The sequence below is a fragment of the Ruegeria sp. AD11(2025) genome, assembly GCF_056542405.1.
Window position 1 is genome coordinate 172277 of sequence record NZ_JBQFZU010000005.1, and the last position, 57671, is coordinate 229947.

The window sequence follows — 57671 nt, forward strand, 5'->3', positions numbered from 1 at the left end:
GCCGGACATTTCTCAAGGCCTCAGCGGCCGCTGCCACTGCGTCAGCCGCAGGCATCCCTCTGGCCACCGGTCAGGCCAATGCGCAAACCGGGGCCCCCGATATCCGCTGGGACAAGGCGGCCTGCCGCTTCTGCGGCACAGGTTGCTCGGTTCTGGTCGGCACAAAGGACGGCCGCGTTGTCGCCACCCAGGGCGACCCGGACGCGCCAGTCAACCGCGGCCTGAACTGCATCAAGGGCTATTTCCTGTCTAAGATCATGTACGGTAAGGATCGCCTGACCACGCCGCTGCTGCGTAAATCGAACGGCGTCTATGACAAGAACGGTGAATTCGAGCCAGTCAGCTGGGACGAAGCCTTCGATGTCATGGCCGCAAAATGGAAAGAGGCTCTGGCCAAGAAAGGCCCGACCAGCGTCGGCATGTTCGGCTCTGGCCAATGGACGGTCTGGGAAGGTTATGCCGCCGCCAAGATGATGAAGGCCGGGTTCCGGTCGAACAACATTGACCCCAACGCACGCCACTGCATGGCTTCGGCCGTTGTCGGCTTTATCCGAACCTTCGGCATCGACGAGCCGATGGGCTGCTATGACGATCTCGAGCACGCGGACACCTTCGTGCTCTGGGGTTCTAACATGGCCGAGATGCACCCGATCCTGTGGTCGCGCCTGACTGACACCCGCCTGACCAAACCGGGATGTGAGGTGCATGTACTGTCGACCTTTGAACACCGCTCGTTCGAGTTGGCCGACAACGGCATGGTCTTCAACCCGCAGACCGACTTGGCGATCCTGAACTATATCGCCAACTACATCATCCAGACCGGCGCGGTGAACGAAGAGTTCGTCAAAAACCACGTCAACATCACCAAAACCGCTACCGATATCGGTTATGGCCTGCGCGACAACCACCCGCTGCAGCAAGAGGCCGCCAACCCCAATGTCGGCAAGATGGAACCGATCAGCTTTGAAGAATATGCCGAAGCGGTCGCGCCATACACACTGGAATACACCGCAGAGCTTTCGGGCGTGCCCGCCGACCGGCTGGAAAAACTGGCCAAGCAATATGCCGACCCGAACCGCAAGGTCATGAGCCTGTGGACCATGGGCTTCAACCAGCACACCCGCGGGTCGTGGGTGAACTCGCTGATGTACAACGTGCACCTGCTTGTCGGTAAGATTTCGGAACCGGGCAACTCACCCTTCTCGCTGACCGGTCAGCCCTCGGCCTGCGGCACCGCGCGTGAGGTTGGCACCTTTGCCCACCGTCTGCCCGCCGACATGGTCGTGATGAACGACAAACACCGTGAAATCTGCGAAACCGCCTGGAACGTACCCGCTGGCACCATCCCGGCCAAGCCCGGCTTCCACGCCGTGCTGCAGCACCGCAAACTGAAAGATGGCGACCTGAATGCCTATTGGGTGCAGTGCACCAACAACATGCAGGCCGCGCCCAACATCAACGAAGAAGGCTATCCCGGCTATCGCAACCCGGAAAACTTCATCGCCGTATCCGACCCCTATCCGACAGTCACAGCCGTTTCCGCCGACCTGATCCTGCCCACCGCAATGTGGGTCGAAAAGGAAGGCGCCTATGGCAACGCCGAACGCCGCACCCAGTTCTGGCGGCAGCAGGTCAAAGCACCGGGCGAGGCCAAGTCGGACCTGTGGCAGGTCATGGAATTCTCGAAACGCTTTACCGTAGAAGAAGTCTGGGGCGAGGAACTGCTGGCCACCATGCCGGAGCATCGCGGCAAGACCATGTATGAGGTGCTGTTCGCCAATGGTGCGATCGACAAATACCCCCTGTCCGAGACCGCCGAAGGCTTTGACAATGATGAATCCGAGCATTTCGGCTATTACGTCCAGAAGGGCTTGTTCGAGGAATACGCCGAATTCGGGCGCGGCCATGCGCATGATCTGGCCCCGTTCGAAACCTATCACGAGGCCCGCGGCCTGCGCTGGCCCGTCGTGGACGGGAAAGAGACGCTCTATCGCTTCCGCGAGGGCTATGACCCCTATGTGCCCGAAGGCGCAGGCGTGAAGTTCTACGGCAAGAAGGACGGCAAGGCCAATATCATCTTTGCCCCCTACGAGCCCGCCGCCGAAGAACCGGATGAGGAATTCGATCTGTGGCTGTGTACCGGTCGCGTGCTGGAACACTGGCATTCAGGCTCGATGACGCGCCGGGTACCGGAACTGCACCGCGCCTACCCGAACGCAGTCGTCTATATGCACCCGCAGGACGCCAAGGATCGGGGTCTGCGGCGCGGTCAGGAAATTGTTCTGTCGACGCGTCGCGGCGAGGTCACCAGCCGGGTCGAGACCCGCGGGCGCAACAAGGCACCGCGCGGTCTGGTCTTCATGCCGTGGTTCGACGAGCATCAGCTGACCAACAAGCTGACGCTGGACGCAACCTGCCCGCTGTCGAAAGAAACCGACTTCAAGAAATGCGCGTGTAAGGTAGAACGCGCGTAACCGGGAAGGATCGCAAAGGTAGTCCCCATGTCCCTGACCGGTACTCCTCTCTCGCCGCAACGGCGCCGATTCCTGCAGGATTCGGCACGCGCGGCAGGCGGCTGCGTGGTCGCCGGGTCGTTGCTGGCCTGGTTGGCCCGCGATGCCCGCGCGCTGCCGGCCGAGGCATTGCGCCCGCCCGGCGCGTTACCGGAACAGGAGTTCCTGTCGGCCTGCATCCGCTGTGGGCTATGCGTGCGGGACTGCCCTTACGACACCTTGAAACTGGCCGAACTTGGGGCCGATGCCGTTGCAACTGGCACGCCCTATTTCACGGCGCGCGACGTGCCGTGTGAAATGTGCGACGACATACCTTGCGTCGCCGCCTGCCCCACCGGTGCGCTGGACCCGGGGCTGGACAATATCGATGACGCAGAAATGGGCGTGGCGGTTCTGGTCGACCAGGAGAACTGCCTGAACTTCCTCGGGCTGCGCTGCGACGTCTGTTATCGTGTTTGCCCTGTCATTGATGAGGCGATTACGTTGGAAACCGCACACAATGACCGCTCTGGTCACCATGCGATGTTCATTCCGACTGTCCATGCGGATCGTTGCACTGGTTGCGGCATGTGCGAAAAAAGCTGCGTTCTGCCCGAAGCCGCGATCAAGGTTCTGCCCACAAGACTGGCGCGCGGCAGCAGTGCGGACCACTACCGCAAAGGCTGGGAAGAAAAAGAGACCCATGGCGGCCCCCTTGTGGACGGCCTCATCGACCTGCCCGACCGCCTGCCGGGGCCGGGCACGGACAATCTGGCCACACCGGGCGGTTTTGCTCCCACCTATGATCTTCCGGGGGTAGGACAATGAGCGCCCGCACCCACCTGCCGGTCGGACAGGAGGCCAAGGCCACCAAAGGTTGGATCGGCGCGCACCGTTATTTGCTGCTACGCCGAGCAAGTCAGCTGTTCTTTCTGGCCCTGTTCCTGCTGGGCCCCTGGTTCGGCATCTGGGTCGTACAGGGCACCCTTGCCGGATCGCTGACCCTTGGTGTGCTGCCTCTGACCGATCCTCTGGTTCTGTTGCAGAGCATCGTGGCCGGGCATTGGCCCGAACTGACCGCCCTGCTTGGTGGAGTGATCGTACTGGTCGCCTATGCGCTGATCGGCGGCCGCGTCTATTGTTCCTGGGTCTGCCCGATCAACCCGGTGACCGACGCGGCAAACTGGCTGCACCGCCGGCTGGATTTGCCGAAAGGCTGGCAACCAAAACGCAACACCCGTCTTTGGATTTTGGCGACAGTTCTGATCGTCTCGGGCCTGACCGGCGTGATCGCGTGGGAGTTGGTTAACCCGATCACCATGCTGCACCGCGGGCTGATCTTCGGCGCCGGATTTGTCTGGGCGCTGATTGCTGCGATCTTCGTATTTGACCTGGTCGTCGCGCGCCACGGCTGGTGCGGCCATATCTGCCCGGTCGGCGCCTTCTATGGCCTGATCGGCAGCAAAAGCCTGCTGCGTGTCAGCGCCGCCAATCGGACGGCCTGCGATGACTGCATGGATTGCTATGCGGTTTGCCCCGAAAACCAGATCATTTCGCCCGCATTGAAGGGCAAGCCCAGCACGACACCGCTGATCCTGTCGCCGGACTGCACCAATTGCGGTCGCTGTATCGATGTATGCGCCGTCGATGTCTTCAAATTTACTCACCGGTTCGACGACCACGTCGTCGCACCTTCCGATCCAGTTCCCGCGCCTGAGCCGCGCGAAGCCAGACCTATCTAAGGGAGTGCCAAGATGAAAAAATCAATCGTGACAGGCGGAATTACCCTGATCCCCGTTTTGCTCCTGAGCGGGTTCGCCCTTGCCCAGTCAGCCCAGGTAGAAACCCTGCGCGGGGCGGAGGTGGATGAACCCATCCCCCTGCACCAGATCCACAAGGATGTCGAAGGGCGGATGCAGCGCAACTATCGTCAACAACCGCCACTGATCCCGCATTCGGTCGAGCAGTACCAGATCGACGTGCGCACCAATCAATGCCTTTCCTGCCATGACTGGACCAAAGCCGGCGACCGCAACGCGCCGACTCTGTCGATGACCCATTATCTGGATCGCGACGGCAACGAGTTGGACCAAGTCGCAGGCACCCGGTATTTCTGCAACCAGTGCCACGTGCCTCAGGCGGATGCTCCTGCGTTGGTCGACAACGTTTTTGAACCCTCGTCCGGCAACTAATCCAACGCAAGTCTGAAAGGAGCACCAACATGGCAGACTCCCCCGAAAAACGCGGATGGATAGGCCGCATCTGGAACGCAATCTGGACACCGGCTGTCATGTTCAGCTCGGGCTTTTTGATCTTGGCAGGTTTTCTGGCCGGTATCCTGTTCTGGGGCGGGTTCCACTGGACGCTGGAACTGACCAATACTGAGGAATTCTGTACCTCGTGCCACACGATGGAAACCAACCTGGGCGAGTATCGCGAGACGATCCATTACAATAACCACTCGGGCGTGCGCGCGATCTGTTCCGACTGCCACGTGCCGCATGAGTGGAACCACAAGATCAAGGCCAAGATCATGGCCGTCAAGGACGTCTACCACGAGCTGGCAGGCACTATCAGCACGCCTGAAAAATACGAAGAGCATCGGCTGAGCATGGCCTCGGCCGTCTGGAAAAAGATGAAGGCGTCAGACAGCCGCGAATGCCGAAACTGTCACAATTTCGACTACATGGACTTTACCATCCAGGAAACCCGTGCCGCGTCTGAACACCAGCGCGCAATCGACAACAACATGACCTGCATCGACTGCCACCAGGGCATCGCACACACACTGCCGCCGAACTACCTTGAGACCTATCAGCAGATCACCGAGGAGCTGGCCGGCGCGCCATCGGGCAAGCTTCAGCACCAGGTGGCGGATGGCAGCGCTGAAATCCGGTCATTCTTGACCAATCAGGCGGAATAAGAGGGGCAAGATATGCTGGAACTTCTGGGAACAATCGGGGCCAACATTATCAGCCTGCCAGGTATTCTGGGTCTTGCGCTGGGAATGATGACACGGCGTGTGTGGCTGGGCGGCCTGATGGGTGGCGCAGTTGGCGTGATGGAAACGCTTGTCTTTGCCCATTGGAACTTTGCCAATGTCGAGACGATTGAGCTTTTGATTGCGGTTGTCGTCGGTCTGTGCGCGGGTTCGCTGGGCTCAGCCATCCGCATCAAGGGCACAACAGCGTAAAAGTTCGGACCTGTTCAATGTTCACCCGACGCTTGGCGTCGGGTGAACATATTTCTGGGGGTGGACGTCACGCCCCTACATTGACCACCATTTTACCGAAATTCCCGCCGCTGAGCAGTTGGTTCAGCGCATCCGGCGCATTTTCTAGGCCATCGACCATGTGTTCTTTGTACTGGATAGATCCATCGGCGATCCAACCGGTCATATCACGGCGGAATTCCTCATAAACTGCGCGTGTGAAGCTGTCGAAAATAATGAAGCCTTGCATTTTTACCTTCATGCGTAGCAGCGTGCCCATGATTGCCGGGCCCATGTCCGGCCCATCGGGCAATCCCGGCAGGTTGTACCAGGCGACGACTCCACAGACCGGCACCCGAGCAAAGGGGTTCAGCAGCGGCAGCACCGCATACAAGACCTTACCGCCGACATTTTCAAAATAGACGTCAATTCCGTCCGGGCAGGCCTGTTGCAACTGCTCGGCGAAATCCGGCGTCTTGTGATCGACACAGGCGTCAAACCCCAAATTCTTAACGACATGCGCGCATTTTTCCGCACCACCGGCGACACCTACAACCCGGCATCCTTTAAGCTTTGCGATTTGCCCGACAGTCGCCCCGACCGGACCCGCAGCAGCTGCAACCACCACAGTTTCTCCCGGCTTCGGCTCACCGATTTTCAACAGTCCAGCATAGGCGGTGTAGCCGGGCATCCCGAGGATACCCAAAGCCCAGGACGGGTTTTTCGGAGATTTGCCAAGGTTCATCGCTTCGGTCCCGTCAGAAATCGCATAGTCCTGCCATCCGCTACCGGACAGGACATAATCCCCGGCCTCAAACCCATCCAAATTCGAAATCACGACCTGCCCCACAACCTGCGCAGTCATGACGCCACCAATGGCCACAGGTTCTGCATATGATTTCGCATCGTTCATACGCCCACGCATGTAGGGGTCCAGAGACAGGTACACAGTGCGCACCAGCATTTCATTCGGTCCGGGGCTCGGAACCTCGGTCGTGGCCATGCGCAGCGTGTTTTCGTCCGGCCGGCCGCTGGGGCGTTCGTTCAAAACGATCTGACGGTTGACATCTGGGGATTGCGCCATTTCATGTCTCCTTTGTTTGGTCTCGCCCTGCGACCAGGGTTTGCTTAGACACTGTGCAGAAAGCTCTCGGGCTCGCAATGCAATACACCCTGTCCCTGACTCAACCTCCGCTACGGAAAGCTGTTGGCGTCTGACCGAATTCCGCCTTGAACGCCCGGGTCATGGCGCTGGCGTTCTCATACCCGCAGCGACCGGCGATTTCCGCGATGGACTGTTCCGTTTCTTCCGCCAGTTTACGTGCAAGATTCAGGCGCAGACGCCGGTACAGCGCTTGTGGCGTGGTCTTCAGTTCGGCCTGAATCCGCCCTTCAAGTCGCTTTTGCGAGCAGCCGCTTTTGCGGGCAACGTCCTTGATCGTCAAAGGTGTTTCCAAGTTTGCCTGCATCAAGGTCAGCGCCCGGTTGACCAGAGTGTCCTCGGATTTGAGCGGCAGCGTGTAATGATCCGCACCACCCCGGCTCATCAGCAGATGCGCGACCTCCATCGACAACAGCGGCCCGTGATCTCGACGAATTAGGGCCGAGGCGAGATCAAACGCCGCCATCGCCCCGGAACATGTCAGCCGGTTGCCGTCGATGACAAACCGCTCCTGGACCGCGTTGACCGAGGGAAAGGTCTCTTCGAACCGGGCCAGTTCATCCCAGTGAATCGTCGCCCTGTGATCGTTCAGCAACCCCGCCCGGGCCAACAGCCAGCTGCCGGTGTCCAGACCCGCCAGCTGCTTGTGTTTTCCCGCAGCCGACAGCACTGCGCGAATAGTGTCACGCGTTTCCAACTTGAGAAAACCATAAGATGGCATGACTACCAAGACGTCTCCGCGCTGATCACTCAATGCCCCATTCGGTGTGACGGCAAGACCGCTGGAGCTTTCAACCGGCCTTCTATCAATCGAGCAGAAGTGCCACGCATACAGCCTCTGCCGCGCCAATGTATTTGCGGCGCGCAACGGCTCGACCATGTTGGCCAAGCAGTGGTTCGAGAACCCATCGAACAGCAGAATGTTATATTGGCGGGTCAAATTTTTTCCAACTCTGCACAACTAGGGGCTAAGTCTGCATGCCGCATAAAAGCGCAATGCCGTTTCCTGCGTCAATCACCTATCTAAGGAAACGCGCCATGCAGTTTGGTCTGTCAGAAGAACAGGAAATGATCGTTTCGACTGTTCGCAGCTTCGTCGAAAACGAAATCTACCCGCACGAAGCCGAGGTTGAACGCACCGGTCACGTCCCGCATGAGTTGGGCAAAAAGATCAAGCAGAAGTGTATCGACCTTGGCTTCTACGCCTGCAACTTCCCCGAAGAGGTTGGCGGCGCCGGTCTGTCGCATCTCGACTTCACGCTGGTCGAGCGTGAACTGGGCCGAGGATCGATGGCGTTAACGCACTTCTTTGGCCGTCCGCAGAACATCCTGATGGCCTGTAACGACGAGCAGCGTGAACGCTATCTGCTGCCCGCCGTACGTGGCGAGAAAATGGACGCGCTGGCGATGACCGAGCCGGATGCGGGCTCGGATGTGCGCGGCATGAAATGTCAGGCCGTGCGCGATGGCGGGGACTGGGTCGTCAATGGCTCCAAACACTTCATCTCGGGCGCGGAGCACGCGGATTTCTTCATCGTCTTCATCGCCACCGGCGTTGATGAGACCCCGAAAGGGCCAAAGAAACGGATCACCACCTTTCTGGTGGATCGTGGAACACCGGGGTTTGAAGTGCGCGAGGGCTATAACTCGGTCAGCCACAAGGGCTACAAGAACTATATCCTGTATTTCGACAATTGCCGCCTGCCCGACGCACAGGTTTTGGGTGAAGTTGATGGCGGCTTTGCCGTGATGAACGAATGGCTTTATGCCACCCGTCTGACGGTTGCGGCCTTCTCGGTCGGTCGCGCGCGCCGCTGCTTTGACTACGCTCTGAACTATGCCGCCGAGCGCAAACAATTCGGTCAGCCCATCGGCAAATTCCAGGGTATCGGCTTCCAGATCGCCAACATGATCACCGAGATTGACGCCGCCGATTGGCTGACCCTGGCCGCCGCGTGGCGTCTGGACCAAAACCTGCCCTCGAACCGCGAGATTGCCTCGGCCAAGCTATACGCCTCGGAAACGCTGGCGCGGGTCACCGATACCACGCTGCAGATCTATGGTGGCATGGGCCTGATGGATGACTTCCCGATCGAGCGTTTCTGGCGCGATGCCCGTGTCGAACGCATCTGGGACGGCACCAGCGAGATTCAGCGTCACATCATCAGCCGCGATCTTCTGCGTCCCCTCGGCGCATGAGACCACGTCCCGGCGGTGAGTGGGTTCCGGCAGGTTACGCTCTCATCCTGTTCAGACCCGCTCGCCGCCGGGGGCATTTCCAATGACTCGATCAGGACTGTCGATGAACAAAGATCTTACCCGGCTGCTGCGCCCGAAAACCATTGCCGTCATTGGGGGCGGCGCCTGGTGCCAACAGGTTATTCTGCAATCCGAACGCATGGGTTATGCGGGTCAAATCTGGCCGGTGCACCCCAAGGCCACGGAAATCGCGGGTCATTCGGTCTATGGGCACCTCGAAGACCTGCCCGAAGCCCCCGACGCCGTGTTCATCGGCATCAACCGCCATGCCACAATCGAGGCGGTTCACATCCTGTCCAGCATGGGCGCGGGCGGCGCGGTGTGTTTCGCCTCGGGTTTTTCCGAGGCGGTGGCCGAAGATGACACGGGCGGAGACCTGCAAGACCAACTGATCGCGGCGGCCGGTGACATGCCCATTCTGGGACCAAACTGCTATGGTTTCATCAACGCGCTGGACGGCGCGCTGCTGTGGCCGGACCAGCATGGGGCGACCCCGGTGGACAAGGGCGTTGCGATCCTGACGCAAAGCTCGAACATCTCGATCAACCTGACCATGCAGAAACGTGGCCTGCCGATTGCCTATATGGTGACCTGCGGGAACATGGCGCAGACCAGCCAGGCCGAGATCGCCTCGGCCCTGATCGACGATCCGCGTGTAACCGCCGTGGGCTTGCATATCGAAGGCTTCAAGGACATTCGCGAATGGGAAGCGCTGGCCGCCAAGGCGCATGGTAAAGGCATCCCGCTGGTGGCGCTCAAAGTCGGCGCATCCGAACAGGCGCAGGCCGCCACCGTATCGCATACTGCCTCTCTGGCCGGCAGCGATGCCGGGGCGCAGGCCTTGTTGGAACGTCTGGGTATCCCGCGCCTGTCGGCCCTGCCCGATTTCTTGGAAACGCTGAAACTGCTGCATTGCTATGGGCCGCTGCCGGGCGGCAACATCGCCTCGATCAGCTGTTCGGGGGGCGAGGCCAGCCTGATCGCGGATATGGCCGTGGGCACCGGCCTGACCTTCCCGCGTCTGACCGACGACAAGAAAGCCCGCCTGCGCGATGCGCTCGGGCCGATGGTCGCGCTGAATAACCCGCTGGATTACCACACCTATATCTGGCGCGATGAAGAAGCGATGGCCAAAGCGTGGTCCGGTATGACCGGCGACGATATCGACCTGACCTTCTCAATCGTCGACTATCCGACAACTGACGCGACCGACTGGACCTGCGCCTCGCGTGCGGCCTTAAAAGTCCGCGCCGACACCGGCGCGCGGTTCGCGATTGCCGCGACATTGCCGGAACTGCTGCCCGAAGACGTCGCGGAGGAGCTGACGGCCGGTGGCGTTGTGCCCTTCATGGGCCTGCGCGAAGCACTGGCCGCCACCCGCGCGGCGGCTCAGGTCACGGCACCGTCCACGCATCCGGTCTGGCTGCCCGGTACCGCCGAGGCCAGCCGGACCCTGACCGAAGGTGAATCCAAACAGGCGTTGGCCGATTGTGGCTTGCGCATCCCGCAGAACCGCACCGTGCGAGGCCCGGAAGAAGCCCAGGCCGCAGCGCTGGAAATGGAGGCACCCTTCGCCGTTAAAGGCGTTGGTCTTGCGCATAAATCCGAGCATTCTGCTGTTCGTCTGGGCGTTCAGGCCGACGACGTGGCAATTGTTGCCGCCGATATAGGAACCAACGAGATTCTGGTCGAAGAGATGATCACCGGAACCGTTGCCGAGCTGCTGGTTGGCGTGGTCCGCGACCCGGCCCACGGTTTTGTGCTCACCCTGGGTGCAGGCGGTGTGCTGACTGAGGTTCTGCGCGATACCGCGTCGTTGTTGGTGCCCAGCACACCCGATGACATCCGCACCGCCCTTGGCAAGCTGAAAATTGCACCGCTGCTGGCAGGCTATCGTGGCCAACCGGCGGCTGATATGGATGCGATCATCACTGCCGTAGAGGCCGTTCAGGCCTATGTTATGCAAAACGCCGACACGCTTGGCGAGGTCGAGATTAACCCGCTCCTCTGCACGCCCGACAAGGCCGTTGCGGTGGATGCCCTCATCAGAAAGGCCTGAGATATGGACCCGATCAAAACCCGCCGCGAAGGGGCGATCCTTGAGGTGACGCTGGACCGGCCCAAGGCCAACGCCATTGACCTGGTCACCAGCCGCAGAATGGGCGAAGTCTTTGCCGAATTTCGCGACGATCCTGACCTGCGCGTGGCCATCCTTACCGGCGCGGGCGAGAAATTCTTCTGCCCCGGCTGGGACCTGAAAGCCGCGGCAGACGGTGACGCGGTTGATGGTGACTATGGCGTCGGCGGTTTCGGCGGCTTGCAGGAATTGCGCGATCTGAACAAGCCGGTGATTGCGGCGGTCAACGGCATCGCCTGCGGAGGCGGGCTGGAACTGGCGATCTCGGCGGACATGATCCTGGCCGCAGAACATGCCACTTTCGCCCTGCCGGAAACCCGCTCGGGCACCGTGGCAGATGCGGCCAGCGTCAAGCTGCCTAAGCGCATCCCTTATCACATCGCGATGGAGCTGCTGCTGACCGGCCGCTGGTTCGATGCCGAGGAAGCAAACCACTGGGGTCTGGTGAACGAGATCGTCGCCGCCGATCAGCTGATGGACCGCGCGTGGGAGCTGGCCCGCCTGCTGGCCTCGGGGCCGCCGCTGGTCTACGCCGCGATCAAAGAGGTTGTGCGCGATGCCGAAGACAGCAAGTTCCAGGACGCGATGAACCGCATCACCAAGCGCCAGCTGCGCACGGTGGACGTGCTTTACGCCAGCGACGACCAGCTGGAAGGCGCCCGCGCCTTTGCGGAAAAACGCGACCCGGTCTGGAAGGGCAAGTAAGAGATCAACGCTTCGGCGGTGTCAGCCACTGTGCTGACATGCCGAAGTTCGACTCTTTCAGCTCTTGCTTTGCGATGGCCTGCAAATGCACCTCATCCGGACCATCGGCATAGCGCAGCGCCCGCGCCCAGGTATAACTGTCGGCCAGCGGCGTATCCGGCGTCATGCCCATGGCGCCAAAAACCTGCATCGCACGATCGGTTACGGTGGCGTGCACATTGGGCGCCACCACCTTGATCAGCGAAATCTCGCGCCGGGCCGCCTTTGCCCCAACCTGATCAATCTTCCACGCCGCTTGCAGAGTCAGCAACCGCGCCTGATCGATCTCAAGCCGCGATTTAGCGATCCATTCCCGGATCACGCCTTGTTCCGAGAGCTGTTTGCCAAAGGTCTTCCGCTCCTGCGCGCGTTCGACCATCAGCGACAGAGCCATTTCGGCCGCGCCGACCGAGCGCATACAGTGGTGGATACGTCCCGGCCCCAGCCGCGCCTGCGCCAGAGCAAAACCACTGCCCTCTTCCCCCAGCAGATTGCTGGCGGGTACTCGAACGTCCTTGAAGACCAGTTCCGCATGGCCCTCGGGATCGTGCATGTTCAGGATCGTGGGGTTGCGCACGATCTCAAGACCGGGCGTGTCCTTGGGCACGATCACCATACTCTGCTGCTTGTGCCGGTCCGCGTTCGGATCGGTCTTGCCCATGACGATGAACATTCTGGTATTCGGATGACAGGCATTGGTGATGAACCACTTACGGCCATTGATGACGTAGTCATCACCCTCACGCCGGATCGAGGTGGTGATATTGGTCGCGTCAGAGCTGGCTACATCCGGCTCGGTCATCGCAAAGGACGACCGAATTTCACCATTGAGCAACGGCACCAGCCATTCCTCGCGCTGTTCGGGCGTGGCAAACATGTGCAGCAATTCCATGTTGCCGGTGTCCGGCGCGCTACAGTTGAACACTTCGGACGACCACGTCACCTGCCCCATCAACTCGGCCAGAGGGGCGTATTCCAGATTGGTCAGCCGTGCGCCAGGTTCGTCGTCGCGCAAGGAGGGCAGGAACAGGTTCCACAACCCTTCGGCCTGGGCAAGCGCCTTAAGATCCTCCATGAATGAGACTGGGAAATCGCCTGCCTCGATCTCTTCCTTGTGGTCGCGGATGCGCGGATAAATATGCGCCTCCATAAAGCGTTTCAGCTGGTCGCGGAATTCCACAGCACGAGGCGATGGGGCAAAATCCATGGTGTTCCCTTTTCAGACTGTTGCGGCAGACCGTTCCTCGTACCCTAGCCGTGCGATTGGCGTTTGTGAAACCTGCTTGCAGGACCTCAGCCGCAAGTGCCGCGAGGTCACGTCGGTTTCCGCGAAAACGCACCCGTTCACAGCTCTGTTGCTCAACCCTCTGCATGACGGTAAGCGTCTGTGAGGGTACGAAAACGAACCGGAGGTCAGGTGTCGGATCAGCAGATCAAGAAATCGGACGACATCGCCGACAAGCTGTCGACGCGGATTGTCCAGGGGGCACTGAAGCCCGGTGAAAAGCTGCGGCAGGACCTGATTGCCCGAGAGTTCGGGGTCAGCCAGGTAACCGTGCGCGAAGCTCTTTTGAACCTTGCCTCAAAGGGGTTGACGGTTGCCGTACCGCGCCGGGGGATGTGTGTGGCGCCAATGGATCAGAACGCCATACAAGAGCTTCGGGTGATGCGGCGCGCTCTGGAACCGGTCGCGTTGCTGCATTCCGTCCCCAACCTGACAACCAACCAGATCGCGCAGATCGAACAGGTTCACGAAGACTGCGACAGTGCCACCACCGCCGATGACTGGGAGGACGCCAATCAGCGCTTTCACATGGCCGTCATCGCCGCCTGCAACATGCCGCGCATGATCGCCGAGATCAGAAATCTGCAAGTGCTGTATACGTGGCATTTCAACAATCTGCACACCGCCAAATGGCGTCAGCGCTCAGACCCGGATCATGCGGCCATTCTGGCCGCCATCAAGGATCGCGACGCGGCCAAGGCCCGTTCGGTAATGCAGCGCCACCTGACAAGATTGGCCTAGGCTGGCTCAGCCGGGCTTGCGCGCAATGATCCAGGTTGGGTGGTAGGTCAGCGAAACGCCGAACTCACCCCCGAACTGCCGGACATAGTCATTGGTGAACGCCATCAGGCTGGACTTGGTCCAGGTTTTCTGCGCCCGCCCGTTTACACCGGTTCGGCGCAGGTGTTCCAACACTTTTCGCGGCGAAGAAAACTGCATCTGCCGTTCCACTTCCCCTGCAGAGACAACATCCAGAATGCCCTCAACAGCAGCGATCAGAGTGCCCGGTGTGCACAGACCCGGCGCTTTCGCCGCCGACCCGACCTGTACCAACTCGCGGTATTGCTGCGGGCCAAACCCCGAAATGGCCAGCCAACCACCGGGGGCCAGCGCCGTCGCTGCGCGGCGCAGGAACAGGGCGGGATTTGGAAGCCACTGGATCATAGAGGCCGACGCGATCAGATGCGGCTGTGCGGGCCATGCGACGGTTTCGGCATCCCCACACAAAAACTCGGCCGCAAAGGTGGCTGCCGTCTCATTGGCCTCGGGCGAGAGGTCGTTGACCGTGAGCGTATCGAACGCGAAATGCTCGCAAAGCCGCTGTGTCAGGTGACCGGTGCCGCAACCAAACTCCAACGCCGAGGGGAAGTACTGCGGTGCGCCACCGTCGCGCAAATCCTGCGCCAGTCGATCCGCGATCTTAGCCTGCTGACCCGCCGAGTCATGGTAGGTCAGGAAACTGCGGCTGAAACAACGCTGGACACGCTCGGTCAACTGGGCGTTCATGCGATCCACTCCTTCCAGCTTTGGCCAGCGGCAAAAGGGACGTGCGGCGCGGAAACGGTTCGAACCACATCCTGCTGCCCGGCCCATGCAGCGTGTTGCGCACCGGTGGAGATGATCCGATCCCGCTGTGGTATCCAGATCCGGTCAAATCTGTGGTCCGGAGCATTGCCGCGTTTGATTACCGCATAAAGCTCGGCTTGCGCTGTGACGATATCGATCTCGGGCGCCGGAGACTTGAGCCCTGCGCGGCGGCAGAACTTGGCGAAACTGGCGGTGTTCAACTGATCCGCCGTGGCACGGATCATATCCGGCGCGATGCCGTGCTCGGTATCGGCTGGGGACAGAGTGCCACTGACCGCAACCGATCGATCGGGTTGAAGTCCTGCCTGCGTCAGCCAATGCACCGCCGACGCCACACCAAAAGAAAAGGCGATCAGGGTAACCCGATCATATTGCGCAAGCTCGTTTAGCGGGCTGTCCAACTGGGCATAGTCGTCTACGAACAGGACATCCGCATCGGTTGAAAGGTTCTGAAAGAGCCCGGACCCGAGGGCCCAGCCCCCGAAGATCAACAGCACCTCTTGGGTACCTGAGCGGGACAACCATTGCTGTTTCATGACGCGCCCTTCGCCAGAGACACCATGGCCGATGTCACACGGCTCAACTCGTCCGGAGAGATGATAAAGGGCGGCATACAATAGATGTTACGCGCGAAGGGGCGCAGCCAGACGCCGGTTCCTGGTGCCAGCCCGTGTGCGACGGACGGATCAACCCAGCCCTCCATTTCGATGACGCCAATGGCACCCAAGACACGCACATCCGAGACCCCGGGCAACCCGCGCGCAGGGGCCAGTTCGTGTTCCATCTGGTCGGCGATACCGGCAACTTCAGACCGCCAATCCCGGATGGATAGTTGCTCCAGACTTGCGACAGCCGCCGCGCAAGCCAGCGGGTTGGCCATGTAGGTTGGGCCATGCATCATGACACCGGCCTCACTTTCCCCGATCCGGCGCGCGACAGTCTCAGTCGTGGCGGTCGCGGCCAGCGTGATATGCCCGCCGGTCAGCGCCTTGCCCAGACACAGGATATCCGGCACGACACCGGCGTGGTGCAGTGCAAACAGCTCTCCGGTGCGGCCAAAGCCAGTGGCGATCTCATCGAAGATGACCAGCACGTCATACGCCTTGCATAGCTCATGCGCCCGCTGCAGCCATGTCGGGTGATAGAAATACATCCCGCCCGCGCCCTGAACGACAGGCTCAAGGATCAGCCCGGCGATTTGGTCGGCCTTGGTTTCCAGCAAGTCTTCCAGTGCGTTCAACCCGTTCAGGTCGCCATCCTCGGACCAGTCCTGACCAAAGGCGATCTGCGGGCGGGGCAGGAAATGCTGGACGGACAAAGCCCCCGCGAACAACCCGTGCATCCCGTTGACCGGGTCGCAGACACTCATCGCTTTCCAGGTGTCGCCGTGATAGCCGCCGCGAATGGTCGCGAATTGCGTGCGGCCCTTGCGGTCCTGCGCCATCTGGTATTGCACCGCCATTTTCAGCGCCACTTCGATGGCCACCGAGCCGCTATCACTGTAGAAGATACGGTCTAGCCCGTCGGGCAAAAGTTCGATCAGCCTGCGCCCCAACTCAATCGCAGGGGAATGAGTCAACCCACCGAACATCACATGCGGCATCTGATCCAGTTGTGCCTGCATCGCCCCGATGATGGCCGGGTGACGGTGCCCGTGCACCGCGCACCACCACGAGGACATCGCGTCAATCATCTGCGTCCCGTCCTCAGCGGTCAGCCAAACACCCTCGGCCCCGGTGATCAAGTGCATCGGGCCGGGCTTCAGCACGTTTGTGTAGGGGTGCCACAGGTGGCGGGCGTCAAACTCAAGCGGGGTCACAGGGCGCTCCGGATTGTGTCGACGTCGATGGCGGTGAAAGCGTCAGTCAGCGTGTCGCGGGACAAGGTGTTGATAAAAGGCAATCGGCCCAGATGGCGGGTATTGCCCATCTGGGCGATAGTTTGTTCGACATCCGGCTCGGCGTTGCCGACAAATGCCACGCCGATCACATCGCAACCAGCGTTGCGCAGCGCCATCAGAGACAGAATCGTATGGTTGATCGTGCCCAGAGCAGTGCGCGCCACCAGTATGACCGGGGCCTGCCATTGCGCGATCACGTCGAGAAAAAAGACCTGACGGTTCAGCGGAACCATCAGCCCACCCGCGCCTTCAACCACCAGAGGGCCGGACACCTGCGGCAAGGCCAGACGGTCCGGGTCGATCTCGATCCCCATGTCCTCAGCCGACAAATGCGGCGAAGCGGGCATGTTCAGGCGATAGGCCTCGGACAACACCTCGGCCCCAGTCACAGCCTTGACGGTTTCCGAATCCGTTGCATCCTCCAGTCCCGATTGCACCGGCTTCCAATACCGTGCACCAAGGGTGGCGGTCAGACCTGCCGCAAAGACGGTTTTGCCAATTCCGGTATCTGTGCCGACAACAATTACGGTGCTCATGCGGCCTCGCTTTGGTGCTGGGCAAGCGCTTCGAACAGGGCGCTGATATCGGCATTGGTCACATTGCCGGTGACCGAGACTCGAAGCCGCGAGGTGCCGCGCGGCACTGTCGGCGGGCGAATACCCCGGACGTCAAAGCCCTGCGCCTGCAGGGTTGCGGCCATCTGCATTGTCCGAGCCTCATCGCCCAGAATGACGGGAATGATCTGGCTGTTAAGCACGTCCTGCGGCACGCCCGTCCGGCGCGCTTCGGCATGAGCGTGGTGCATCCGGGCGGTTGCCGCGTTGGTCAGGCGGGTATCGGCTTGCAGATGACCCAGCACCGCCCGCACGAGGGCCGCGTTGAAAGGCGACGGTGCGGTTGCAAAGATGAACGGCCGCGCACGGTTGATCAGCGCGTCGATCATCACCCGCGGCCCACAGATCAGACCGCCCGCAACACCCAGACCTTTGCCACATGTGTGCAAGGTCAAAACATCGGCCGTCAGACCATGTGCCAGACCTTTTCCGTTCGGACCAAAAACGCCAGTGGCATGGGCCTCATCCACGACCAGAATGGCCCCGTGTTCGGCGGCCAGGTCGGACAGTGCGGTCAAGGGCGCGATGTCGCCCTCCATCGAGTAGACGCTTTCCACAGCGATCCAGACCTGCCCCGATCCGCCGCTGACCTGCCAATCCGCCAGCACGCGGCGGGCATCCACCACGTTGTTATGGGCAAAGGACCGGGTTTCGGCCCGACCCGTCCGAAGCCCTTCATGGGCGCTGGCATGGACCAGATCGTCATACAGGATCAGATCCCCCGCCGCGGGCAAGGTCGAGAATATCGCCTGATTGGCCTGAAACCCACCGCCCATGAACAAGGCGGCCTCAGCACCAAAAAAAGCTGCGGCCTCTTCCTCCAGCGCCTCATGTTCAGGATGATTGCCGCGCAACAACCGCGATCCGCCTGATCCAAGCGGAACACCTCCCTCAAGCGCCTTTTGCGCAGCGCGGTGCAGCAGCGGCGAGTCCGCCAGACCCAGATAGTCGTTCGAGGCGAAGTCCAGCCCACGCCTCGGGGCCAGCGACCGGCGTCGATGCCGGGCGTCCAGCGTTTCAAGCATCGAGTTCAGGCGACTCAATGCTTTCATTCAGCCGCTTCCGCACAGCTTTGCCCGGCAACGGTTTCGGCCTGCAGCCCCAACTTGGCAAAGAGGATTGCGTCGGTGTCTTCTTCGGGGTTCTCGGCGGTCAGCAGCGTTTCCCCAACAAAAATCGAGTTCGCACCGGCGAAGAAGCACATCGCCTGCAACTCTTCGGTCATGTCGCTGCGGCCAGCGGACAGGCGCACATAGGATTTCGGCATCATGATTCGGGCGGTTGCGATCACACGCACAAAATCGATCGGGTCGATCGGCATGGCATCGGCCAGCGGCGTGTCTTCCTGTGGCATCAGCATGTTGATCGGCACGGATTCGGGCGCTGGTCCCATATTGGCCAGGGTGACCAGCATATCGACGCGGTCGCCGATCTCTTCACCCATTCCCAGGATACCACCTGAGCACACTTTGATCCCCGCTTCCTGGACGCGGTTCATCGTGTCGATGCGGTCTGCAAAAGTGCGGGTGGTGATGACCTCGGGGTAATAGCGCTCAGACGTGTCGATGTTGTGGTTGTAATAGTCCAGCCCTGCGTCGCGCAGGCGAAACACCTGATTGTCGTCCAGCATGCCCAGCGTCATGCAGGTCTCCATGCCCATTTCGCGGACCCCTTCGACCATGGCCACCAGCGCGTCCATGTCGCGGTCTTTCGGCTCGCGCCAGGCCGCACCCATACAGAACCGGGTCGCGCCGCCATCTTTCGCCTTGCGGGCCTCGGTCAGGACGCGCTGAACCTCGATCAGCTTCGAAGCCGACAGCTTCGATCCGTTCCGGGCCGATTGCGAACAATAGGAACAATCCTCGGCACAGCCACCCGTCTTGATCGACAGCAGCTTGGAGGTTTGAATTTTGTTGGGGTCGAAATTCTCGCGATGCGCGGTCTGCGCGCGAAAGAGCAGGTCCATCAGAGGAAGATCATATACGGCCTGCGCCGCCTCGCGGGTCCATGTGGGAGGGGTGTTTTTCATTTTATCGATAATTCTTCCAAAACTCCATGCCTACTTTGTCTAATATCGATAAACCTGAAAAATTCAACTGCTAACTGCCTGGTCGGCGCGGAACCGCCCGACGACAAAGGCTGTTGCAGGGTGTTGAGGCTAAGGGGTCGCGCTCTTGTCCCGCCCTGACCGGCCAGATTAGCGGTTGCATCATTGGTGCGGTTTTCGATGCCGGATATTTCGATCAGAAGCTGCTGAACTTTCAACATGTTGACCTGATAGTCATCCAGATACATCTCGCGGCCGCGAACAAAGTTACCGTCGGCATCAATGCCCGAAACCGTCTTGCCCTCGGGCATAGCCGGGCCGAAACCGATCAACTAGTTCAGGTCAATCGCGGTGGCACCAAGGTTGTTCTTGCCCGAATGCAGTGCCATTGAGAAGCCCTTCAGCTCACCCCAATGCTTGGAAAAGTTGCGCAGCGCCTTGTCGGTGTTCTCGCCAGATTTGATCTTGTCGATGCCCTTGTAGACCGAACCGGCATATTTGAAGGCGGCCTCGGCCAGTGTTTTCTCCCAGTTGGCTTCGACAATACCGGCATAGTTCTGCTTGGGTGAGAGTGTCGTCGAATGCGCAACCGCGCTGAAATTTCCAGATCTACCTCAGACCCGTTGAAATAGGCCAACATCAGTGCCTCGACTTCGGCCGCATTGTTGCCGCCATCGCCTTTGGCTGCCGCTTTTTTTAGGCTGCCATGCAGCACGTGGCGCGCGACCTGACCGGAATACGAAACGGAATTGATCTTGTCGCCTTCATAGCCTTTTACAGTGACCGGAAACGGGCCATAGGCCTGATCGTTCATAGCAGCACCGCTGATCATGTCCGCAGCAACAAGCCTGAAGTGAGTTTGAGCATCGAGAGTTCTCATTCTATCCGACTCTTTTCATCAGTTATTTTTCCTGACCCTTTTAATTGATTATTATCAAGGCGAGTAACCCCCCAATTTTTCAATTTAATAACTGCGTGTAGGAGAAAAACCTGCAGCTTGATACAGTGGAAAACACCCGCTGCAGGGGCAGAATGACCCGTGATATGCCTCAATCGCAATACGGTTTGAGTTTCTGCGCACACCCACCTGTTCTCACCATAGCATCTGTGACAGAAGGGTTGTCATCGTGAAATCCAATCAGGCAACCGGATGTGACCCCAGAAGAACTCGGACCGAGATTGCGATGAAAAACAAAACCGTGCCGGTCAGAACAAACACGTGCCAAATAGTGTTGTGAAAAGGAAGTTGGTCCAGCAGATAAAAGGCAACGCCGACGGTATAGACCACACCACCTGCAATCATCAGCCAGACAACAACCGATGGCAGTTCGCCCAACATGTCAGGTCCGGCCCAGGCTACAGCCCAGCCCATCATCAGATAAAGGACAAGCCCGAACCAGCGAAAACGGACCGGGTCAATCAGCTTCAGTACCGAGCCCAGCGTTGCTGAAGACCACAACCCAATCAATAGCCCCGGCCCCTGCCCGCCCGACAACAGAAGGAACGGCGTGTAGGTGCCAGCAATTTTCACATAGATGCCAGAGTGATCCAGACGGCGCAGCAGATCGGACCATTTGTCGCTTTCAATCATGTTGTAGAGCGCGGAAAATGTCAGCATCAGCAACAGCGTGACGCCATAGACCGAGACCCCCAGAATGGCCTCGGGTTCCGACCGGTGAAAAGTGGTGACCGTGATCAGCAGGGGCACTGCAACAAGGGCCGAAGCGACACCCAACACGTGCACAACCCCGTCGCTCACACGCTCGGCGCGGCTATAGGCTGGACGGATATCTGCAAAAGACCACATAGACTTAACTTAAGCGTCATGGGGATTTCGGGCAAGTAAACGCCCCTCGCGGTCGATCAATGCTATGTGTCAGACCAACGAGTGCGCCGCACCTAAGTGGGGTCATCCCCCGGCTTCGGATCCTTGTATCGGTTCAGATCGAAAATGCCCGCGTGAATCGGTTTCTGCTTTTGAAACAGATCGTGAATCCGGTCGCTCAATGGCCAGAATTCTGGGCTGGTCCGACGCACACCAAATTGCGCCACCACGGCCATGTAGTCGCTTTGCGACTGAATACCTTTCAGCGCCCCGACAAGAGGCTCCAACTGATCCTGTCGGACGTGGAAATAGAAATTCGGATAGCTGCCGATCAGGTCCGGAAGAATTGTCAGGGCATCCGCCTCGGGGTTCCGACGCGCTTTTTCATCGAACAGAAAGGCCACGTTGTAATGCGCCTTGTCATGCACGAGGGTGAATAATGCGGTCTCCCCGTCGCTTTGCTCGACCACCAGAACCGTCAGGTCCGGCAGATATTTCACCCAATCGCCGGTTTGATTGGCCAGATCGCGCAGTGCGTCGACTGGCTGCCCCGGTTGGCACTTTTCTGTCGCGCATCTGTTGATCGGGTCCGTGACCGGCCACAGCCCGTTGCCGTGCTCCAACAAAGTCAGAAGGAATTCCTGTTTCGGCTGATCCGTTTGAAAGGAAATACCGGTAGGGAAACTGTCATCGACCCGGCGGCGGTGCCAATAGGTGTGCAATTCGGCCAGAACGCCTTGGTACCAACTCTCGTGCATCTGCGGCCGGACGTCCCGTGGCATAAAGGCAAGAAAGGTATCCTCGCTCTCCATCCGCAACTCGTCCATGTAAAGCCGCGTGGCCAGTTGATGTTCGACCCGACCGAACACGTCATAGCCCGCCACGAGGTCATAGTAGATGCGCTCAAAAATCGGAAAGTCGATGACCCAAGCGGTTTCGGGGATACCGCCGTGAAACCCGGTCATGGCCGAGGCATTGTCGAAATGCCGAAACACCGTGATCAGCGCGTTGGGATTGGTTCCATCGCCATCCCAGATCGAACCATAGTCGAACCCGGTCTGATACACCGGCGCAGCCCGGTATCGCGCATCCCGGAACTCAAGGTACGCGACCTGATTATTGTGCGAGAACTCCTGCAACATACCCAGCACTCCGGTATCGACCTCGGACACGGGCAGTTCCAGATAGGCGGCACCATCCTGCAGATAGCTCGGGTCGGTGACCGATAAATCCGCATCCGGATCAAGAAAGCTGACCCAGAACCGGTCCTCGATCACGTCAACGGCAGTTTCGCCATGGCAGACGGGGCCGCGAATGAAGCTGCGGACAAAGAACAGCGCGTCATCCAGCAAGAACTGATAACGGCTGCGCGCTGGCATCTCTGTGAAAGTGCTGAACGGGCTGCCGCCTTCCGCGTCCCCAAACGGGGGCAGTTCGGCCAACGTCCAATCGGTGTCGAGAAACAGCTGTTGATAACGCGCCATGCGCTCCGGCCCAAGCGTATAGACCAGATGTTCCTTGTGTACGATCGTTTCCGTGACCTGCTGCAACCGATAGTAAAACGGCGCCGCGCCCGGATCATCGAACGGTCTCCGCGTTGCTATTACGTCGATCTCATCGCCCGGCGGCGTGGTCGAGCGTACCAGTTGGAAGAACCGCCGCGGATCATCGCCTTGGAAATGGAGCCGGGCGAGAAACAGATGCTCGTACAGATACCGGCTCATCAACTGGTTGCGGGGGTCGCTTGTGTTCAGGAACACCTCCCAACCAGCGATCTGAGCCTGGATCGCGTCGGGAATGGCGGGCGGGTTGGATGGCGAGGCCACACCGCCACGTGCCCAGCCCATGAGCGACTGAAACTCGGCCTCTGCTAGTGGTGCTGTTCCATAGGGCATACCCGCAAGCGGATGGGCCTTGCTGAACGCGTCAAACTCATCCGAGGTGGGGCAGACCAGAGGGCGGTCGATTGCCAAACCAAGTTGCGCAGGAAGGGGGGCGTCAGCCGGCAGAGGGTTCTGGCGAGCCAACTCCAGATACCGCTCAAGCAAACCTGGTTTCTGCCCGCGAAGGACGGTATGAAACCCCAGACCCCGCCATTCCGGAACGGTCTGTGCGTCGATCCCCAGTCGGGTGGGTTGGGCATCCTCCAAACGCTTGGTGTGATATACGGCCTCTTTGCTGGCCCCGCGCAACATCCCCGCCGGTGACGTCAGTTTCAACTGACATGGCGCGTCATAACAACTGTGGCAAACGACACAGCGGCGATCCATGATCGATTTCACCTCGGCCCATGTCTGGTTCTGCGCCCGAGCCGCAAACGGGTAAGCGCAAAGCAGGCACATCAGCAGCGTCGTCTGCAACAGCAGTCGAACTTTGTGCATCTGCGTCCCTCCCCTGCCCGACTTCGGACATCATCCCCCGTAACCTGCCAATATCTTTGCAGTTACGAGGGGCTTTAGGCAAGAAACGCGACCGGGCGGACCTACACGACTTGACGTCAGCCGATGTGATAACCCGGTGTTGATTGCGCGATTTCGGCTTCCTCATCGGTCATGCCCACCGAAATGTCGCCGAACAAAGGTGTGCTCAGGTACCGCTCACCCGTGTCAGGCAGCATACACAGGACAGAAGCGCCGGGTTTGGCCTGTTCGGCGATTTCCATGGCCACGGCAAATGTCGCACCGCCGGAAATACCGGTCAGAATCCCCTCTTGGCTGGCCAGTTTCTGGGCCCATTCAACACCCGCCGGGCCGGGCACCGGGATCAGCTGATCGAAGTATCTGTTGTCGATGGATTCCTGAAGGACCGAGGGGATGAAATCCGGCGTCCAGCCCTGAATCACATGCGGTTCAAACGCCGGGTGGCTGGCAACGGGATCGTTGTCCTTGCCCCGCTCGGTCGCAATACCACTGCCCACCAGCTGCGCGTTGGCAGGCTCGGTCAGGATGATCTTCGTATCGGGCCACTCGGCACGCAGAACACGCGAGACACCGGTGATCGTGCCGCCGGTCCCATAGCCGGTCACGAAGAAATCCAGCGGCTCCCCGTTGAAATCGCCCAATATTTCCCGCGCGGTCGTGGCGGCGTGAATCTCGGCATTGGCCGGTGTTTCGAACTGGCGCGCCAGGAACCAGCCGTGTTTTTCGGCCAGTTCGGCGGCCTTGCGATACATGCCAAAGCCTTTTTCTTCCTTGGGTGTCAGCACGACCTTGGCCCCCAGCATCCGCATCAATTGACGGCGTTCGGTGGAAAAGCTCTCGGCCATTGTGACGACCAGAGGGTAACCCTTTTGCGCACAGACCATAGCCAGACCGATGCCGGTATTGCCACTGGTCGCCTCGACCACGGTTTGACCGGGCTTCAGGGCCCCGCTGCGCTCGGCGGCCTCGATGATATTGACCGCAAGGCGATCCTTGACCGAACCGGCGGGGTTGAAGGCCTCGAACTTCACGAACAGATTGACGCCTTCGGGCCCCAGATTATTGATGCGGATCGTGGGCGTGTTGCCGATCGTGTCGAGCACGCTGTCATAAATACGGCCATTGCCCGAGGTGGTTCTGAGCTTTGAGTCGGTCATCGGAAATCCTCACTTGATCACAGGTGCAATCCCATCTTTCTAACCTGCGTCCGGGTCAATGTCCCGAACCCTTTCTGTAAGCTCGGGCTAAAGATCCAAAATCACCTCGTTTGTTCCTTCAGCGGGTACGGCGCAACAGATCAGCACCTCGTCTTCGGAATGATCCGCCGTCGGCTCAGTGCGATAGGCGATTTTACCGGCGATTTTGCGCGTCAGGCAGCTGCCGCAAGACCCCGAGCGACAAGAGAAAGATGGCGCCAACCCCTCAGCCTCAGCAGTTTCCAACAGCGTCGGCCCGTCTTTCACCCAATTCACCTTGTTCCCGCTGGCCTTGAAGATAACCTGGGCCGCCTCGGGCTGTGGTTTGGGTATGGCACCATCACCAGGACGCCGTTTCAACGCCGCAGGGCCAAAGCTTTCGGCGAATATCCGATCGTCCCTTGCACCCAGTTCGCGAAGCATGTCGTAGACGGCTTGCATGAAGGACGGCGGACCGCAGAGAAAGAAATCGTAGTCGTCCAAGGGCAGCGTGTCGCGGATCAGCGCGGGTGTGATGTAGCCTGCGGTATCAAAATCCACCCCTGCCTGCTTGCCCTTTTCGGGCCGCGAGATGACCGACACATAGCGGATCTTGCCATCGCTTGTCGCCTCGGCCCGGCGCAAATCCGTATGAAAGGCCCGCTGCGCCACGGTCTGCGCTGCGTGGAATACGGTTAGCCTGCGGGTGTGTCGGGTGCGCACACCTTCGTTCAGGACGTGGCGCATCATCGACATTATCGGCGTGATACCGACCCCTCCGGCAAACAGAACCGCGGGGCGGGGCTCGGCCGCGTTCAGATAGAACTGACCCTTGGGGGCCTGAACCTCTACAAGGTCTCCGATCGAAAGAGTGTCGTGCAAATGGTTCGACACGGTGCCGCCGGGCTCGCGTTTGACCGAAATCCTGTAGCTGGAATCGCCCGGAGCAGAGGACACTGTGTAGGTGCGGGTCGCTGGCGTCTTGCCGTCAGGCCGCACGCGGAGCGTCAAGAACTGCCCCGCCTCAAAGGGCAACAGGGGCAAACTGTCCGTAGGCACAAGTTTAAAGGACCGGATCGCCTCGCTTTCATCGCGCACCGAGGAGACTTGCAGAGATCGCCACTGGTGACGCTGCATTTCAGCTTTTCGCCGGGCTTCGGCAGACTTCCAGTCATCGGCCATCAGGCTGTTGGGTGAAAACTCCAAAAACTCGGCCCGGAACGGCAACGCATCATGGATGCGTCGCCCCTGGTCCAGATGAAACCACCAGCCTCGGCTTGCACCGTTGAAGGTCGCAATTTCGGGATGGTCTTCACCCAGAACCTCAACCGTTCCAGTCAGCATCAGCAGATCGCCGGTCCGATAATCAGGAAACAGCAGACCTGCCCGTGGGTTTACAAGGAAATTGCCCAGCGTGTTAAAGAAGTTGTTACCGGCAAAGTCGGGCACCAGCAGGCTGTTGCCCTCGACCTTGACGAAACCGGGGCGCCCGCCCCTGTGCGACACGTCCACGCCTGAGTGTTCGGGCGTATCGGCGGAACTTGCCACGTAGAACGAATTGGCGGTAGAGATCATTTGCCGAGCCTGCGCATCCAACGCTGAAAACCGATCGCTGGCGGGGCGGGCAATATCGACCTCGGGTTCTCGGACGAACGTCACATCAAGGGTTTGAATATACTGCGGGCAATTCCCAAAAGACTGCACCACATCCAGCGAAAAGCCGCCCTCATCAACAAGACGCACGGTGGCATTCATGCGGTTGCGGCGCCGCGTGGACAGCTCCAACCCCACCACCCCGATAGGCGCGCCGGTTTGCAACGCAGCGCCCAACGGGTCGTCATCCAAAAGCCGGACCCTGACATCAAGCTGCCGGTCTTGCGGCGTGCTGACGAACCCCGGTCTGCCCGATACCATGGACGCCCAAGGCCAACCATCGGAAGTGACGCTGCCCAAGACGATGAATGGAAGCTGGCCAAAGAACTCCCGATGCTGATCGGGCATATAGGGGCGGATAAAGTCCCGACCCACTTGCTCCATCTTTTCCCGTTTCCCCACGCGCGACTGCATGGCTCGCTCACCTGCGTGAAAGGGCGATTTATCAACGGTGGCAGAAACACTCATGGCGAACCTCACGTGTCGGGAACAGGGGCCGGTTGCGCCGAGGCGCGACCGGGCAAGCTTGGGGTCAGGCGGCGTTCAGACCAGCCGCCGTGCGAGGCATCGGCACAAAGCCGTCGAGAGCCTCGACATTTGTCAGCAGGCGACGAACATTTGCATAGGGTTCCAGCGACACGCCGCCCTCGGGCGCGTGCGCGGTGTAGCTGTAGATCGCGACATCCGCGATGGTAGGCGCGTCGCCGACCAACCAATCCCGCCCTTCCAGATGCGCGTCCAGCTTTCCCAAAACCTTGGCGGCAGTGGCATGTGTGAAATCCACGTCCAGCGGCGCGTTGAACACGGTGATAAGCCGCGCGGCAGCAGGGCCGAAGGCGATCTCGCCTGCGGCGAGCGTCAGGAATTTCTGCACCTCGGCTTCAAGCACCGGATCTGTTGGCAGATAAGATGGTGCATATTTCCGGGCCAGATAGACCAAGATGGCATTGCTGTCGCTGACAACCACGTCACCGTCTTCCAGTACCGGCACCTGCCCTGCGGGGTTCAACGCCAAAAACGCATCGCCCTTGTGTTCACCTCCGACCAGATCAACATCGATGACGTCGTGCTTGATACCGGCAAGGCTGGCGAACAGAACCGCGCGGTGGGCATGGCCGGATAACGGGAAACTGTGAATTCGGATGGTATTGGACATCTGGTAACTCTTTCTCTGACTGAAGGGGTTCGGCTGAGGATCAGCATCTGGCACCAGACATAAATTGATTTTATCAAGGCGATAATATACCTATCTGATGAATTACTATGAACACGGCGTAGATAATGGATACAATCCAGGGCATGAGGGCCTTTGCGGCCGTGGCAGCGCATTCGTCCTTCACCGAAGGCGCGCGGCAGATTGGCATTAGCACCAAGCTGGCCAGCAAGTATGTCGGCCAACTCGAGGACCGCCTGAACGCCCAGCTGTTCAACCGCACCACCCGCAACGTCACCCTGACCGATACTGGACGCGCCTATTACGAACGCTGCTTGCCGCTGTTGGAGCAGTTCGATGAACTGGAAGGCCTTGTCCAGCAACGCCAATCCGAACTGGCTGGCCGTATCCGGATCACCGCACCAACCGGGTTCGGGTCGGCGGAACTGATCCATATGTTGAAACCCTTTCAGACCGAACATGCAAAGGTCTCGATCGAACTGCACCTGTCGGATCACCATGTCCCGATGGTCGAGGAAGGCTATGATCTGGCTATTCGGTTTGGCGTCCTGAAAGACTCGAACCTTGTAGCCCGTAAACTCATGAATATGCGGATCGTATGCTGTGTGTCGCCGGGCTATCTGGCAGATTACGGAACCCCGAAAGACCCCGCGGCACTGGCTTCGCACAATTGCCTGTTGCAAACCACCGGCAGCAACATCGACCACTGGACCTTCAAGGGTTCGGACGGGGAGTATTCGGTTCCGGTGTCCGGCAATTTCCGCGCAAACTCGCCGCGCGCCGTGGCCCATATGGCTGCCGATGGGCTGGGGATCGGACGCATTCCCCTGTACACTGCACAGCCGTTCCTGAACGCGGGAAAACTGCAACTTATTTTCGAAGCGCAAGAAGCGGTTTCGCTTGGCCTTTATGCCGCCTATCCGCAAAATCGCCATCTAACCGCCAGGATACGGGCGTTGATCGACTTTCTGGCGGCAGAGATGCGAGGAGCTTGAAGCTCGCTTATCTCAAATCCCAGTGAGGCACTTAAATCAATACATTTGCTATGGTTGCCAAATCACCTACCTATCAATTGATAGATGACGCAATCAGTGTTTCTGTCCAGGCGTTTTAACCCCTGTACTTCTCAGCTGAAAGGATCGTTTCCATGGAACTCAACTCGGACTTCTCTTCCCGCGTCGTTGTTCACTCTGATCAGCTTGAGTGGCAGGCCTCGCCCATGACGGGCGTGGATCGGCGCATGTTGGACAGGATCGGGGGCGAGGTCGCCCGCGCTACCACTATTGTGCGCTTCGCGCCAGGCAGTCAGTTCTCGGCCCACACTCATACGGGAGGTGAGGAGTTCATCGTGCTGGACGGCGTATTTCAGGACGAACACGGAATTTCCCTGCCGGGACCTATGTATGCAACCCGCCGACCAGCCAGCATACGCCGGGCTCGAAACCCGACTGCACCATCTTCGTAAAACTCTGGCAGTTCGACATGGACGACCGCACCTAGTTTCACAAAAAAATGGAGGATGAGTTGGCCGCCGCAGTGAATGGCGTAGCCGCTACGATCCTTCACAAGGACACACGCGACGAGGTCACCTAAAGCCACCTGGGCGCGGGCGCGGCCCTGACTTCCAACGCACCTGGTGGAATTGAATTGCTGGTTATCGACGGGTCAATCACCACCGAAGGCGACCAACTAAAAAAGAACGGCTTGTTACCTCTTCCCCTAGGCCAAGCCCTGTCGGCCATAGCAGGCCCAGATGGGGCGAAGGTCTGGATGAAAACCGGGTACCTACGCTATGCCCGCGCACTGCAGATCCAGGTGATTGCATTCACTTGCTCGGGAAATACAAAACCGGGCTGCAGTCTGACAGACTAAAAGGCTCGCATCGAAACGGAAAAGGCATGAAGCCGCATGGTCACCGACACCAAAACCGCTTTGCTGGACGTTGCGGAACGCGCCGCCCGCGCGTGCGGGTTTGACGGGTTCAGCTATGCTGATCTAGCCGAGGCCATCAGCATCCGCAAAGCGTCGCTCTACTTATCATTTTCCCACCAAGGCCACGCTGACCGCCGCGCTGATAAACAGATACCATGCGAAGCCTGAGGCAGAATGCCGGGAAACCGAAGCCACCCACGACACCGGGGCCGAACGCTTGCGAGCGCTGATCCGGCTATACCGAGATGCCTGAACGACAGCAAAACCCTGTGCCTGTGTGTGTCGCTGATCAGCAGTCGCGAAAGTCTGTCGGACGAGGTCATCGAAAAGACCAAAAGTTTCCGTGCCATGATGGCGGGGCGGATCGAGGCGGTCTTTGCACTCGGAACTACAGACAAGTCGATCTCAGGCGTCGCACATCCGACCTCGGAAGCTAGCGCTGCTGGAAGGGGCGCACCTGTCCGCCCGCGCAGAATAGAATGTGCAGACCTTTGACGAGGCCGTGGTCGTGCTGAAATCCCGCTGTTGATGCCGCTTCCGCGTTAAGCGCTATTTCTTACCGGCCACGATCCGATCAAGAATAAGCGCACAGAACAGGATCGCCAGACCAGCCAGAATGCCCTGCCCCGCCGCCGCGTATTGCAGCGCCTCCAAAACATCTTCGCCCAGCCCCTTGGCTCCGATCAGCGAGGCAACGACGACCATGGCCAGCGACATCAGAATGGTCTGGTTCACACCCGCCATGATGGTCTTGTGCGCCAGCGGCAGATCCACGCGCCACAACAGGTATCGTGGTGTAGCGCCGAATGCCATCGCAGCCTCACGCACGGTTTCGGGCACCTGTTGCAGGCCCAGAACGGTGAAACGGATTACCGGAGGGCTGCCGAAAATCATGGTGGCAACCACGCCCGCCGGTTTGCCCGACCCGATGAATGCCACCACCGGGATCAGATAGACGAAGGACGGCATCGACTGCATGAAATCCAGAATGGGCCGCACGATGGCAAAGGCACGCGGACGGCGGGCACAATAGATTCCCAGCGGAATGCCTAATGTAATCGAGATCAGCGCCGCCGCCCCCAGCAGCGCAATCGTGGTCATCGCCTTTTCCCAGAAATCCAGCAAACCCAGATAGGCCAACGCCGCCCCGGTGAAGATCGCTACGCGCGCTCCGGCGGACAGGTAGGCCAGCATGATGATCACCAGCGCCACGACTGGCCAGGGGGTATCGACAAGAACCACCTCGATCCAATCCAGAAGGGTGCGCATTCCATAGGTCAGCCCGTCGAAAAAGCCACGACCGGCAGTTTTGGTCCATTCGAACACTGCCTGCACACCGTCGCCTACGTTTAGACGCCAGTCGCGGTTGGTCGGAAAGGTCTTCAGCACTGCCAGGGCATCAGGTTGCGCAAACTTGATCATCGACAGGATCACGACCACTCCGGTCAAGGCCGAGGCAACGATCAGTCGGGGCAACGACCATCCATGCGCAACGCTCGGGTCCGAGCGCCAGCGTGCGAACTGGCCCTCAAGCGTCCAGTTGGCCAGCGACGCCGCTAGAAACTTGACTGCTAGCAGCAGGATGATCCCGATTGCGAGATAGGTCAGGCCGGTTGAGTCCGCGCTTTTGGCGGCATCCTGCGCTCCGGCCAGGGCACTCTCCAGCGACTCTGCCGCACGTTTCAGGGACTCCAGCGACGCGGCCCCGGATTGTTCTGCCGCCGCGATCTGTTGACGCCGCAACTCAAGTGTCTGCTCAATCTGCTCTGCCCGTTCGCGGAACTCACGTCCCAGATCGCCAAACAGGCCAAGTCCGATCTGGATGTAGGCCAACGTTTCCAGCAGCAAGAACCCCAGAAACCATGACCAGAGCCCCCTGGCCCCGAACCAGATTGGCCCCAGGAGCGCTGCCGCCTTGTTCAGAGTGAAGCGATAGCCTGGCGCCTGCATCATATAGGCAAAAGTTTTCTGGTAGTAGGATTGCCCCTGCCCCACGAAATCTCCGATCAGGCCATTTAGGCGGTCGGCGGTTTCCGGTTGGATCTGTTGCATATCAACATGTTTCATAGCGGTCCCCTTATGCCTGGCTGTCTTGAATCGCACGGATCAGGCCCGCACGGTTGATCACACCCACGGTCTTGCCGTCCTGCGTCACCGCCACGACTCCGTGGCCGTCCACACATAGGTTCATCAGATCTGACAGATCCATATCCGGATGGGCCTCTTTCGCGTCGTCGGGCACTTCGCCGTGATGCGCTTCGAACTCGTCGACCGGTTTCATCACTGCATGAGCGAAGATCATGTTGAGCTTGGAGATCCCCGCCACGAAATCCGCCACATAATCGTCAGCGGGATTGAGGATGATCTCTTCCGGTGTGCCGATCTGCACGATGCGCCCGTCCTTCATGATCGCAATGCGATGGCCGATGCGGATCGCTTCGTCGAGGTCATGGGTGATGAACATTGTGGTCTTGTTCAGCTTGTGGCTCAGATCCATGAACTGATCCTGCAACTGCTTGCGGATCAGTGGGTCGAGCGCCGAGAACGGCTCATCCATCAGCAAAATCTCCGGGTCGGCAGCGATGGCCCGGGCCAGACCCACGCGCTGCTGCATCCCGCCCGACAGCTCATGGGCGTATTTATCCTCCCAGCCATTTAGCTCGACCAGTTCCAACACCCGGTCGGCTTCTTCCCAACGACGGGCTTTGCCTGTGCCACGTATTTCCAGCGGCATCGCAACGTTGTCACGCACAGTACGGTGGGGCATCAGGCCGAAGTTTTGGAACACCATTGCGACACGGCGGTTACGCAGGTCGCGCAGGCCCTCATCATTCAGGCCCATCACATCATCACCGTCCAGATAGATATGACCATCGGTCGGCTCCAGCAGACGGTTCACATGGCGTACAAGGGTCGATTTGCCCGAACCTGACAGGCCCATGACACAGAACAGCTCACCCCGTTCGATCTCGAAACTTGCATCGGCCACTCCAACAACGCAGTTGAAGCGATCCAGCACCTCGGCCTTGCTCAGTCCTTCACTGTGGATGGCGTTCAAAGCCTCTTGCGACCGTGCGCCGAATACTTTCCAAACGCCTTTTGCATCGATTGCGATTTCCGCTGTCATATCGGCCCCACCGCTGTTGATTGTGTTGAGTGGTGCCCCCGGAGACCCGGGGGCAAATTGGCTTTAGTTGGTGGTCAGGCCCAGCCAGCCGTCGATCGTGTCGCCATTGGCGGCGATCCATTCGGCCACGACCTCATCGGTGTCACGGCCCTTGACCACAACCTCGTAGGTCAAACCGCTCAGCTCACCCGCATCCATGTCGATATTGGCTAAGAACGAAGCCGCCGCCGGGTTGCGCTGCTCCAGCGATTTCGAATGCGCAACTGTCACGGTTTTGACCGGCTCGCCAGTGCTGACATGCGATTTGTTGTACCAGTCCGCGTCCTGATCCGGCTGCACCATTTTGTAGGTAGCCGCGTCATGCTCGGGCTCTTCCAGAATAGTCACGTCATATAACGCATGGACGTAATGCGGCGCATAGCAGTAGAAGGCCGCGCCTTTCTGCTGGTCGATCTGATCCTTCAGCCGCGAATAGAACACGGTTTCATCTTCGGTAGTCGGCGTCAGAAAGGTCTCTATCCCGTAGTCGCGCACCCGTACCTTGAACGTGTTGGTTGAGGCCCAGCCGGATGCACCAACCCACACTTCTCCCAGGCCGTCACCATCCGAATCGAACAGTTCCTGCGCCATTGGCGTGGCCAGATCGTAGATGGATTTGATGTTGTGATCATCTACCATGTAGTTCGGCACGCAAATCCCGGCACGGCCCTCATAACTGCCAGAGGACAGTGCCACGGTACCTTTCTGATCGACATATTCATCCGTGAACGAGGACTGGTTCGGCAGCCAGACATCCGGGTGCACGTCAATATCCCCGCGCCCGCCATCCATGGCCGCAAAGATCACCGCATTGGCGCCGGGGGCATAACCGACCTCACCGCCAAGACGGGTTTCGATGACCTGACCAATCACCCGGCTCATGATCTTGGCGCCGGGCCAGCTGGGCTCACCCACCATGACCTTTTCTTGTGCCATCGCCGTTGTTGCGCCCAAAGTCAGGGCCAGAGTTGCGGTCAATGTGAGTTTCTTCATAGGTCTTCTCCCATAGCGTTGAGTTACATGCGCATCAGGCGCGCGCCCGCTTGCGTTGCGGGTCTATGAATGGAATGTCAGAGACGGAGGCTTTCAGGCGTTTCATCCGCCCGTCGAGCTGGCCGATCTCCAGTTGGGTTCCGTTATCCGCGTGTTCGACCGACAGCCTTGCCATTGCAATCGCGTGTTCCAGCATCGGTGAGCGAGTGGCCGAGGTGACCACACCCACCTGCCGCTCACCCGCAAAAATCGGGGCACCATGTCGGGGCAGATCATCGCAGCCTATCAACAGCCCTTTGAGTACCCGGCGCGGCTCGCGCGCATTGCGTTCCAGCGCGGCCTTTCCGGTGAAATCGGATTTATTCAGGTCAACGGCAAAGCCCAACCCGGCCTCAAACGCATCCACGCCCGGCGCGAACTCAGCGTTGGCCGCGGCCAAACCGGCCTCAATCCGGATGATGTCCAGCGCGGCCAAGCCCATCGGGGTGATCCCGAATTCTTCACCGGCGGCTATCACCGCGTCCCAGATCGCAACAGCGTCGGATTTGGAGCAGAAAATCTCGTACCCCAATTCCCCGGTATAACCCGAGCGGGACAACATGAAAGGCGCGCCCTCGCGGTCGTTCAGCCGCGCGACCGTGACACCAAACCATTTCAGATGGTCCAGCGATGGCACGTGCGGTTGCGTAAAGGCAATTTTGCGCAACAACTCGCGCGATTTAGGCCCTTGGATGGCCAGGTTCGGCATCGCGCCACGCAACGCGTGGACACGCACTTGCAGGCCGCGCGCGTCGGCCAGTTCCTGCAACGTCCGCCCACTTTCTTCGGCCCCGCAACACCAACGGAAAATCTCTGGCGCAAGGCGGAACAAGGTGCCATCATCGATGACCGAGCCACTTTCGTCGCACATCAAGGTATAAGACCCGCGCCAGACCGGCAGTTTCGCCACGTTGCGCGTAGTGGCCAGTTGCATCAGCGCCTCGGCATCCGGGCCGACGATGTCGAACTTGCGCAGACCGCTCATATCCTGCACGGTCACAGCTTCACGGCAGGCCCAGTATTCACCCAAAGTACCATGGGCAGGGTAGCTGACGGGAGCCCACAGATCGCGCGCCGGGGCAAAATGCTGGGTCAGCGGGGCAAGACGGTCGTGAAAGGCGGACTCCTGACTGATCGACATGGGGGCATCTTCCTTTTCACGATAGGCAACCGCGCGGCGGATAGGTGTTTTGGCGCGGTAGATGCGCACATGCACATCGGTCGGGTTCCAACCGTTGATCGGATCGATATCATCGGGACAGGCGGTCGAGACGCAGACCAGATCCTCAAGCGCGCGCATGGTCACATAGTCTCCGGGCCGCGAGTAGGATTCCTCGGTCAGAATGTGATGCGTTGCCGGGTCGATCCATGTGTTCCAGAAGAAGTTGATCGCAGGCCACGCCGAGCGCCGCGCTACGCCATAAGGTGCCAGTGCGTTCGACATGTTGTCAGAACAATTCAGATGACCGGGGAAGCCCCGCTCCTCATAACCACGCGCGGTGCAGGCCAGACCAAATGTGTCATGCCGCCCGCAGGTATCCTGTACGACGTTCAGCAAGGGCCGCATCTCGCGGTCGAAAAACTTGTCCAGCAAACCGGGGCCGGGGTAGGCGCGTCGCACCATCGACCGGGTGGCGGTCGAGTCGATCATCCACTCGGCCCCCCGGTCCAAACCATCGGACCGCAGCGCCATGAAATCGGAGCATTGCTGCCCCTCGACATCAATGATCTGAACGAATTCCCCCGCCTTAAGCTCATAGGCGATGGCGCTGCCCCGCGGCACGGTGAATTCATCCCGCGCGTCTCCCAGCAGGGGGGGCAAATGCGGACCTCTCGAAGCTGTAGGTTTATGTCGGACCGTGACACAATCAGTATTTGCGCCCTTGATCAAAGCCGAAGCCGCCACGGGCCGGATGGCCCAGACGGTTACCTTCTGATCCGTTCGCAGGATCAACGGCTCGGCGGTCTGACACAGTTGGTGACCGGAAACGGGTAGCCCCCCGCCCTGCGCCTCGATCCAGCCAGTAAAACCGGCGCTGTCAAAATCAGCGCAATTGATCTGTGTGTTCGCCGCCAATCCCAAAGCTTCGTGAGTGGCCTGCCCGTCCTCGGTGAACACTGCCAGTTCCAGCGGTTGACCCGAGCCGAGGCCTTCCAGCGACAGCAAATCCCCAGGCATCATTGTCAGCCGAACCGTCTCTCGCGGGGCCAGCTTGTGCGTCCGCGTGCCCGAGGCCTTTGGGAACCCCGGAAACCGGCGGCCGGGGCTGTCCAGCCCGGTATTCGTGAACGCATGTAAGACCGAAGATTCCTGCATAGTGGTTTCAGATTCTTGCTATGTAACTAGTTACAGAGCTTGCTGAAACTAGTTACATATGTCAACTCTTTCCTTAATGATCAGCAAAACGGATGCAAAAACCGGTGACGCAAAAAGCCCCTGAGCCCAAAAAACGCGCAAATCTCAGAGATGTAGCAAAAGTCGCGGGCGTATCGGTCGCCACGGTGTCCCGGGTCCTGAATGAGCCCGGCGTGGTAAAGAAAGACACGCTGGAAAAGGTTCAGGCCGCAATTGCCCGGCTTAAATTCGTTCCCAGCGCTGCCGCGCGGGCGATCAATTCCGGACGAACCCGGTTTGTCGGAGCGTTGGTGCCCACTCTGGACAACGCGATCTTTGCCCGCTTCCTTGCAGCACTCGAACGCACCTTGTCTGAAAACCAGCTGTCTCTTGTTGTGGCCACAACCGACTCAGACCCGGATATCGAGGCTGAAAAAGCGAAAAGCCTGGTGGATATCGGGGCCGAAGGCCTGATCATCACCGGTGCCACCCACAGCGCCGCGTTTCATGATCTGATCGAGCGGACAATGCTGCCGACCATCATCACCTCTTTCTACGATGCAGAAAACCCGCTGCCGACCATCGGATATGACAACGCAGGCGCAGCGCAACTTGCCTTGCAGCATCTGATTGATCTGGGTCACCAACACATCGCGGTTGTGCATGGCCCCACACATGACAATGACCGGACCCGGGCACGCCTGTCCGGTTTACGTGCCTTGCCCATGGCCGGTGAGCTGACAACGTTCGAGACAGGTATCAGCCACCGGGGAGGGGCTGAGATAGCCAGAAAGATATGCGCCCTGCCCCAGAAGCCGGACGCCATTCTAAGCCTGTCGGACGTCGTCGCGCTTGGTGTCTTGTTTGGGCTTCAGTCCGAAGGCCTTTCCGTGCCCGGCGATGTTTCACTGGTCGGGATTGACGATTTGCCCAGCTCCGCCGCAGCAGTACCTTCCATCACAACGGTGCACCTGCCCGTGACCCAAATGGGCGAACGCGCGGCGGTCGCTCTGGCAAACTGGATATCGGAACAGAAAAGGCCGGGGTCGGAACAACTTGAGGCGCGATTGATCGAACGGCAATCGGCCATTTCTCGCAAAACCAGCTAGGTGGCACTGCCTTCGCCGTAGTTCCGGGCCTTGGACATCTTGCCGATGCCTGGGTTGAACGAGTTGGTCGGATCACAGCACTTGTAGTGCGCCGCCAGATCAGGCTTGGCTTTGTAAAGGTGCCCAACATTGTGCTCAGCCGGGTATTCCGCGCCGCGCTGATCGAAGAGTTCCAGCATCGCTGCTTTCAGCGCCTTTGGGTCGGCACCCTTTTTGACCACGTAGTCCTGATGCATCACATGGCACATGAAATGGCCGTAATACAGCTTGTGAACCAGTTTGCCTTCAATCTCGGGCGGCAATTTCTCCAGCCAATCCTGATCGTTGCGGCGCAGCGCGACGTCCAGCGCGATAATATCTTCGACTTCATTCGCGTGGATCGCCATATAGCGCACGGCGGCACCAGCGGCGGCAAAGCGGTGCAGACCTGCAATCTTGGCTTCACGCGCCGTGCATTCGAAGAAATCCGCATCACGGCCCTTCAGGAGTACGGGCAGCCAATCCCCGGCCTCTGCGATGCCGTCATCCTTCATTTTCAGGATCAGGTGATGCTCGTAGCGGTCACGGAACTCTATCATCCGTTTCGGCAGAACCCGCGGCCAGATTGAGACAGCCGCCTGCATGAACCGGTCGGTAAAATTGCGTAGGAACGGGATACGCCGCAACCGCGCATCGACGGCGCCCTTCATGGCAAAGAACATTGGCAGCCGGTCAGTGCCCAGCTTGTCGATCATGACAACCGTGTCCTTGCCATAACGCGCGGTGATGTCGAATACCTCGCGCTGCATGTATTCGGCGGATACCGGCAGCGAGTTGAATTCGGACAGGATATGCCGACGTAACGCAGCCAGATCGTCGGAACTGTTACTGCCGATGTAAAAGACCTTTTCGGCTTCGTTCTTTGGGAAGGTGTCGAGGCGCACGGCAAAGACCGCCATCTTTCCAGCCGACCCGGCGGATTCGAACAACTTGGCCTTGTCCGCATTGAACCGCGCCGGAGTTTCGGCATCCACGTCCCGCACGATCTGCGCGTAATCACTGGCCGAGGCGCGTTTGTTCGTTGCCCCCGGGTTGCGGTCAAACTTACCGGCATCCAGGCTGGACAGTATTTCTTCGGGCGTGTTGCCCAGATCAATGCCCAGGTGGTTCACCAGTTCCAACTCGCCTGCTTCAGTGATCTGCGCGTAAACCGAAAGTTCGGTATAGACCGGCCCGCGCTCAACCAGCGACCCGCCCGAGTTGTTGCACACACCACCGACAATCGACGCGCCGATACAAGACGACCCAATCACCGAATGCGGCTCTCGCCCCAGCGGGGCAAGCATTTTCTCCAAAGCAAAAAGCGTGGCACCGGGAAAGCTGACGATCTGTTCACCATTGTTCAGCGGCACCAGAGCATCCATGCGGCGGGTGTTGATCAGCACCACGTCGCGGTCATAGCTACCCGAAGGGGTCGAGCCTTCGGTCAGACCCGTATTGGCGGCCTGCATGATGACGATCTTGTCAGCGGCCACGCAGGCCTGCAGCACTTTCCATTGTTCCAGCAGGCTGCCCGGCTGAAGGACACACAACGCCTCGCCCTCACCCGAGCGGAAACCGCGACGGAACCGCTCTGTCGCGCGTTTTCCGGTCAGGACGTGGCGCGCCCCAACGATGGAACGAAATTGCCGGATCAGTTCATCATTGGTCATGGCAGCCTTCTTTCCGGTTTAGGTGGTGCGGAAGCGTATATTCCCGCGGTTCAGTTGGTCGATGCTAGTGACGCCCATCAGTTTCATGTCGCGCTCGATCTCGGCCCGCATCAGGCCCAGAGCACGTTCGACACCCGCCTGCCCTGCTGCGGCCAGCGGATACAGGTAATGCCGACCGACACCAACCGCCTTGGCGCCCAGCGACAGCGCTTTCAGAACATGGGTGCCACGCTGAATACCGCTGTCCATCATAACGTCCAGCTTGTCGCCAACCGCGTCCACAATTTCGGACAATTGGTCGAAAGGCGTGCGCGAGCCGTCCAGCTGGCGACCACCGTGGTTCGACAAGATGATACCGGTGCAGCCGATCTCGGCGGCGCGTTTGGCATCATCGACGGTCATGATGCCCTTGAGGCAGAACTGCCCGTCCCAGTCGCGCACCATCTGCGCCACGTCGTCCCAGTTCATCGACGGGTCAAGCATGTCAGTGAAGTAACCACCGATAGAGCTGGCACCGCCGCCCATATCCACATGTTCCTCCAACTGCGGCAGGCGGAATTTCTCGTGTGTGACATAATTGATGCCCCACATCGGCTTGATCGCAAACTGGATCATGCCGCCCAGCGTCAACCGGAACGGGATCGAAAAGCCGGTGCGCAGATCACGTTCCCGATTGCCGCCGGTAATGCTGTCGACGGTCAGCATCATCACCTCGACACCCGCCTCTTTGGCGCGCTGCATCATCGCCGTGTTCAGGCCGCGATCCTTATGGAAGTAGAACTGATAGACCTGCGGGTTTTTGTGTTTTTTGCGCAGCTCTTCCAAAGACACGGTGCCCAACGAGGACACACCGAACATGGTGCCAAATTTCTCGGCCGCCGCCGCGACGGCGCGTTCACCCTGATGGTGAAACAGACGCTGCAAAGCGGTGGGCGAGCAGTAAACCGGCATGTCCAGTTTCTGCCCCATTACCGTGACGGACATATCCACGTCAGACACACCGCGCAGAACCGAGGGCAGCAGGTCGCAGCGGTCAAACGCATTGGTGTTTTCCCGATACGTCACCTCATCATCAGCACCCCCGTCGATGTAGTTGAAGATCGGCCCCGGCAGCCGTTGCTTGGCCAGCCGCCGGAAGTCGTGGAAGTTATGGCATTGGTTCAGACGCATCGGAACGGCTCCTTAATAGGCGACCGAAGGCAGCCAGGTGGCAAGGGTCGGCCACAGGAAGACCAGCGCCAGACCGGTCAGCTGCAGCAGCACGAACGGGATGATGCCCTTGTAGATGTGCGTCAGCTTGATCTCGGGCGGGCAGACGCCTTTCAGATAGAACAGGGCGAAGCCCACCGGAGGTGTCAGGAAGCTGGTTTGCAGTGTCACCGCGACCAGGATCACGAACCAGACCAGAGCCGGTTCATCCAGTACGCCAAAGCCGGGGATATCGATGCCCAGCCCGTTTACGATGGGGCGCATCAGGGGCAGCACGATCAGCGTGATCTCGATCCAGTCCAGCACGAAACCCAGCAGAAAGACGATGAGCAGGATGAAGAGGATCGTTCCGTTGGCTCCGAAGCCGGTGGATTGCACCACATGCTCGATCAGTTCGTCTCCACCCAGTTCGCGCAGCACATACGAGAAGACTGTCGCGCCCAGGAAGATGGCAAAGATGTAGGCTGTGGTGTTGAAAGTCGAAACCAACACGTTCCACAGTTTCGCAAAGGTCAGCTTGCGGTAACCCAGTGCCAGCAGCGTCGCACCCAGCGCACCAATGCCCGAAGCTTCGGTCGGTGTGGTCAGACCGGCAAAGATCGAACCCAGCACGGCCAGAATGAGCATCAGGGTCGGGATGACCGCGATCAGCACGTCCTTGACGGCAGCCCAGTCGGGGGCCGTGGCACCTTCGGGCACGGGGGCCGCGTCGCGTTTTACCAGTGCGAGGATGAAGATGTAGGTCAGGTAGAGGCCACCGATGATCACACCGGGGAAAACTGCTGCCATGAACAGGTCGCCTACCGACAGGGCCATCTGGTCGGCCATGATCACCAGCATGATCGACGGCGGGATCAGAATGCCCAGCGTACCGGATGCCGAAACTACGCCAGCCGCCAATGTCGGTTGATACTTCTGCTGCATCATCGAGGGCAGCGACAGCACACCCAGCAGCACCACGGACGCACCGATGATGCCGGTCGAGGCCGCCAGAATGATCCCGATCAGGGTTACCGTGATCGCCAGACCACCGCGAACAGTGCCGAACAGACGCTGCATCGAGGACATCAGACGTTCAGCCACACCGGATTCGTCCAGCATCAGGCCCATGAAGATGAACATCGGCAGCGCGACCAGAACTGCGTTGGACATGGTCGCATAGACCCGGTTCACGACCGCGCCGAGGGTCAGGTAATCCAGCCCGGTAAGTGTTCCTTCCAGACCTGTCCACAACATCAGATCGTTGTCGAACAGATAGGCCAGACCGCAATAGGCGACACCCACACCGGCCAGAACCCAAGCCACCGGGTAGCCGGTGAACAAAAGGGCGATAAAGGTCAGGAACATCGCGATGACCAGCTTCTCCTCGGTCGTTTCAACCAGGAAGGTCAGCCCGACGCAAACCGCAGCAAAGACAGCCAGCACCAGCAGGATTCGGCGCAGCGACGCACCTTCGCGCTCGGTCTCCGGCCCGTACAGCAACGCGTGCCCGTCATGGATCAGCCGCGCCAACGCAGCCAGAGCCAGAAGAACAAAACTAATGGGAATAACCGCCTTGAACGCCCAGCGTGCTGGCAGACCCGTGGGGCTGTCCGACCGTTCGTTGACACGTAAGCTCTCGTAGAAATAATCGTATCCCTGATCGACCATCAGATAGATGAACGGTGTCAGCAGGGTCAGGATGCCGATCACCTCTATCACCCGCTGCGCGCGGCGCGACAGTTGCATATGCAGCACGTCAACGCGCACATGGCTGTCCGTGATCAAGGCATAGGAAATACCGATCATCGTGACGATGCCGTAGAAATGCCACTGGACCTCATCCAGCTTGGGATAGTTCTGGCTGAACAGGTAGCGCAGCGAGACCTGAGCGAAAATCGCCCCCATCAGCAGCACATTTGCCCACATGACCACATGGCCTACCGCCTTGACGCCAGTGTCGATGGCGACAGCGATCTTCTGACGGTCTGTCTCGGGGTGCTCCAGGATGCCTTCATAGGCTTCGACCGGATCGTTGAGGTTCTTTTGGCTGTCCATGGTCATTCCTCGCTCAGCAGCCCGACGTGCGGGCAGTGATTGGTTAGAAATTCCGAATAAGAAGGAAATGGGCCGGAGCGGCGGTTTCGACCGCCCCGGCATCGTCAGTGCGGGAGGTTACTGACGAGGGAGGAAAGCGTTCGTTTTCCAAAGGTCATAGCCGTCACGGAACTCGTTCATATCGGCCAGAACCTGTGCAAAGAAGGCGTCATTGGCGGCTTCTTCAGCGGCAACCTCTTCCCAGGTCGCACGGAACGTATCCAGCATCTCGGGCGACCATTGCTTGATGGTGACACCGTTGTTTTCAACGTTGTCGATCAGAGCCGCGTGCTGAATGGCTTCGCCTTCGGCAAAGCTGTCCGCCATAGACGCCTTACAAGCGCTTTCGATGATGGCTTTATGCTGGTCGCTGGATTCGTTCCAGACGTCCTTGTTGATCAACAGTTCGAACACAGTCGCCTGCTGATGCCAGCCGGGGAAGTAGTTGTATTTCACCAGCTTGTGGAAGCCCAGACGCGCGTCAATGGCAGGCATCGAGAACTCGGTCGCGTCGATCGCGCCTTTTTCCAGCGCAGGGAAGATCTCACCACCCGGCAGCAGCGAGGTCGCCACGCCCAGTTTCTGCATCACCTTTCCGCCCAGACCGAAGAAACGCATCTTCAGGCCATTCAGGTCTTCAGGCGAGTTGATTTCAGTCGCGAACCAGCCTGAGGTTTCCGGGGCAATGATGGCGCAAGGCAGAACGTGAACGTTGTAACCTGCCTGATCGTACATCTCTTGGTACAGTTTCAGACCGTTACCATAGTACATCCACGCCATGTATTCGCCGGCCTCGGGGCCGAACGGAACCGCCGAGAACAGCGGCGCAGACGGGATTTTACCTGCCCAGTAACCGGCAGTGGTGTAGCCCGAATTGATCTTGCCGGTGGAAACGGCGTCAAGGATTTCGAACGGCGGAACCAGTTTGCCCGGCTCATACACTTTCATCTTCAGCGTCCCACCCGACATCAGGTCCAGTTGCTCGGCCACCCGCGGGATCGGCGAGCCAAGGCCCGGCAGTTCAGTCGAGAATGCGATCGGGGTTTTCAGCAATAGCTTGTCAGCGGCAACCGCGGGTGCGGCCAGCAGGCTGGCGGCGACGGCGAGGCTCGTCAGGGTCTTCTTCATGAATTCTCCTCCAGGTTGGTCAGGGCTTCCACCCCAATCAGCGGCGCAGGCTCTTCCAGCGCCTCTCCGGTGGTAAACTAACTTTACCAGTAATAACCAGTCAACAATTTTGTTTACCACTGGCCTATACCTTTTTGAGTGACCGAGCATTAGGATCAGTGTTGGCAAATGCAATTTTTTAGCAATTGAAAGCCGAAGTTGCCTGTTTTTTGTTCTTTTTCATAATGCTAGATTCACTGTCAGGACCGGCGCGGTTTGCTTGAGTTTTTGCCAAACATGGTTATATTTATTTACCAACAATCCTAATTCTGACACAAAACGGAGGCACGGCACCATGAGCCCCACAGCGATTTTTGAACCGGTCGGACACGAATCGCTGGCCGAGGCCGTCGTCGCCCAGGTCGAGGATCTGATCGCATCCGGCATCCTGAAGCAGGGTCGCAAACTGCCCTCGGAACGTGATCTTGCCGAAATGCTGCGCGTGTCACGCCCCAAACTGCGCGAGGCCTTGGCGGTTCTGGAAGAACGCGGACTGGTCACCACACAACATGGCGAGGGGACTTTTGTCGCCGCACTGACCGGCCAGGCGATGATGCCCGCTCTGTTGGCGCTATACGAACGGCACGAACCCGCTTTTTTTGATTATCTGGAATATCGGCGCGAGCAAGAGAGCTTTGCCGCCCGCCTTGCCGCGCAGCGGGCGACCAAGGCGGACAAGGAGCGGATCGCAGAAATTCTGGCTGAAAATGAACGGGCCTGGCAGGAGAATGACACCAAAGCTGCACAGGAAGCCGATTTCGCGCTGCACACGGCAATCGTGGATGCCAGTCAGAATGCGACCCTGATCCACATTATGGCCTCGATCTACGAACTCACCCGCAAGGGCGTATTCTACAATCGCGATTTCCTGAAGACGATTGACGGGACTGGCGAGCAATTGCTGGCCCAGCATCTGGAATTGGGCAAGTCGGTAATCGACGGCGACGAGGCGCGCGCGGCAAAAGCCGCAGTCGATCATATCGATTTCGTCGAAGAGTCGTTCAGACTGGGGATTGAACGCAATCGTCGCGAAGCGATGGCTGAAAAACGCCGGATGCTGTCTGAACGGTAACGACCACACCTGTACGGAATCATGTGTAGTCGTTAACCGGAATGCGGTGAGACGCGAAATTCCGCAATCCCCTGCCCCAATTCCATCAGTGCGCGGCAATAGCGCGAGATAATCAAGGTTTCTTAACCCAATCTCCTTTCGTCGGAAACCAACCACGAGTTTAGCAAGTTGGGTACCTGCTATCGTTACATCGACAACACCCAAACAGAAAAACGTGATAGCCGAGGCGCGAGTGCTCTCACCAATGCCCAGCCTGTCAGGGCAAGAGATCGGACACCTTACTGAAACCTGCCAGGTCGAACCCGAATGAGATCGGGTCTCCGATCCTGTTTTTGCCTTCTACCGTCAACTGATTGCCGGCCCGCATCGCTGACATCCAGTCCGGTGAGACGGGCGAACGCGCAAAGCAGCCCTGCGCTTCGCAGGTCAGAAAATCCAGACGCGCAACTTCCGCGCCATCGACCTTGGCGACCAGCCCCTCGGAGAACAGCAGGCCAAACGGCAGGGTCAGCACGGTCTCGGTCTCATCCTTGCCTGCGGGCTTCACAAACGCAATAGAGGTAAGCCTCTGGTTATTCTCCGTCAAAACGATGCTTTGGGTCATTTCGCAGATCAGTTCGGTGCCGTCGACCAAATTGCTGCAATTGACGGACCACAATGGCGCGTCGTTCTCCTGTGCGGCAAGAGGAAGCGCAAATCCCAATGAGGCCGCCAAAGCGCAAATCCAAGTTTTCATACTGCTGTCCCTCATTAATTAGAATTGTACCCCAAGACCAAGACCAACCTGCAGGGCCTCGGTCGAGTCTCCGAACATATGGTCGAGGCTCAGGTTGATAAAGCTGCTGTCGTCCAGTGCGAACAGTCCCAGCCGGGCTGAAACCAGTCCGTGTGTATCGCCGATATAGCTGGTATTCGAGAACCCACCGTCGGCGGCGCTGGCGCCCGCGAACCCGGCGCTGACCGATACGGTGTCGTCCGACGAAATGATGGCTCCGGCCCGCAAACTTGCGCGCAGTTTCTGTGAGGCGCTCAGGACCTGTTCGGTGCCGATCTCCAGCGATGGTGTCAGTGAATAGATCATCTCGCTGTTGTCTTGCAGGACAACTCCCGAAGGGGTTGCGTCACCGTTGCTTTCGGTCGCCAGGCGCGTGGCATCTACGGCGATCTCGGGTCGCAGGTAAGAGCTGCCACCGGCAAACCTGTGGTCATAGGAAAAGCTCAACCGCAGATTCTGGTGGTTCATCTTGTGCTTGATCGAGCTAACGCCAACAGTGTCTACAACGTTTCCGTTCGGCAGCGCGCCACTGATCCCACCGGCCCTGAGCGTGTCATAGCCCGACCAACCGGCGGACAGAATGGCGGCAAACTCCCATGCACCGGTGTATTTGGTCAGTGACGCGCCCAGATTGAACCGGTCACCCGTCGCATTATACTGCGATCCGTTGCGCAGGCTTATCCGGTCATGGCCCACTGCAAACCCGGCATAGAGCTCATCCCCGACCGGCAGACGGACACCCGCGGACAGGTTGGTGTTGTTGATGTCCAGCTCATCGTAAATGCCGGTTTGATCACGGTCGTAGAAAGACCTTCCTCCGGAGAACCAGACACAACTGCGCGGATCGTCACCCGCCTGATAGTCGGTAAAGCGTTCGCAACTGTGCAGAGTATCCGCGAACACCCGGGTACCGTAGTAGGCGTCCACCGCATCCGAGGCGTAATCCCCCACGGTCAGCCCATCGATCGCGGCGATGACGTCAGCCTCAGACTTCATATTCCCGATCAGCGCAAACAATTCGCCTTGCGCGGCCGACCCCTGCCCGTTCAGGACCTGGTTGATGTAATCCCCAACGGCCGCTTGGTTCGCGTTCATATTAGCGGTCGAGTAATCCGGCGTGATCACCAGATCAATCGAGCTTCCGTCCGACGTCGAACCGTTCAGGCCAATCGAGTAATCCAGCACCACAGTGTCCTGAATCGTCGTGCCTGCATCCGCCGCCGTGCCGTCCGGGTTGATGATGACCAGAGGCAACGCCCGTTCCAGCCTGTTCAACTGAGGCAACAAGGTACCGCCTATCGTGGCGTCGCCCGTGACATTGACCAGGTCGCTGTCACCGCCCGAAGCCCCCGAGGTCAGGAAGTACACATCGAAGGTTGAGCTTGCCGTTGCACCAAAGGCCAGGCTGCCGGTCAGGTTTGTGGTCTGGCTGACGTTTCCGGCAAATACAAAATCCCCTGCCTGCACATTCGATGAGAAGTCGGTATTCAGACCCCAGTTCGCGCCCAGAACGAAATCGCCGTTCACCTGCATCATCCCGGCTGCGCCCAGATTGATCGTATCCAGCGCATAGAAGGCGCCTCCGTCCTCGACAGTCAGGCTGTTGGTGCCTGCGCCAAGGTTTAGGTTGCCAAGCGCTGCGCCCGCAAGCGAGACCTGTTCATTTCCGTCACCGCCATTCATCAACTGGTTGTTCCCTGCGAGCAGAACCGTGTTCTCCGACAGAGTCAGCGCATTGTTTGCACCGCCGTCCACAATGATCGAAGCGACCGCGTCCACCTGCCCTGTACCGCCCATGACGACGCCATCGAACCCCAGTGCAATGGCACCCGCCCCGTCGCGCCCTTCGGATTGCGCCAGAATGCCGATACCGCCTTCACCGACCGACAGGATGTTGCCAGTCAGTGCCATGTCGATAGCACCACCAATCCCAGCACCGCCCGCGGACCCACGGAAGACCGAGTCCACCATGCCGCCACCGCCGCCCAGCGACTGCGCGACAACGCCAATCGCGTTCTCTCCGGTCGTCACGATATTTCCGGCCTGGGTAAACCCGATATCGCCGCCGTCACCGCCATTGTTGGCCGACAGGTCCACGGTAACCCGGCTGGCCTCCATGTCGGTCGAGACGAGGCCACCACCGCCGCCTATGCTCTGAATGACGAACCCGTGCGATCCGTTGCCGCTGGTGGTCACGTCACCAGTATTGACGAAATCAACATCGCCGCCATCGCCGGTCGAACCGTCCTGCGCGCCCAGCGTCACGGCAGCCTGCCCCAGACCCGAGATGACGACCTCGCCGCCACCCGCGCCGATGCTCTGGATGCTCTGGCCAAAGGAGCGATAACCGCTGGTGAACACGTTGCCGTCCAGCGTCAGGGTAATACCGCCGCCATTATTGTTAAAGCTGGGGTCAGATCCCAGGATCACCGACGCGGCCTTGTTCGTATCGACCGTTCCGGTACTGTTCAGCACCAGCTTGCCGCCGCCCCCGCCAATGGATTGCGCCGATCCCGCGGACGAGAACGCACCATCGGTACCCACATCGCCCGTGCGGCGGCCATTCACGCCACCGCCACTGGCGTCATCGGTGTCAATCGCACCCAGACGGGCGGTGATATCGATACCGTCGCCGTCCTGCACAACAACGTCGGTTGCCGCGGTGCCGCCGCCGCCACCGACGCTCTGCAGCATCAGGGCTGTTGATCTGTCGCTGGTCGTGGCGATATTGCCGGTATGCGATTGCGCAAGCTGACTGCCCGCCATACCGGAAACGTCATCACCGCCCAGGGCGATATCGCTGCTGACGACAGAGCCGGTCGCGCCACTCGTTGTGGTGGTGAAATCGACGGTTGTATCGACATTACCACCGCCGCCGTTCACGGACTGGGCAAACACCGCTTCGCTACCTTCACCGTTTACAAGGATGTCGCCGGTCGAATTGACCGTCACGGTGCCCACCGAACCAGTGGACCCTTCGCGCGCGCCAAGCGCCTGAGAAATCGTGTAATCCAGCACTGAGACCAGCGGGGAGGACACCGAATACCCAGCATTGCCGCCGCCGCCGCCAACCGATTGCGCGTAGATGCCGAAGCCGTTTGTGGCATTCACGACGATAGCACCCGTGTGGTTGACCGTAACGTCTCCGCCATCTGCACCATCTCCTCCGGACCCGCCAATGGCGATCTTGGAATAGGACTTGCCCGTCATGGTGTTTTTTAGGTCATTCACATCCATGGCAACGGCCAGACCGCCATTGCCACCGCCGCCACCAACGGATTGCGCCATGATGCCATAGGCTCCGGCGCCATCCACCCGGATGTCGCCGCTGTTGGTGACCACCACGTTGCCCGCAACATTGCCACTGCCGCCCGAACCGCCGATGTTCAGCTGAGCGGTCGGAGAACTGTTATCCCCGGTCTTGAGCCGCACCGTGCCCGTGATCGAGCTGCCGCCGTTACCGCCGCCGCCGCCAATGGATTGCGCAAAGATGCCGTGGGCTCCGGCGCCAGTGGTCACGATCGTCCCGGCATTGGTCACCGACACGGTGCCGCTAATTCCGCCGGTGCCACCCGAGCCGCCCAGACCGAATTGCAATGCCCGCCGTGTGCTGGCCTCGGCCCCACCATAGCGGCCATCCACCGAGATCGTCGAGCCGCCATTGCCGCCCCCGCCGCCGACGGATTGCGCAAAGATGCCGTGGCTTTCGGTGCCGGTGGTCAGGATCGTGCCGTCGACCTCGTTGACAACGGTCACGGTGCTGCCAGCTCCGCCTGTACCGCCGGTGCCACCGATCAGGATTGCATTTGTCGTTGCGCCGTCTGAAGACCGGCCCAGAATGATGTTGCGCACTTGTTGCGCATCACCACCGCCGCCGCCAACCGACTGCGCATAGATACCAATCGACTTGTCGCCCGTGGTCTGGATCAGGTCACGGTTGGTTACGGAAACCGCCGCCGAAATCGCGCCCGTGCCACCATTACCACCTATGGACAGGGTCGCCGTGTTTCCGATCTCTTTCCGCAGGCTGATGATGCGGTTTTCCACCACACCCCCCATGCCTCCGCCGCCACCGACCGACTGTGCGTAAATTCCGTGCGACATGCTGCCTTCGGTGGTGATGATCCCGTCACTGACCACGGTTACGGTGTCCGAGGTCATGCCATCGCCGCCAGTGCCGCCAATATTGATCGACGCGGTAGTGCCCACCGTTGACGGATTGACCACGGCTTTGATCGTGTCGAGGTTCGACTGACCGGCCTGCACCATCCCACCAGTGCCACCTGCCCCGCCGATGGATTGCGCCATCAGGCCGACCGAGCGGTCTCCTAATGTGGCGATTCGCGCCGTGTTGGTCACATCGACCTTGCCACCCACGCCACCGCTGCCACCGGTACCACCGATTGAAAGCGCAACCGAGATACCCTTACCGGCCGAGTTGCTGGCCTTGCCACCCGTTCCGCCACCGCCGCCAACGGATTGCGCAAACACACCATGTGCATCCGTACCTTGCGTGACCACCGTACCTGCAACCACCGAAGTAACGTCTCCCGCTGCGCCGCCAGTGCCGCCTTCAAGACCTACCGACAGGCTGGCTTTGTTGCCTTTGCTGTCTCCGGTTTTTGGTGTGCCGATGCTGACAGAAGTCGAAGACGAGTTGCCACCGCCGTTGCCGATGGATTGCGCGAAGAACCCATAGGACCCTTTGCCCGCAGTACTGATGATCCCGTTCGAACTGGCATATACGTCACCACCGCTGCCGCCGGTGCCTCCGGTCCGGCCGATCTGAATGTTGACGTTTCCGCCATCCACCGAAGTCGAGGCCGAATTGTAGCCCGCATTACCGCCGCCGCCGCCAACGGATTGGGCGAACAGGCCATGGGAATCCGCTCCGAGTGTGGAAATATTGCCGGTGTTTCGCACGTCAACCGAACCGCCGATTCCGCCCTCACCCGTACCGCCACCAATGGCCAGACCAAAGCCCTTGTTGGTCGCATCAGAGGCCAGCTCATAGGTCATGCCGAGATTCAGGGCCGCGTTGCCACCACCACCGCCGATGGACTGACCAAAGACGCCGTGGCTGCCGTCCTGCTTGGTGAGGATATCGCCGTAGTGGTCGATATCCACCGTGCCGCCATCCCCGGCGGTTCCGGCGTCACCACCAATTGCGACCACAGCCGAAACGCCCGTTTTGTTGCCAGAGGAATCCGCCGGGTTGGTTTTGCCTTCCAGCTCGTCCAGCACCTTGTTGTAGTTGGCGATCACCGAATCATCGACGCCCGAATTGGTCGGTGTCTTGCGATCGGTTGAATCGCCGGTGCCGCCATTGCTCTGGCTGCCGGTGGTCTTGCTGATGCCCACCACTGCGTTGATTCCGGCGTCTCCGCCGCCGCCACCGATGCTTGAGGCTTCGATCCCGTGTGAGCCGACGCCATCTGTGACGATGGTGCCCGCCGCAATGGCGGCAGTACCGCGCGCAACGGTCACGTCGCCTGCGTCTCCGCCACCGCCGCCAAAGCCGCCGATGCCCATGGCAATGGGTGAACTGTCCTTGGTGCCGACAAACGTCGCATTGATCCCGCCGGTGCCACCACCGCCGCCGATGCTTTGGGCAAAGATACCGCGGGCGTGGTAACCGTTGGTTGCAATATCACCGGTTTGCGTGACCGACACGTTCCCTGCATCCGCCCCAGTGCCACCGTGACCACCAAGACCACCGACAATGCTCAGGTCGGTCTTGCCGTCAGAATTGTTGGAGTCCCCGTAGTTCAACTGCCCGGTTACGTTCAATGCGCCGTTACCGCCGCCACCCGCGATGGATTGTGCCAGAACGCCGTGCTTCCAGTTACCGGCGACGGAAACAGTGCCGGCATGGTTAACGGTTACATCGCCCGAGACGTTACCGTCACCACCGAAACCGCCAACACCGAAGGTGACCGAGGGGATCTTGCCGTCCTTGCTCAGCGCGATACCGCCCGACACGTTCAAGCCGCCATTGCCGCCACCGCCGCCGATGGACTGCGCCATCAGACCGGCCGAGCCATCAGTATCGGGTTTGTCTTCGTTGAAGACACCCATGTCGATGAACAGTCGCTCCAATCCGAAGCTTGAGGCAAGTTCCTCGGTCTCATCCACTATTGTGTCGCCCAGGAAGTCGCGCAGCTTGTCTTCAAAGGTGGTGGTATTGGGGATCGAGATATCATCCGGGTTCGTCGTCACGGTGATATTCGCCTGCGATGTCACGGTGACATTGCCCGCCTTGCCGCCATCGCCGGCGAACCCACCGACACCGACAATCAGAGAACTGTCGGACACGATCCCGCCGGAAACGTTCAGGCCGCCATTGCCGCCGCCGCCGCCAAGTGATTGCGCCAGCAGACCGGATTGACCGGTGCCATGCGCCATGATCGTGCTGCCCGCACCGATGTTTACATCGACATTCCCGGCATCACCGCCACCGCCGCCAAAACCGCCGACGCCCACAACCACGGCATAAGACTTGCTGCTGTCTGTCTGACCTGCCCCGGGTTTGCCGCTGATCGCGATGCCGCCGGACACATTGGTGCCGCCATTGCCGCCGCCGCCACCCAGCGATTGCGCTATAATACCGCTGGCGCCTTTGCTTTCATCCACGGCGAACGAGCCGTCGGATTGCTGCACCATCGGCACCGCCTGCAGGTTGCCGGTGTAATCCAGATCAACATCACTGGCGTCACCGCCCGACCCGCCAAAGCCGCCAACACCCGCCGCGACCGAGAAGATAGTGTCCGAACCAGAGGGCTTGGTCAGCGCCAACGAACCCGAGAAATTCACACCACCGGTGCCACCGCCGCCGCCAAGGCTCTGTGCGAATAGACCATGCGACCCGTTACCCGCCGTCACAACGTCACTTTGAACATCTAGTGTCACCGCCCCGGCATTGCCTCCGCCGCCGCCAAAGCCGCCAAGGCCCAAAGCAACTGCTGCGCCGGATTTGCCCGTCAGATTCACCGCACCCGAAACGTTCAGACCGCCATTGCCGCCGCCACCGCCAACCGATTGCGCCATGACACCGATACTGTCCGCGCCCGTCGTAACCACCGAGGTTGTGCCGCTGCTATCTGTGGCAGACCGCAAAGTGCTGATCACATCACCCGCATTGCCCGCGCCGCCGCCGAAACCGCCAACGCCCAGGCTGACCGAGCCGCCATTTTCCTGGCTGATGCCCAACGAGGCCGAGATATTCGTGCCGCCATTGCCGCCACCGCCACCAAGGCTCTGCGTCAGAATGGCCGTACTGCGATCACCGCCGGTGGAGACACCACCTGTGACGGTCGATTGCACCAGCGCCCCGGCATCTGCACCGCCGCCGCCGAATCCGCCGACTCCGATAGCCACAGCCGCGTTGGCCGACCGGGACAGGGACAAGGCCGCCGAAATGTTGGTGCCACCATTACCGCCACCGCCGCCAAGGCTCTGGGTCAGAACGCCGACCGAGTCGTCGCCGGTCGTCGTGACATTGCCCGTGACCTGCTGCGTGACGTTTTCGGCCGCACCGCCATCGCCTCCGAAACCGCCAACACCTATCCCCAGGCCACCCGAATAGTTGCTGGCGACTGAAATCGCACCGGAGACATTCGTGGCACCATTGCCACCACCGCCGCCGAGACTCTGCGCGACGATCCCGGCCGAACGTGTGCCAGAGGTGCTGACATTCCCGTCGAAAGTACTGTCGACCACGCCACTGGTACCGCCATCGCCACCAAAGCCACCCACACCGATGCCCGCTGCGCCCGACCCGGTGCGCGCAATGCTCAGCGCGCCCGAAATATTGACGCCACCATTGCCGCCACCGCCACCGACGGACTGAACCAGAACACCGGTTGAGTTGTCGCCGCTCGTGGTGACATCTCCGGTGACCGAACCCGTTGCCGTGCTCGCATTGCCACCGTCGCCACCGGACCCGCCGATACCAACGCCAATTGCGCCGCCACCGGTGCCCGAGATGTTCACGGCGGCCGAAACATTCAGCCCTCCGTTACCACCACCGCCGGCCGCGGATTGCACCAGAACACCGCCCGAATTGTCGCCCGCTGTGGTGACATTGCCCACAACCGTACCGGTGGCCGTGCTCGCGTTGCCTCCGTTGCCGCCGCTGCCACCAAGGCCGACAGAAGCACCGCCACTGCCTTTTCCGGCAACCGTCACCGTGGCCGAAACGTTCATGCCACCATTACCGCCACCTCCACCGAGGCTCTGCACGACGACACCACTGGATTCGTCACCCTGCGTCGAGACATTGCCGGTCAGAGTGGCCTCAGCCGTACCGCCGTTGCCGCCGGTGCCGGATGCGCCACCCAGACCCACCGACGCGCCGCCCGAGCCAGTGCCCGCTGCAGCAACGGCGACCGAGATATTCATACCGCCATTACCACCGCCACCTCCGACAGACTGCGCCAGCAAGCTGGTCGAGGTTTCGCCCAGTGTCACAAGGTTGCCGGTGACATCTGCGGTGACTGCCGAAGCATCGCCACCACCGGTTCCGCGGCCCCCCAGACCCACGGCAGCCGCGCCGGATCCCGTACCCGCGCCGCCGACTGAGGCAGAAACGTTGAAACCACCGTTGCCGCCGCCGCCACCGATGGATTGCGCGACGACTGCACTGGATTGTGCGCCTTCGGTTTGCACGCTGTTGGCAACGGTCAGATCGACAACACCGCCCGTGCCGCCACCGCCGCCGGACCCGCCCAGACCAACGCTGATTGCGCCTGAACCCGTACCAGCCCCGGCCAGTGCAGGCGAAACGTTAAAGCCGCCATTGCCGCCGCCGCCGCCAACGGACTGCGCCAGAATGCCCACCGAAGCATCGCCCTTGGTCACAACATTCGCCGTAGTGCTGGCCGTGACCAGACTGCCGTCACCACCGCCATCACCCGAACCTCCCAGCCCGACAGACACCGACCCCGCGCCGGTTCCCGCACCCGATACGGTCGGCGAAACGTTGAAGCCGCCGTTGCCACCGCCACCACCGAGGGACTGCGCGACAAAACCACTAGACGCAAAACCATCGGTCAGGATGGTTCCGTTCGAAGTCAGCGTGACATTTCCGCCATTGCCGCCCGTGTCGCCCGATCCGCCCAACCCGACGCTGACGGCACCGCTGGCCGTACCGGCGCCTGACAGGACCGGGGCCACGTTGAAGCCACCATTACCGCCTCCACCGCCGATGGATTGCGCCACGACGCCTGAGGAGCTGTCACCACGTGTTTCAACCGCGTTGTTCGATGTGGCGATCACGGTGCTGCCGCTGCCGCCGCCGCCACCGTTTCCGCCAAGGCCAACTGAAACGCCACCACCGGCTGTACCCGATCCCTGAACCGAGGCACTGACGTTGAAGCCGCCGTTGCCTCCTCCACCACCAATGGATTGCGCCAGGAACGCAGTGGCCGAGTCGCCTTGCGTCAGGATCGTGCCGCCCGAGGTCAGAGTGACTGAGCCACCATTGCCGCCCCCTAGGCCGGTACCGCCCAGCCCAACGCTGACTGCGCCGCTGGCCGTGCCTGCGCCTGCCCCGCTGCCCGAGACGTTGAAGCCGCCATTGCCGCCGCCGCCACCTATGGATTGAGCAACCACGCCCGAGGAACGGTCTCCGACCGTCACAATGGAATTCGTTGTGGTCAGATTGACAGATCCGCCTGTCGCGCCGGTACCACCGTCACCGCCAAGCCCGACCGAGACCGCGCCGCTGGCCACGCCCGCACCCGCCAAAGAGGCGCTGACATTGAAACCGCCATTACCGCCACCGCCGCCAACAGACTGCGCCAGAACTGCAGTGGAATCCGCTCCGCCCGTCGAGACGGTTCCGGTCACGCGACCGGTTACGGTTCTTCCGATACCGCCGCCCGAGGCGTCCCCACCAAGACCAACAGTGACAGCTCCGCCGCCTGCACCGGCCCCTGCGATCCCGGCCGTGACGTTGAAGCCACCGTTGCCGCCGCCGCCGCCAATGGACTGGAACACCACGCCGCTTGAACTGTCGGACAGCGTTGTGACATTGCCCGCAACCTGGCCTTCGACGATACCGCCATTACCACCGGTGGCTCCGTTGCCACCTAGCCCGACACCGATGGACCCGGCTCCGGCCCCGCCTGCCGCAACACCAGCCGTGACGTTGAAACCGCCGTTGCCGCCGCCACCGCCAATGGATTGGATCACAACTCCGGTCGAACGCGCACCCTCGGTCCGGATATCGCCATTGATGCGTACGCCCGTGACGGTTCCACCAATGCCACCGCTGCCGCCGTCACCACCAAGGCCCACATCCACAGTCCCAGCGCCCGCGCCTCCTGCCGCGAGACCCGCCGCGACACTAAAGCCACCGTTGCCGCCACCGCCGCCAATGGATTGCACGACGACTGCTCCGGAATCATCGCCGCGTGTGGTGACATCCGCATCGACCTGCGCAGTAACGGTTCCCCCAGCCCCGCCTCCGCCAGCTTTACCGCCAAGGGCCACGCTGACCGATCCGGCCGCCGCGCCGCCGATATCGGCGCTGGCTCCGACGGCATAGCCGCCATTGCCGCCACCGCCGCCGACAGACTGCGCTACAACTCCGCTGGAAAACGCGCCACTGGTCTCGATCGACGTACCGCCTGCGACCAGAGTAACGTTGCCCCCGGTTCCGGCACCGCCACCGTCACCGCCGACGCCAACGTTGATTCCAACGGCCGCACCGCCGCTTGCGCTGATCCCGGCCGCGATGCTGCCGCCGCCATTGCCACCACCGCCGCCGACCGATTGCGCGATGATCCCACTGGAATTCGTACCCGTCGTAGTAACGTCCGCCTTGGTATAAACCCGCACAAGACCGCCATTCCCGGCACTACCCGCCTGGCCACCGACCCCTACCGAGACATTGCCCGAGAACAGAGCCGAAGCTCCTCCGGTCGCAGCAACGGCCAGACCGCCATTGCCGCCGCCGCCGCCAACGGACTGGAACAACATACCGGTCGAGCGGTTGCCAGTGGTGACCACCGTGCCCTCGAACCCAGCCGCCGTCGCAACACCACTGCTGTTGAACTGGCCGACCGTAACCGGACCGCCCCTGCCGCCGGAACTGCCGTCGCCGCCGACGCCAACGGCCAGTGAACCGGACACCGGACCACCGGACACGGCGACCGACACGGCGTAGCCGCCATTGCCGCCACCGCCGCCGACCGATTGCAGCATGACGCCGATGGAATCGTCCCCCCCGGTCTGCACCGAAGCCGCGCCGCTTCCACTAAGCGTGACCGCTCCGCCATCTCCGCCGTTACCTGCCGAGCCGCCGACCGATACCGATGCCGCACCAAAGGCCCCTACAGCAACTGACACGGCACCGCCGCCATTGCCTCCGCCACCACCAACAGATTGCGCGAACACACCTGCCGAACGATCACCCGAGGTTTGAATCGCCGAAGGCTGGCTGCCGTCGGTGTTGGACAAGGTGACGTTGACATTTCCGCCGGTTCCGCCGGCACCGCCCTTACCGCCAATGGCCACGCCGACAAATGCCCCAACCGAACCGGACGAACCGCCATTACCACCGCCGCCACCGATGGACTGGGCCAGAACGCCCATCGCATCGTCTCCGGACGTGGTGATGATGCCGTCATTCACGATGGTCACAGTCGAACCGCTGCCGCCGCCGCTGCCGTTGCCGCCGACAGACACCATGCCTCCGGACGAGCCGCCATCACCACCGCCGCCGCCGATTGACTGCGCGATGATGCCGCGGGCGCCGTCTCCGCCGGTCACGATACGCCCGTAGTTGCTGACACTGACCGCGGCACCCGTGCCACCCCTGGACCCGGTGCCGCCGATGGCTACCAGACCGTAAGAGTTCGCCCCCGTACCACCGCTGCCGCCAATGGATTGCGCCATGACACCGTCGGCACCTGTACCCGAGGTCAAAACACTGCCGCTGCCCTGTACCGTGACGCTGACTGTATTACCGCTACCACCGTTCGAGCCAACACCACCCAAAGACAGGGACACCAGACCGCCTGCTGTTCCGCCCGAACCGCCGCCACCGCCGATGGACTGCGCGACGATACCACGTGCGAAATCTCCCTGCGTTTCAATTGCACCGCTATGCGAAACCGAAACCTGACCGCCATTGCCGCCATTGTCCGCGCCGCCGATCAATGAGACCAGAAGGTTGCCGCTGGTCCCCGCGGACCCGCCCGAACCGCCTATGGACTGGGCGTAGATACCATTTGCGAAGTCTCCGGTCGTCAGGATGCTGCCAGTTGACGTCGTGTTGACCGTCACCTTGCCACCGTTTCCACCATAGCCACCATCACCGGAAGACCCGACCAATCCCCATTGCGATCCGCCATTGCCGCCATTGTTGGAAACACTCAGCGCATAGATTCCATCTGCAGAATCTCCGCTTGTCGAAA

At 60.2% G+C, this 57671-nt stretch carries 40 protein-coding genes and 1 pseudogene (2 of these 41 running past the window's edge); 15 read left to right on the forward strand and 26 right to left on the reverse strand.

The genetic code is table 11. The features are described 5' to 3' along the window. The 6 genes in view from napA to ACR1XY_RS07310 are tightly spaced (at most 29 nt apart) and all read left to right on the forward strand, a layout consistent with a single transcriptional unit that may run on beyond the window. On the forward strand, window positions 1–2474 hold the 3' portion of the coding sequence (gene napA, locus ACR1XY_RS07285) for a nitrate reductase catalytic subunit NapA (protein ID WP_480591474.1). 19 nt of this gene lie to the left of the window's left edge; the window shows 2474 of its 2493 coding nt (coding positions 20–2493); its start codon lies off the left edge, out of view; it ends in the stop codon at window positions 2472–2474. Window positions 2475–2501: 27 nt separating this feature from the next. Then, window positions 2502–3320 (forward strand): ferredoxin-type protein NapG, encoded by an 819-nt coding sequence (napG, locus tag ACR1XY_RS07290; protein WP_480591477.1) that lies wholly within the window; start codon window positions 2502–2504, stop codon window positions 3318–3320. After that, window positions 3317–4234 carry a quinol dehydrogenase ferredoxin subunit NapH gene (gene napH / locus ACR1XY_RS07295; protein WP_480591480.1) on the forward strand — a complete coding sequence of 306 codons (918 nt, stop codon included), beginning with the start codon at window positions 3317–3319 and terminating at the stop codon, window positions 4232–4234. Before napG ends, napH begins: the two co-directional genes overlap by 4 nt. Before the next feature lie 12 nt (window positions 4235–4246). Further along, on the forward strand, window positions 4247–4684 hold the full coding sequence (locus ACR1XY_RS07300) for a nitrate reductase cytochrome c-type subunit (protein WP_480591483.1): 438 nt from the start codon (window positions 4247–4249) through the stop codon (window positions 4682–4684). Window positions 4685–4713: 29 nt separating this feature from the next. Beyond that, window positions 4714–5415, forward strand: a complete 702-nt coding sequence (locus ACR1XY_RS07305; RefSeq protein ID WP_480591485.1) for a NapC/NirT family cytochrome c — start codon at window positions 4714–4716, stop codon at window positions 5413–5415. A 12-nt stretch (window positions 5416–5427) separates the two neighbouring features. Beyond that, on the forward strand, window positions 5428–5685 hold the full coding sequence (locus tag ACR1XY_RS07310) for a hypothetical protein (protein ID WP_480591488.1): 258 nt from the start codon (window positions 5428–5430) through the stop codon (window positions 5683–5685). A 67-nt stretch (window positions 5686–5752) separates the two neighbouring features. Here ACR1XY_RS07310 and ACR1XY_RS07315 read toward each other — a convergent pair whose 3' ends face one another. Together ACR1XY_RS07315 and ACR1XY_RS07320 are read right to left on the reverse strand one after the other, a co-directional pair. Continuing rightward, window positions 5753–6787 carry an NADP-dependent oxidoreductase gene (locus tag ACR1XY_RS07315; RefSeq protein WP_480591491.1) on the reverse strand — a complete coding sequence of 345 codons (1035 nt, stop codon included), beginning with the start codon at window positions 6785–6787 and terminating at the stop codon, window positions 5753–5755. Between the two features lie 100 nt (window positions 6788–6887). Beyond that, the gene (locus tag ACR1XY_RS07320) at window positions 6888–7805 is read right to left on the reverse strand and encodes a GlxA family transcriptional regulator (protein WP_480591494.1); all 918 of its coding nucleotides are present in this window, start codon (window positions 7803–7805) and stop codon (window positions 6888–6890) included. Window positions 7806–7903: 98 nt separating this feature from the next. Here ACR1XY_RS07320 and ACR1XY_RS07325 point away from each other — a divergent pair, with 98 nt between their 5' ends. The 3 genes from ACR1XY_RS07325 (at window position 7904) to ACR1XY_RS07335 (ending at window position 11966) form a co-directional block, all read left to right on the forward strand. Continuing rightward, entirely contained in the window at window positions 7904–9064 is a 1161-nt protein-coding gene (locus tag ACR1XY_RS07325) for an acyl-CoA dehydrogenase family protein (RefSeq protein ID WP_480591497.1), read from the forward strand. Window positions 9065–9167: 103 nt separating this feature from the next. Continuing rightward, complete coding sequence (locus tag ACR1XY_RS07330; protein ID WP_480591504.1) at window positions 9168–11183, forward strand: acetate--CoA ligase family protein; 2016 nt, start codon at window positions 9168–9170, stop codon at window positions 11181–11183. A gap of 3 nt (window positions 11184–11186) precedes the next feature. Continuing rightward, the gene (locus ACR1XY_RS07335; protein WP_480591508.1) at window positions 11187–11966 is read left to right on the forward strand and encodes a carnitinyl-CoA dehydratase; all 780 of its coding nucleotides are present in this window, start codon (window positions 11187–11189) and stop codon (window positions 11964–11966) included. A gap of 4 nt (window positions 11967–11970) precedes the next feature. Here ACR1XY_RS07335 and ACR1XY_RS07340 read toward each other — a convergent pair whose 3' ends face one another. Next, on the reverse strand, window positions 11971–13212 hold the full coding sequence (locus tag ACR1XY_RS07340; RefSeq protein WP_480591511.1) for an acyl-CoA dehydrogenase family protein: 1242 nt from the start codon (window positions 13210–13212) through the stop codon (window positions 11971–11973). Between the two features lie 210 nt (window positions 13213–13422). Here ACR1XY_RS07340 and ACR1XY_RS07345 point away from each other — a divergent pair, with 210 nt between their 5' ends. Further along, the gene (locus tag ACR1XY_RS07345) at window positions 13423–14031 is read left to right on the forward strand and encodes a GntR family transcriptional regulator (protein WP_480591513.1); all 609 of its coding nucleotides are present in this window, start codon (window positions 13423–13425) and stop codon (window positions 14029–14031) included. Window positions 14032–14037: 6 nt separating this feature from the next. On the opposite strand, the gene ACR1XY_RS07350 is transcribed toward ACR1XY_RS07345, so the two are convergent. The 13 genes from ACR1XY_RS07350 to ACR1XY_RS07410 form a co-directional block, all read right to left on the reverse strand. Further along, window positions 14038–14796 carry a methyltransferase domain-containing protein gene (locus tag ACR1XY_RS07350; protein WP_480591516.1) on the reverse strand — a complete coding sequence of 253 codons (759 nt, stop codon included), beginning with the start codon at window positions 14794–14796 and terminating at the stop codon, window positions 14038–14040. After that, complete coding sequence (locus tag ACR1XY_RS07355; protein ID WP_480591519.1) at window positions 14793–15413, reverse strand: pimeloyl-ACP methyl esterase BioG family protein; 621 nt, start codon at window positions 15411–15413, stop codon at window positions 14793–14795. The genes ACR1XY_RS07350 and ACR1XY_RS07355 overlap by 4 nt, the downstream gene beginning before the upstream one ends. After that, window positions 15410–16696: an adenosylmethionine--8-amino-7-oxononanoate transaminase gene (gene bioA, locus ACR1XY_RS07360; protein ID WP_480591522.1), complete on the reverse strand. Its 1287-nt coding sequence runs from the start codon at window positions 16694–16696 to the stop codon at window positions 15410–15412. The genes ACR1XY_RS07355 and bioA overlap by 4 nt, the downstream gene beginning before the upstream one ends. After that, the gene (gene bioD / locus ACR1XY_RS07365) at window positions 16693–17313 is read right to left on the reverse strand and encodes a dethiobiotin synthase (RefSeq protein WP_480591525.1); all 621 of its coding nucleotides are present in this window, start codon (window positions 17311–17313) and stop codon (window positions 16693–16695) included. Before bioD ends, bioA begins: the two co-directional genes overlap by 4 nt. Continuing rightward, entirely contained in the window at window positions 17310–18443 is a 1134-nt protein-coding gene (locus ACR1XY_RS07370; protein WP_480591527.1) for an 8-amino-7-oxononanoate synthase, read from the reverse strand. Before ACR1XY_RS07370 ends, bioD begins: the two co-directional genes overlap by 4 nt. Continuing rightward, the gene (bioB, locus tag ACR1XY_RS07375) at window positions 18440–19420 is read right to left on the reverse strand and encodes a biotin synthase BioB (RefSeq protein WP_480591533.1); all 981 of its coding nucleotides are present in this window, start codon (window positions 19418–19420) and stop codon (window positions 18440–18442) included. Before bioB ends, ACR1XY_RS07370 begins: the two co-directional genes overlap by 4 nt. Next, window positions 19417–19770: a hypothetical protein gene (locus ACR1XY_RS07380; protein ID WP_480591536.1), complete on the reverse strand. Its 354-nt coding sequence runs from the start codon at window positions 19768–19770 to the stop codon at window positions 19417–19419. Before ACR1XY_RS07380 ends, bioB begins: the two co-directional genes overlap by 4 nt. 68 nt (window positions 19771–19838) lie before the next feature. Continuing rightward, window positions 19839–20252, reverse strand: coding sequence for a hypothetical protein (locus ACR1XY_RS07385; protein WP_480591541.1), 414 nt, complete (start codon window positions 20250–20252; stop codon window positions 19839–19841). 324 nt (window positions 20253–20576) lie between these two features. Further along, window positions 20577–21245 (reverse strand): PAQR family membrane homeostasis protein TrhA, encoded by a 669-nt coding sequence (trhA, locus tag ACR1XY_RS07390; RefSeq protein WP_480591544.1) that lies wholly within the window; start codon window positions 21243–21245, stop codon window positions 20577–20579. A 92-nt stretch (window positions 21246–21337) separates the two neighbouring features. After that, complete coding sequence (locus ACR1XY_RS07395; protein WP_480591546.1) at window positions 21338–23644, reverse strand: fatty acid cis/trans isomerase; 2307 nt, start codon at window positions 23642–23644, stop codon at window positions 21338–21340. A 116-nt stretch (window positions 23645–23760) separates the two neighbouring features. Beyond that, window positions 23761–24840, reverse strand: a complete 1080-nt coding sequence (gene cysK / locus ACR1XY_RS07400) for a cysteine synthase A (protein WP_480591549.1) — start codon at window positions 24838–24840, stop codon at window positions 23761–23763. An 87-nt stretch (window positions 24841–24927) separates the two neighbouring features. Next, a complete protein-coding gene (locus ACR1XY_RS07405; RefSeq protein WP_480591552.1) occupies window positions 24928–26979 on the reverse strand; it encodes an FAD-binding oxidoreductase in 2052 nt (683 codons plus the stop codon). A 64-nt stretch (window positions 26980–27043) separates the two neighbouring features. Then, window positions 27044–27667, reverse strand: coding sequence for a glutathione S-transferase family protein (locus ACR1XY_RS07410; protein ID WP_480591556.1), 624 nt, complete (start codon window positions 27665–27667; stop codon window positions 27044–27046). A 125-nt stretch (window positions 27668–27792) separates the two neighbouring features. Here ACR1XY_RS07410 and ACR1XY_RS07415 point away from each other — a divergent pair, with 125 nt between their 5' ends. The 3 genes and pseudogenes from ACR1XY_RS07415 to ACR1XY_RS07425 all read left to right on the forward strand — a co-directional run bounded on the left by ACR1XY_RS07415 (window position 27793) and on the right by ACR1XY_RS07425 (window position 29785). Beyond that, complete coding sequence (locus ACR1XY_RS07415; protein ID WP_480591559.1) at window positions 27793–28680, forward strand: LysR family transcriptional regulator; 888 nt, start codon at window positions 27793–27795, stop codon at window positions 28678–28680. A gap of 152 nt (window positions 28681–28832) precedes the next feature. After that, window positions 28833–29557, forward strand: a pseudogene (locus ACR1XY_RS07420) (cupin domain-containing protein). Window positions 29558–29593: 36 nt separating this feature from the next. After that, entirely contained in the window at window positions 29594–29785 is a 192-nt protein-coding gene (locus ACR1XY_RS07425) for a hypothetical protein (RefSeq protein WP_480591562.1), read from the forward strand. Window positions 29786–30166: 381 nt separating this feature from the next. Here the strand turns inward: ACR1XY_RS07425 and ACR1XY_RS07430 are convergent, their stop codons facing one another. From ACR1XY_RS07430 to ACR1XY_RS07445, 4 genes are all read right to left on the reverse strand, one after another. After that, window positions 30167–31684 (reverse strand): ABC transporter permease, encoded by a 1518-nt coding sequence (locus ACR1XY_RS07430; RefSeq protein WP_480591567.1) that lies wholly within the window; start codon window positions 31682–31684, stop codon window positions 30167–30169. Between the two features lie 10 nt (window positions 31685–31694). Next, the gene (locus ACR1XY_RS07435; protein WP_480591571.1) at window positions 31695–32744 is read right to left on the reverse strand and encodes a quaternary amine ABC transporter ATP-binding protein; all 1050 of its coding nucleotides are present in this window, start codon (window positions 32742–32744) and stop codon (window positions 31695–31697) included. A 63-nt stretch (window positions 32745–32807) separates the two neighbouring features. Continuing rightward, window positions 32808–33776 carry an ABC transporter substrate-binding protein gene (locus ACR1XY_RS07440; protein ID WP_480591574.1) on the reverse strand — a complete coding sequence of 323 codons (969 nt, stop codon included), beginning with the start codon at window positions 33774–33776 and terminating at the stop codon, window positions 32808–32810. A gap of 34 nt (window positions 33777–33810) precedes the next feature. Continuing rightward, on the reverse strand, window positions 33811–36132 hold the full coding sequence (locus tag ACR1XY_RS07445; protein ID WP_480591577.1) for a DUF1989 domain-containing protein: 2322 nt from the start codon (window positions 36130–36132) through the stop codon (window positions 33811–33813). Window positions 36133–36224: 92 nt separating this feature from the next. On the opposite strand from ACR1XY_RS07445, the gene ACR1XY_RS07450 reads away from it, so the two are divergent. Continuing rightward, window positions 36225–37259, forward strand: a complete 1035-nt coding sequence (locus ACR1XY_RS07450; protein ID WP_480591580.1) for a LacI family DNA-binding transcriptional regulator — start codon at window positions 36225–36227, stop codon at window positions 37257–37259. On the opposite strand, the gene dld is transcribed toward ACR1XY_RS07450, so the two are convergent. The 4 genes from dld to ACR1XY_RS07470 form a co-directional block, all read right to left on the reverse strand. Further along, a complete protein-coding gene (dld, locus tag ACR1XY_RS07455; RefSeq protein WP_480591583.1) occupies window positions 37256–38950 on the reverse strand; it encodes a D-lactate dehydrogenase in 1695 nt (564 codons plus the stop codon). The two genes, ACR1XY_RS07450 and dld, sit on opposite strands and share 4 nt — an antisense overlap. Before the next feature lie 18 nt (window positions 38951–38968). Then, window positions 38969–40120, reverse strand: a complete 1152-nt coding sequence (locus ACR1XY_RS07460; protein ID WP_480591586.1) for an alpha-hydroxy acid oxidase — start codon at window positions 40118–40120, stop codon at window positions 38969–38971. 12 nt (window positions 40121–40132) lie between these two features. Next, window positions 40133–42202: a TRAP transporter large permease subunit gene (locus ACR1XY_RS07465; RefSeq protein WP_480591589.1), complete on the reverse strand. Its 2070-nt coding sequence runs from the start codon at window positions 42200–42202 to the stop codon at window positions 40133–40135. Between the two features lie 111 nt (window positions 42203–42313). Then, window positions 42314–43363, reverse strand: coding sequence for a TRAP transporter substrate-binding protein (locus ACR1XY_RS07470; RefSeq protein WP_480591591.1), 1050 nt, complete (start codon window positions 43361–43363; stop codon window positions 42314–42316). Window positions 43364–43697: 334 nt separating this feature from the next. Here ACR1XY_RS07470 and ACR1XY_RS07475 point away from each other — a divergent pair, with 334 nt between their 5' ends. Then, entirely contained in the window at window positions 43698–44474 is a 777-nt protein-coding gene (locus tag ACR1XY_RS07475) for a FadR/GntR family transcriptional regulator (protein ID WP_480591594.1), read from the forward strand. Between the two features lie 256 nt (window positions 44475–44730). On the opposite strand, the gene ACR1XY_RS07480 is transcribed toward ACR1XY_RS07475, so the two are convergent. Beyond that, window positions 44731–45210 carry an invasion associated locus B family protein gene (locus ACR1XY_RS07480; protein WP_480591597.1) on the reverse strand — a complete coding sequence of 160 codons (480 nt, stop codon included), beginning with the start codon at window positions 45208–45210 and terminating at the stop codon, window positions 44731–44733. Window positions 45211–45228: 18 nt separating this feature from the next. Further along, window positions 45229–57671, reverse strand: partial view of a hypothetical protein gene (locus ACR1XY_RS07485; RefSeq protein ID WP_480591601.1) — the 3' portion only. It continues 871 nt past the right edge of the window; 12443 of the gene's 13314 nt are visible here — the last part of the coding sequence; its start codon lies off the right edge, out of view — the gene reads right to left on this strand; the stop codon is at window positions 45229–45231.

What these genes read in the sequence shown, in the direction of transcription:
- ACR1XY_RS07350 (WP_480591516.1), bottom strand. Translation starts at nt 14,796, where the DNA reads ATGAACGCCCAGTTGACCGAGCGTGTCCAGCGTTGTTTCAGCCGCAGT.
- ACR1XY_RS07465 (WP_480591589.1), bottom strand. Translation starts at nt 42,202, where the DNA reads ATGACCATGGACAGCCAAAAGAACCTCAACGATCCGGTCGAAGCCTAT.
- bioB (WP_480591533.1), bottom strand. Translation starts at nt 19,420, where the DNA reads ATGAAAAACACCCCTCCCACATGGACCCGCGAGGCGGCGCAGGCCGTA.
- ACR1XY_RS07480 (WP_480591597.1), bottom strand. Translation starts at nt 45,210, where the DNA reads ATGAAAACTTGGATTTGCGCTTTGGCGGCCTCATTGGGATTTGCGCTT.
- ACR1XY_RS07475 (WP_480591594.1), top strand. Translation starts at nt 43,698, where the DNA reads ATGAGCCCCACAGCGATTTTTGAACCGGTCGGACACGAATCGCTGGCC.
- napH (WP_480591480.1), top strand. Translation starts at nt 3,317, where the DNA reads ATGAGCGCCCGCACCCACCTGCCGGTCGGACAGGAGGCCAAGGCCACC.
- cysK (WP_480591549.1), bottom strand. Translation starts at nt 24,840, where the DNA reads ATGACCGACTCAAAGCTCAGAACCACCTCGGGCAATGGCCGTATTTAT.
- ACR1XY_RS07385 (WP_480591541.1), bottom strand. Translation starts at nt 20,252, where the DNA reads ATGAACGATCAGGCCTATGGCCCGTTTCCGGTCACTGTAAAAGGCTAT.
- ACR1XY_RS07300 (WP_480591483.1), top strand. Translation starts at nt 4,247, where the DNA reads ATGAAAAAATCAATCGTGACAGGCGGAATTACCCTGATCCCCGTTTTG.
- ACR1XY_RS07450 (WP_480591580.1), top strand. Translation starts at nt 36,225, where the DNA reads ATGCAAAAACCGGTGACGCAAAAAGCCCCTGAGCCCAAAAAACGCGCA.
- ACR1XY_RS07405 (WP_480591552.1), bottom strand. Translation starts at nt 26,979, where the DNA reads ATGAGTGTTTCTGCCACCGTTGATAAATCGCCCTTTCACGCAGGTGAG.
- ACR1XY_RS07310 (WP_480591488.1), top strand. Translation starts at nt 5,428, where the DNA reads ATGCTGGAACTTCTGGGAACAATCGGGGCCAACATTATCAGCCTGCCA.
- ACR1XY_RS07305 (WP_480591485.1), top strand. Translation starts at nt 4,714, where the DNA reads ATGGCAGACTCCCCCGAAAAACGCGGATGGATAGGCCGCATCTGGAAC.
- ACR1XY_RS07410 (WP_480591556.1), bottom strand. Translation starts at nt 27,667, where the DNA reads ATGTCCAATACCATCCGAATTCACAGTTTCCCGTTATCCGGCCATGCC.
- ACR1XY_RS07340 (WP_480591511.1), bottom strand. Translation starts at nt 13,212, where the DNA reads ATGGATTTTGCCCCATCGCCTCGTGCTGTGGAATTCCGCGACCAGCTG.
- ACR1XY_RS07460 (WP_480591586.1), bottom strand. Translation starts at nt 40,120, where the DNA reads ATGCGTCTGAACCAATGCCATAACTTCCACGACTTCCGGCGGCTGGCC.
- ACR1XY_RS07430 (WP_480591567.1), bottom strand. Translation starts at nt 31,684, where the DNA reads ATGAAACATGTTGATATGCAACAGATCCAACCGGAAACCGCCGACCGC.
- bioD (WP_480591525.1), bottom strand. Translation starts at nt 17,313, where the DNA reads ATGAGCACCGTAATTGTTGTCGGCACAGATACCGGAATTGGCAAAACC.
- ACR1XY_RS07415 (WP_480591559.1), top strand. Translation starts at nt 27,793, where the DNA reads ATGGATACAATCCAGGGCATGAGGGCCTTTGCGGCCGTGGCAGCGCAT.
- ACR1XY_RS07335 (WP_480591508.1), top strand. Translation starts at nt 11,187, where the DNA reads ATGGACCCGATCAAAACCCGCCGCGAAGGGGCGATCCTTGAGGTGACG.
- ACR1XY_RS07425 (WP_480591562.1), top strand. Translation starts at nt 29,594, where the DNA reads ATGGTCACCGACACCAAAACCGCTTTGCTGGACGTTGCGGAACGCGCC.
- ACR1XY_RS07435 (WP_480591571.1), bottom strand. Translation starts at nt 32,744, where the DNA reads ATGACAGCGGAAATCGCAATCGATGCAAAAGGCGTTTGGAAAGTATTC.
- ACR1XY_RS07355 (WP_480591519.1), bottom strand. Translation starts at nt 15,413, where the DNA reads ATGAAACAGCAATGGTTGTCCCGCTCAGGTACCCAAGAGGTGCTGTTG.
- ACR1XY_RS07370 (WP_480591527.1), bottom strand. Translation starts at nt 18,443, where the DNA reads ATGAAAGCATTGAGTCGCCTGAACTCGATGCTTGAAACGCTGGACGCC.
- ACR1XY_RS07325 (WP_480591497.1), top strand. Translation starts at nt 7,904, where the DNA reads ATGCAGTTTGGTCTGTCAGAAGAACAGGAAATGATCGTTTCGACTGTT.
- dld (WP_480591583.1), bottom strand. Translation starts at nt 38,950, where the DNA reads ATGACCAATGATGAACTGATCCGGCAATTTCGTTCCATCGTTGGGGCG.
- ACR1XY_RS07395 (WP_480591546.1), bottom strand. Translation starts at nt 23,644, where the DNA reads ATGCACAAAGTTCGACTGCTGTTGCAGACGACGCTGCTGATGTGCCTG.
- ACR1XY_RS07330 (WP_480591504.1), top strand. Translation starts at nt 9,168, where the DNA reads ATGAACAAAGATCTTACCCGGCTGCTGCGCCCGAAAACCATTGCCGTC.
- ACR1XY_RS07440 (WP_480591574.1), bottom strand. Translation starts at nt 33,776, where the DNA reads ATGAAGAAACTCACATTGACCGCAACTCTGGCCCTGACTTTGGGCGCA.
- trhA (WP_480591544.1), bottom strand. Translation starts at nt 21,245, where the DNA reads ATGTGGTCTTTTGCAGATATCCGTCCAGCCTATAGCCGCGCCGAGCGT.
- ACR1XY_RS07315 (WP_480591491.1), bottom strand. Translation starts at nt 6,787, where the DNA reads ATGGCGCAATCCCCAGATGTCAACCGTCAGATCGTTTTGAACGAACGC.
- ACR1XY_RS07470 (WP_480591591.1), bottom strand. Translation starts at nt 43,363, where the DNA reads ATGAAGAAGACCCTGACGAGCCTCGCCGTCGCCGCCAGCCTGCTGGCC.
- napG (WP_480591477.1), top strand. Translation starts at nt 2,502, where the DNA reads ATGTCCCTGACCGGTACTCCTCTCTCGCCGCAACGGCGCCGATTCCTG.
- ACR1XY_RS07445 (WP_480591577.1), bottom strand. Translation starts at nt 36,132, where the DNA reads ATGCAGGAATCTTCGGTCTTACATGCGTTCACGAATACCGGGCTGGAC.